The organism is Streptomyces sp. WM6372, from assembly GCF_001279655.1.
Classification (GTDB): Bacteria; Actinomycetota; Actinomycetes; order Streptomycetales; family Streptomycetaceae; genus Streptomyces.
Map to the genome: position 1 here is coordinate 1 of NZ_LGDB01000181.1, position 57,671 is coordinate 57,671.

Below are 57,671 nucleotides of genomic sequence, written 5' to 3' on the forward strand. Positions count from 1 at the left end.
GCGGGATGCGTGGGCGGGCGTACCCACGGCGTGGCCGGGAGGGTGGCGGGGCGGGGGCTCCCTATCGTGGGGAGGGTGAGCATCCCCAGTGGCCAGTCCGCGGGCCGCAGCAGGCCACAGCGCGCACGCCGGACCGACTCCGCCGGGGCCGTCTACGGCTCCCTCCTCGCCACCTCCGTGGTGGCCACCGCCGGCACGGCCGGCGAGTACCCACGGGTTCAGCTCGTGGTTCTCCTGATCGTCACGGGGCTGGTGTTCTGGGCCACGCACGTATACGCCCAGCTGGCCGGGGAGCGGCTGGTCGGCGAGCCCTGGAGCCGGCAGGAGATCCGCCGCGTCGCCCTGCACGAGTGGCCCATCGTCGAGGCCGCCGCCCTGCCCGCGGCCGCCGTCGCCCTCAGCGGCCTCCTCGGGCTGGACTACGTGGCGACGGCGTGGCTCGCCATGGGCGTGGCAGTGACCCAGCAGGTCGTCTGGGCGTGCCTCGGCGCCGCCCGCGCCGGTGCCACCCGCGGCCAGTTGGCCACCGAGGGGGTCGTCAACCTCGTCCTCGGACTGGTCCTGGTGGCCACCAAGGCCGCGTTGAAGCACTGATCAGTCCTGCTTATCGAACGTGCAGGAACAATCGTTGGCGCTGAACCGGCTCCGCGCCGCACGATGATCGGCATGACCACCGCCACCGCGCGCATCGCCCTCGTCGGCGACCGCTCCCCCCACGTGAAGTCCCACACCCGGATCCCGCTCCTCCTCGACGCCCTCGCCTCCCGCGACGGGCTCGTCCTCGACGCGTACTGGATCCCCACCGGTGACGCCGGGGCCGAGGCCGCCTCCGGGGCCCTGGCCCGGTTCGACGCGGTCTGGGTGCTGCCGGGCAGCCCGTACGCCAGCGAGGCGGGGGCGCTCGCGGCGATCCGGGTGGCACGGGAGGAGGGCATTCCGTTCCTCGGGACCTGCGGCGGCTTCCAGCACGCGCTGCTGGAGTACGCCCGCTCGGTCTGCGGGCTGGCCGGCGTCGCGCACGCCGAGAACGACCCCGGGGCGAAGGAGCCGCTGATCTCCCCGCTCGCCTGTTCGCTCGTCGGCCACGAGGGCCTCGTACGGGCCGAGCCGGGGTCGCTCGCCGAGTCCGTGCTCGGCGCGGAGCGGTCCATGGAGCGCTACCACTGCACCTACGGGCCGGAGCCGCGCTACCTGCCGGTACTCGCCGCGCACGGGCTGCGGCTGTCGGGGCACGACGAGGACGGACAGCCGCGGATCGCGGAGCTGCCGGGGCATCCGTTCTTCCTGGCCACGCTCTTCCAGCCGGAGCTGTCGGGGGACGGCGGCCGCCCGCACCCGGTCGTGAAGGCGCTCGCGGCGGCGGCCGTGGCACACGCCGCGGCCGGATAACGCGTGGCGGGACCACCCTCCTGATCAGCTATGCTGTGCATGCACATCGAACGGGCGGTCCGCCGCCCTTCGTGGTGGGTGTAGCTCAGTTGGTAGAGCACCTGGTTGTGGTCCAGGTGGCCGCGGGTTCAAGTCCCGTCACTCACCCTGATCCCCTGGGGGTACGAGGTCTCCTCGTACCCCCAGGGGTTTTTCGCGTCCGCCTCCGGCTATCCCCGGAGGAACGCCTCCACCGCCGCGACGAAGCCGACCGGGGTCTCGTGCGGCGGGTAGTGCCCGGCGCCGGGCACGGGGTGGACGCGGCAGTTGGGGTACGAGACCTGCCAGGTGGCCCGCATCACGTCAGGGGTGAGGGCGAGGTCGTGCTCCCCCACGAGGACCAGCACCGGGACGGTACTGCCCTTCACGGCGGCGGACAGGTCCAGCGGCTGCCAGCTCGCGAGGTAGGCGGCGAAGGCCTCCGGCCGGGAGACGTCGAGGGAGTGCGCGATCATCCGGTCCAGCCAGTGGCGGCTCGCGCGGTGGCCGGTCACGAGGTCGAGGATGGTCCGCCGGTTCCGGGCGCTGTCGGCGGCTCCGTGGAACAGGGCGTGGGTCGCGTCGTCCATCTCGTACGGGGCGGCGGGGACCGGGTTGATCCCGATCAGCTTCTCGATCCGCTCGGGGGCCCGGACCAGGACCTGCTGCATCGCCTTGCCGCCCATGGAATGGCCCATGAGGGAGAAGGTGTCCCAGCCGATCTCGTCGGCGAGCGCGAGGACGTCGTCGGCGATCTCGGGGAGGGTGTAGCGGCCGGCGACGTCCCTGCGGTCGCCGTAGCCGCGGTAGTCGAGGAAGACGTACGAGAACCCCTCGGGGTCGAAGTAGTCCAGTACGGAGCCCCAGTTGGCGGAGGTGCCGAACCAGTCGTGCAGCACGATGACGCGGACGGGGCCAGTGCCGATCCTGCGGTGGGCGATGGCCATGCGTTCTCCCTCGGAGACGGGGTGGCTGAGCCGGACGCCGTACGTTCTGCCCATCGGATCTACGATCACACCGTGAAGCCGACAAACCGCGCGGTGCGCGCCGTCGTCAGCACCGGCCCGACGGCCGGAGCCGGACAGCGACTCCCCCACCACCCGGCGGAGTACGAGATCCGCGACCCGGGTGAGATCCGGGAGCTGCTCGCCGCGTGGCCGCAGGACACCGGGTCCGACGGCCCCTTCGAGTGCATGTGCCTCGGCCATGACGGCCGCGTGACGCTGTACGAGGCGGGCGGGCAGTCCGTACGGAGCGTGGCCCTGTCCCGTGCGGAGCCTCTGGCGCACCTCCTCGACCCAGCCGCCACGGAGGGGGTTCCGTCCCGGCACCGCTCCCGTTGGGCGCAGGCCGCGCCCGCGCGACTGCGCGCGTACGCCGGCGCCGTGGCGCGGGGAGAGGAACCGGGCCGCCCCGGGATACCGCTCGCCCTGGTCTTCTCCTGGCTCGGTGCTCGGAGGGCACAGGAGGCGGACGCCGCCTCGGTCCTGGCCGTCGAAGCGCCGGTGCGGCTGCTCGCCGACGCGCCCACGGCCGAACTGGCCTGGGCGGTACGGGAAACCGACCGCGGCGGCCTGGACGGGGCCGTGCGGTTCTTCGCGAGGGACGAGTTCACCACCCGCCACCCCAAGCGCCGCCGCGTCCCGGACACCGCCCGCGACCTGCTGCTCCGGCACGCGCGCAGTCACCGCCCCGCGGACCTCCCGGTCCTGGAGCGGCGGCTGCTGCGCGCGCCGGACGACCGCGTCAGACGGTCTTGATCGCCGGGTCGGAGAGGCCCGGGGCGCCCGTTTCGACGTGGCCGGCGAAGCGGCGGAGGAAGGTGGAGTCCGCGCCGGAGGTGACCTTCACGTCGTACCAGCGGCCCGTCGCCGACAGGTCCGCCGTGTACGCGGCCGTGCCGCCCGCCGTGACCCGGAGGGTCTGGGTCGCGCCGCCGTAGGCGTTGGTCACCGTGAGGTCGACCGCCGCCGTGCCCGAGTTGGTCAGCGTCAGCTTCAGGTTGCCGGTGGCGGCGTCGTGGCGGGCCGTGACCTCCGGACCGGTCTTCTTCGCCGGGCCCTTCCAGGTGCGCAGGAACCCGTTCGGGCCCCAGACCGTCAGGTTGATCTGGTTGCCCGTGGAACTGCTGGTGCTCCAGGTGTCCGAGAGGGTCTTGCCCGCCTCGACCGTGTAGGGCCAGGGGCCGTCCGTCCGGTTGCCCGAGGTGCTGTGGAAGTGCGCGCCGAGGGCGGGACCGGAGGAGAAGGTCAGCGTGAACTGGCCCGTGGAGGCGGTGGCCTTGCCGTCCACGTACGGGACGTAGCCCAGCGCGCGCGTCGGCTTGCCGCCCGCCTCCTGCCTGGGCAGGGTGCCCGTCGCCGGCGGGACCGGGTGGTAGGACGGGTGCGCGTTGTGGTCCGGCGGGACGTAGCCCGCCGTGGAGGGCAGGGCCGCGGGCGACGCGTCCGCCCTCGTGAAGTCGAACGCCGAGGTCAGGTCACCGCACACCGCGCGGCGCCAGGGCGAGATGTTGGGCTCCTGCACGCCGAAGCGCTTCTCCATGAACCGGATCACCGAGGTGTGGTCGAAGGTCTCGGAGCAGACGTAGCCGCCCTTGCTCCACGGGGAGACCACGATCATCGGGACGCGCGGGCCGAGGCCGTACGGGCCGGCCGCGTAGCCGCCGCCCCCGGCGTACAGGTCGCGGGTGACGTCGGCGGTGGACAGGCCCCACGCGGCGGAGGCCGGCGGGTACGGCGGGACGACGTGGTCGAAGAAGCCGTCGTTCTCGTCGTAGGTGATGAAGAACGCCGTCTTCGCCCACACCGCCGGGTTGGCGGTCAGCGCGTCCAGGACCTGCGAGATGTACCAGGCGCCGAAGTTGACCGGCCAGTTCGGGTGCTCGCTGAAGGCCTCGGGCGCGGCGATCCAGGAGACCTGGGGCAGCGTGCCGTTCACGACGTCGGCGCGCAGCTTGTCGAAGTAGCCTTCGCCCGCCTTGGCGTTGGTGCCCGTACGGGCCTTCTCGTACAGGGCGCTGCCCGGGGCCGCGTTGCGGTAGCTGTTGAAGTACAGCAGCGAGTTGTCGCCGTAGTTGCCGCGGAAGGCGTCGCTGATCCAGCCCCAGCCGCCGGCGGCGTTCAGGCCGTCGCCGATGTCCTGGTAGATCTTCCAGGAGACCCCGGCCGCCTCCAGGCGCTCCGGGTAGGTCTTCCAGCCGTACCCGGCCTCCTGGTTGCCGAGGACCGGGCCGCCGCCGGTGCCGTCGTTGCCCGTGTGGCCCGTCCACATGTAGTAGCGGTTAGGGTCGGTCGCGCCGATGAACGAGCAGTGGTAGGCGTCGCAGACCGTGAAGGCGTCGGCGAGGGCGTAGTGGAACGGGATGTCGTTCCGCGTCATGTACGCCATGGTCGTGGCCGTCTTGGCCGGGACCCACTTGTCGTACTTGCCGTTGTTGTACGCGGCGTGGCCGCCGGCCCAGTCGTGGTTGAGGCCCTCGACGAACTGCATGCCCAGGTTGGTGACCTGCGGGTTGAAGGGGAGGATGTCCTTCGTCCCGTTGGGCTGGTAGAAAACGGACTTTCCGTTGTCCTGGAGGACGGGACGCGGGTCGCCGAAGCCCCGTACGCCCTTCATCGAGCCGAAGTACTGGTCGAAGGACCGGTTCTCCTGCATGAGGACCACGATGTGCTCGATGTCCTGGATGGTGCCGGTGGTGCCCTGGGCCGGGATGGCCGCCGCGCGCGCGATGCTCTCGTTCAGCATCGCGGCCGCGGCGGTTGCGCCCGCGATCTGCAGGAACCTGCGGCGATTGAGTTCAGCCATGGGATGACGACCTCTGCGGGTGAGGGGGATGTCGAGGGGCGCCCCAAGGAGAGCGGTCCCGGGGTACCGGACGGAGATCAGTTCGTGACACGCCGCGGTACAGCCGGAGAACGGAAAGACCTCCCGGACGCTGCGTGCATCTGCTGGAATGACCTCCGAAACACACTGCACGGGGGGTGCGGAGCAGATGGCGGGGACCGAGTTCGGGCATGCCCTGGGGCGCTCCCGTGCGCTTTCCGGCCTGCCGGCCGCTCCGCTGGTGGCACGGTACGGGGAACTCGCCTCCGAGCAACAGGCCCTGGGCTTACGTCACTTGGGCGAGTTACTGGTTCCGGCCGGGGGTCGGTTCCGGGTGCTCGACGGGATCTTCGCGGTCGAGGGACCGGGGCGGCGGCGTCATGTGGGCGTCGAGGCGCTGCGGGGGCTGCGGGCCGCCCGCGGCGGCGCGCAGGGCGGGGCCGGCGCGTTACTGGAGCGGCTGGCCGGGATCCAGGAGCGGGATCCGGCCGCGCTGCGGCGGATCCTGCTGTACCAGCTGGTGCGGCTGCTGCACGACCATCCCCGGGGGGATCTGCCGGACACGGCCGCGGGGTTCGGGGTCGACCCCGACGAGGCGGCCGCCCTGGTGCACGCCGCCGCCGCGAGCCCCCGGCTGGATCCGGCGCAGCGGGCCGCCGCCGAGGGGCTGGAGGACGACTGGCTGGCCGGGCGGGTGCGCGCCGCCGCCCGGAGCGCCGCCGTACTGCCGCGGAGCGCGGCCGGCGGGGACCCGCTGCTGGCGGGGCGGCTGGCCGCGCTGGCCGAGCGGGTACGGGCCGCGGACGCCCTGCTGGACGAGGCCCGCGCGGACGAGGACCGGCAGGACCGGGAGCGGGCCGCGGCGGCGTACGGGCGGGCGGCCCGACTGGCCTGGGACTGCCCGCGCGCGGTGCGGGGCCTGGTCCGCACCCACCGGCCGGCCGAGGGGGACCCCGGCCCGCTGGAGGCACGGCCGGTGGCCGGCGGGGTGGCCCTGCGCCGACCGCCCGGCGCCGACCCGGACGGGATCTGGCGGGTGGTCCGGCTGACCCGGCGCGAGCCGATCGCCACGCCGCTCCCGGAGGTGCCGGGTCCGCTCGGCGCCGGGCCGCTGACGGACGCTCGGGCCCCGCTCGGCCGGGAGGTCCGGTACGTGGCCCTCCCGGGCGACGGCGGCACCCCGCTGATCAGCGCCCCGCTGCTGGTGGCCCCCGAGGTGACGGAGCTGCGCCTCACCGACGGCCGCGCCCGCGTCGAGGCCGCCTGGCTGCGCCCGCCCGGCGCGACCGGGGTGCGGGTGACCCTGACCGGACCCGAGGGGCGTACCGCGGACCTCGGCACCCCGAGCGCGGCCGGCCCGGCGGGCCCGGCGGGAGCGGGCGCCGCGGGGTCCGGCCGGGAGGGCGTGCGGGCCGGGGGGCTGGAGCCGGGGGGCTACGTGGTGCGGGTACGGTGCCGGTACGCGGGGGCGGGGGGCGAGGTGCTGTCCGGCGGGGTCGAGGCCGCCGTCACCGTGCACCCCTGGCCCGAGCCGGTGCTCGGGCTCAGGGCGGCCGCCCGCGGCGCCGGTGGGCTGGAGTTCCGGTGGACGGGGGGCGCCGGGGGCGACGTACGGTTCGTGGAATGGCCGGGGACGGCTCCCGCGGAGGGTGCCGAGCTGCCGGCCTCCGCGCTGCCGGCGGCGCTGGCCTGGGTGGACTCCGCCGGGATCGCGCAGCCGCCGCCGGGCACGCTGGCCACCGTCAGCGCCGTCGCGGTCCTCGGCGAGCGGGCGCTGGCCGGGCCCGGCCTGGTGGTCGAGGCCCCCGAGGCGGTCTCCGGGCTCACCGTCCGGCGGACCTCCGCCGGACGGGCCAAGGTCAGCTTCGACTGGCCCGACGGCGCCGGCCGGGTCACGGTCGCGGTCACCCCCGAGTCCGGCGGCGAGCGCACCGAACACCCCGTCGTGCGGGCCGTGTTCCTGCGGGAGGGGCTGGAACTGCCCGTCGGTCCCGGCGCCGCCCGCGTCAGCGCGTACGCCGCACCGCGCAGCGCGCACGCGGTCGCCGCCGCCCCGCGCGAGGCCGGGCAGGCGGCCCTCCCGGCCGACGTGGCCATCGCGTACCGGCTGCTGCCCGGGCCCCGGCGGATGCTGCGGCGCGGTCCCGCCGTGCTGCGGGTGAGCCTGCTCTCCCCCGGCGGGGACCCCGGCTCCGGGCTGCCCGACTTCGTCCTCGTCTCCGGACCGGGCGGCGGCGGGGCCCGGCCCCACCGCCCCTCCGACGGAGCCGAGTTGTGCCGGGTGACCGGCGCCGAGCTCGCGGCTTCGGGGACCGTCGAGCGCGAGATCCTCCCCCACCCGCCCGGCGGCGGCCCGTACGCCGTACGCGGTTTCCTCCTCGGCGGCCGTGCCGCCTCCGTCCGGCTCGACGAGCCCTCCCTCACCTCCCTGGTGGTCCGCTGACATGACCTCCGTCGTCTGCCCCTACTGCTTCGACCGCTCGGCCGCCGCCCGGCTGCCGTTCCGCTGCCAGATGTCCGCCACCGGCGTACGCGGCGGCAAACCCTGCACCGCCGAACTCGACGACACCTGGGCGGAGTTCATGGGACCGAGCGTGCCGCCCGCGCTGAAGATGCGCGGACCGGTCTTCACCGCCCCGCGCGGCCTCGCCGGCCGTCTCGCCGGCGGCGGGGGCACGCGCGCGGACTGCCCGCACTGCGGGGTGTCCACCCCGGTCCGGGTCTGCCTGCGCTGCCACAGCGACTTCCCGAGCGACTACACCGACCAGGACACCCGGATCATCGCCCTGCTGGGCCCCAAGGCGTCCGGCAAGAGCACGTACGTCTCGGTGCTGATCAACGAGCTGCGCAACCGGGTGGGCCGGGCGTACGGCGCCTCCATCACGGCGATGGGCGGCGAAACCCAGCGCCGGGACCGGGAGATGGCCGAGGACCTGTACGACCGGCTGCGGCTGCCCGAGGCGACGAGACCCGCGGCGCTCGGCTTCAACGACCCGCTGCTGTACCGGCTGAGCCTGCCGCTGCGCCGCCGGCTGCGCGGGGACGGCAGCCGGCACACCGCGCTGGTGTTCTTCGACGCGGCGGGCGAGGACCTGGGCAGCGCCGAGGCCATGGACCGCTACACGCACTACCTGGCTGCCGCCGACGGGATCATCCTGCTGGTGGACCCGCTCCAGATGCGGGCCGTACGGGACCAGCTGCCGGTGGACGCGGACCTTCCGCTGCCCACGGTGGAGACCCCGCCGCAGCAGATCGCGGCGGACCTCGCTGCGCAGCTGCGGGCCCACGGGCGGGGCACCTCGCGCGGCCGGGTCACCACGCCCGTGGCAGTGGCGGTGACCAAGACGGACTCCCTGTTCTCGCTGGTGGGGCCGCACTCCCCGCTGCGGCGCAACGCCGACCACGCGGGCGGCGCGGTGGACGACGAGGACCGGCTGGCGGTGCACGAGGAGATGCGCGGGCTGCTGGACGGCTGGGACTCGGGGGCGCTGTTCCGGCAGCTGGACCGGGACTTCGCGCAGCTGTCGCTGTTCGGGCTCTCGGCGCTGGGCTCGCCTCCGCCCGCGCACGCCCCGGCCGACGCCCCCAAGTCGGGGCCGCAGCCGCTGCGCGTCGAGGACCCGCTGCTGTGGCTGCTGGGACTGGGCGGGCTGCTGCCGCGCTCCGGGACCGGTGGTGGCGCGGGGCGCCGTACGGCGGCCGCGGCGCGTGGGACCGAGGGCCCGCGTCACGGTTCGGGAGGAGAGGCGTGAACCTCGCGCAACTGCACTACACCTCGGCGCCGCCGGGGCCGGACGGCTCGGGCTTCCGGTTCACCGCCGTCAGCCCCGGCGTGCCCGCCTCGCTGCTGCGCGAGGCCGAGCAGCTGATCGGCTACGAGCCGCCCCGGGACGCGCCGCCGCGCCCGAGCGCGGACCAACTGGGCGCGTTCCCGCAGGCCTTGAGTCTGAACGTGCTCTCCGACGGCAGCCGGCTGCTGGCCCGCTCCGTGTACACGGGCGCCGACTACAGCGGCCGCTGGGGCAATTTCCACGCCCATGCCGTCCATCTGCCGCAGCCCGCCGACGCGGACGGGCCCGCCAGGGGGCAGCTGCCGATCACCGCCTGGGGCTCCCCGCAGTGGGCGGCCGATTCGCCGCCGCCCGGGGCGCCCGTGCCGCCGCTGGCGTCGGTGCCCGCCCCGGGCCCGCTGGACCTCGGGGCGCTGGCGGCCTTCGTGGCCTCCCGGGGGCCCTGGCTCGCCGGGTTCTTCGCCGACGTACGGCGGCTCGCCGAGGATCCGGCGGCTCCGCAGCTGGTGCTGGTGGAGCGGGACAGCGAGGCCGTGGCCTGGTGGATCATGCTGGCCTGCAGCGTGCTGCCGCACCGGCGGGGGCAGTGGCTCACCTTCACCACGTACACCCGGCGGCCGCAGCTCGCCCGGCAGCAGATCATCGGCGTGGTGCCGGAGGACGGGACGGGCCTCGCCGGACAGGAGCACCGCTACCGGGTGTACGACGCCGCCCGCGCGGCGGCGCCCGAACCGGCCCCCGATCCGTGGGCGCAGACCGCCGCGCGGATCTGGCAGGCGCAGCGGCAGGAGCTGTTCGCGCACGTCCGGCGGCTGCCCGGACCGTCCGGCGGGCCCTCGGGACCGTCAGGGTCTTCGGGACCGTCGGCGCCGCCGGGGTCTTCCGAGCCGTCCGGGCCGTCCGGGCCGTACGAGGCGGGGCCGCTGGCCGCGCTCGCGCTCGCCGCCGGGGTCGACCTGGACTCGGCGGGCCGGGCCGCGGCCGCCGACTGGGCGGCCGGACACCGGGCCTCCCTGGACGACGTACAACTGCACGCGCTGGCGCGGGCACTGGCCCGTCCGGCCGGGGACCGGGGGCCCGAGGAGGCCGCCGCGAGCGGCCGGCTGCTGTCGGCCCTGGCCGGCTGGGCGCCCCCGGAGGTGAGCGAGCCGCTGGTGGAGCTGGCGCTGGCCGGGGCGGTCCGCTCGGGCGGCGCCGCACCGCCCGCCGGGCTGCTGGGCGAGCCGGCCCGGCTGCGGCTGGCGGCCGAGCTGGAGCCGGAGCTGCGGGCGGCGCTCACCGATCCGGCGCGCGAACCGGCGGACCGGGTCGGGCTGTTGCGGGTCGCCGTGGAGCTCGGGATGGACACCGAGGCCCTCCTGCCCGATGTGGCACGGCAGTTGGCGCAGGCGCTGATCGCCGATCCCGAGTCGGCGTACGGGGAGGCGGTGGGGGCCGCGCTGGCGGAGCTGCCGCGGCTGCGGGAGCTCGTACTCGACCGGCTCGACGGGCTCGCGGCGGGCGATCCGGCCGCGGGGGCCCGGCTGTTCGCCGTCACCCCGCTGCGGCTGACCGGGGCCGGGACCGGGGCGCTGCCGCATCTGCGGATGTGCGCGCAGGCCCCCGCGGCGGCGGCCGGGGACCGGATGAAGGCGCTGACCCGGCTCGTGGAGCACTCCGGCGCCTCGCTGGAGGAGGATCCGCTGGTGCTGCGGACGGCGATGCGGCTGGTGTGGGGCGCGCAGCCGCCGACCGCGGGCGAGGCCTGGCTGGCCCTGTCCGCGCTGGGCGAGCGGGCCCACCGGGAGGCCGGCACCTGGGAGTCGCTCGCGCGGGCGGCGGTGTCCGCCCCGGCCGGCGACCGGGACGCGGAGGCACTGGCGGTGGAGCTGCTGCGCCGCTCCTCGGCGCAGCTCCCGACCTCCCTGCGGGCTTCGCTGCTGCTGCTGGAGCTGGCCCGGAACCTGCGGGCCCGGGAGATCGGCCCGGGCTGGGTGCGCCAGGCCCTGGCCCTGGGCACGGCGGACCCGACGCCGACGGCGCGGGAGCACGCGTACGCGGCGGTCGCCGCCCACCTGCTCTCCGATGACCGGACCGAGAGCGAGCTGCGGGCCCTGATCGAGAGCAACGACGCCGAGCTGCTGGCGGCGTACCGCCGGGCCGCCCGGCAGCCGCGGGTCGCGGACCGGCTGAGGCTCGACCCCCGGTACGCGGCGGAGTGCTTCGCCACCTGGTCCTCCCAGCCCCAGGCGGGCCCGGCATGGCAGGAAGCCCGCACCGATCTCCTCGACGGCGTGCTGCGCCCGGCCGTACGGGGCCTGCCGGCGCCGCAGCTCACCGCGCTGGAGGAGGCGTTGGCCCGGCTGGGCGGCCGCTGGTCGGAGGACTTCCGCGGCTGGCAGCGGCCCGGCGCCTTCGGGCGGCTGCGCGACCGCTTCGGCGGCTCCGGCCGGCGGGGCGCGAAGGGCGCGCCCGGGAACCCGCCACCACGGGGCGGACACGGTGGACCCATCGTGCCCGGCGACCCGGGCGGGCCCGCCGGATCCGGCGGATCCGCCGACGACGGGAGGCGGCCGTGACCTCCGGCGGCGTGGACCTGGCGCTCATCGCCAAGATCTTCGGGTGGATCACGGTGGCGATCGGGGCGCTCATCTGCCTCGGCTACGGGCTGTGGCGGTTCCTGGCACTGGCCCTGGGGGCGGCCGCCACCGCGTTCGCGCCGCGCACCCCCGGGACGCCCGACCCGCGAATCTCCCCGTACACGGGTCCGGAACCGACGCAACCCGCCTACTGGGCGCGGCAGATGTGGGTCGACGCGGTGGCCGCCGTGCGGGCGGCCGCGCACACCGTGTGGTACCTGCTGGTCCACCACTGGCTCGGCGAGCTCGTCCGCCACCGGCTGCTGAGCGGGCGCAACGCGTCGACCGGGGATCGCGCCGAGAACGTCTTCGGGCGGCTCGTACTGCGGCTGCTCGCCCCGGCGACGGCGCTGGCCGCGCTGCTGTCGGCGCTGCTCGCCTCCGCCCTGCTCCTCGGCATCGCGGTGGCCTTCACCGCCCAGCTGCTGCTCGCAGGGGGCGTGGCCCTGGCCGGGGTGGCGGGCGGGCGGAGCGCGGAGCGGCTGTGGAAGCTGGCCCGCGGCATCCGCATGAAGTGCCCGTACCCGGGCTGCTACCGGCCGTTCCCGCTGGCCGTGCACCTGTGCCCGGGCTGCGGGGCCGCCCACCGCGAGCTGCGGCCCGGCCGGTTCGGGGCACTGCGGCACGTCTGCCGGTGCGGTCGGGCCCTGCCCACCACCGCCCTGGCCGGGAGGCGGGAGCTCGCCCTGCGCTGCCCGCACTGCGATCAGGAGCTTCCGGCGGCCGTGGGCACGACGCGGGTGGTGCACCTGCCGCTGATCGGCGGCACCTCCGCCGGGAAGACCATGCTGATGGCGGCCATGCTCGAAGGACTGCGCTCCTGGTCGCACGAGTCGGCGCTGACGGTCGAGTTCGCCTCGATCGCCGACCGGCGCGAGGCCAACACCCTGGGCCGGCAGCTGGAGACGTCGGGGTGGGCGCTCAAGACACAGGGCGGGCAGCCCCGGGCCCTGATGCTGCTCGTCGGACGCGGGCGCGGCCCGCTGAAGCGCCGGCGGCTGCTGTACCTGTACGACCCGATGGGCGAGTCGCTGCGCGACGCGGCCACCACTCGGCTCCAGCAGTACCTCGCGCACGCCGACGGGGTGGTGCTGGTGGCGGACGTACTGGCCGCGCCCGGCGTACGGCGCGCCCTGCGCGAGGGCGACGGGAGGCTCGCGGTGGCGGCCCGCCCCGCCGATCTCGGTCCGGTGGACACGTACGCGTCGTTCTCCGGGGAGCTCCAGGGCCTCGGCGGCCGGCGGGGGCGCCTGGGGGTGGCGGTGGTGGTGACCAAGCGGGACGTACTGGACCGGCTGAGCTCGCTGCCGCGGCCGCAGGGGCCGGTCGACGCCTGGCTGGGCGAGATCGGGCTGGACGGGCTGGTCCGCACCCTGGACCACGATTTCGCGGCGGCCCGCTACTGGGCGGTCAGCGCCCACGCCGCGACCGGGGCGGGCGCCCTGGTGTCCGAGCAGCGGCGGGCGGCGGAGCCGGTGCTGTGGCTCCTGTCGCGCACGGGACTGCGGGCCGGCGGCGTGCCGGGCTCCGCCCGGCAGGCGCGGCTCCCCCGTCTCCCCCGGCTGCCGCGACCACGCGGCGGGACCGGCGGGAGCGGCGGGAGCGGCGGGACCGGCGGCACGCGCCCCGGCGAACCGACCGACCCGGCGGCACCGGATCGATCAAGCCTGTGACGTGGGGCGGGGCAAAGGCTAGATTCCAAGGGTCACTGAGAGGAGCAACTGCCCATGGTGACACCGCAGATCGCACGGGGGCGGCTGCTGATGCTGATCCTGTTCGTGGCGGCGGTCGTGATGACGGCGGCCGCCGGGGTGGCGGCGCTCGTGCGGTACGTACCGCAATGGCTTGGGAGTTGAAGGAGATTAGCGGTGAGTGACATCCCCGGTGGGCCGATGGCGAACCGGCCCGTCCACTTCATCTGGCTGCTCGACTGCTCGTACTCGATGCAGGGCGAGAAGATCGGCCAGCTCAACTACGCGATCAGAGAAGCCGTTCCGGAGATGCGCTCGGTGGCGCAGGACAATCCGGCGGCCCAACTGCTGCTGCGCACGATGACGTTCTCCACCACGGCCCGGTGGCACCACCAGGATCCGGTGCCGGTGGAGAACTTCACCTGGCAGGACGTCCAGGTGGACGGCATGACCAACCTGGGCGAGGCGCTCCAGATGGTGGCCCGGGAGCTGGACACCCCGCCGATGCCGCAGCGGGCGCTGAAGCCGGTGCTGGCGCTGGTCTCCGACGGGGTGCCGACGGACGACTGGAAGGCGGGGCTGCGGGCGGTCGACGCCACCCCGTGGGGCCGCAAGGCCGTACGGGTGGCCATCGCGATCGGCGCGGACGCCGACCGCACCGTGCTCCAGGAGTTCCTCGGCAATCCGGAGCTCCAGCCGCTGGACGCGAACAGCCCCAAGCAGCTGGCGGCGGCGATCCGCTGGGCCTCGACGGCGGCGGTCAAGGCGGCCTCGCAGATGGTGGCGGGCGCGGCGGACCCCCTCGCCAAGCAGGCGCCGTACGCCCCGCCGGTGCTCGACGACGACGATGACGACGTGTGGTGAGCGGGACCGTGTCACCGGAACCACCACCCGTACGGCCGCCCGTGCCGCTGTGGGCCACGCTCCTGCAGAGCGTCCAGGGCGTCAACAAGACCCGCAACCAGGACTACTGCGAGGTCCAGGGGCGCGGCACGGCCGAGGAGCCGCTGATCATGGCGGTGGCCGACGGCCACGGCTCGGCGGCGCACGCCCGCAGCCATCTGGGCTCCCGCTTCGCCGTGGACCTCTTCGTCGAGGAGGCCCGGCGGTTCGGGGCGCTCGCCCAGCCGCGCGGCGACGAGCGGCCGCCGAGCCTGGCCTGGCTGATGCACTACGCCGAGCACGCCTTCCCCCGCCAACTGGTCAGTGCCTGGCGGGAGAAGGTGCTCGGCAACTGGGCGCGGACCAGCTCCCACGAGGAGCCGGGCCTGTCCGAGGAGCGCAAGGTACTGCTGTACGGGAGCACGCTCGTCGGGGCGGTGCTCACCCCCCGGGTGTTCGCGGCCTGGCAGCTCGGCGACGGCGAGCTGACGGTGGTGGACGACGTCGGGCGGGTGACCGTACCGCTGGCGCCGGCCGAGGCGGACCTGGGGGACGAGACGGAGTCGCTGTGCACGCCGGAGGCGTGGCTGCGCGTACGGACGCACTGGGCGCCGGTGACGGCCCCCTCGCGGGCGCCCCGGCTGGTCGCGCTCTCCACCGACGGGCTGTCGAAGAGCTTCGCCTCGGACCGGGGGTTCCTGCAGTTCATGGCCGGGCTGGACGACCGGCTGTCGGCGGAGGGCGCGGACACCGTACGGGCCGTCCTCCCGCAGTGGCTGGCCAGGGCCTCCCAGCACTCGGGCGACGACACCACCCTGGTGGCCGCCTGGCACCGGGGCACCCCGCCGGCTCCTGAACCGGCGGCGGCCATGGAGGCGGCCCCGGAGGCGGCCCCCGAGCCGGCGTCGGAGCCGGCCCCGGAGACGGCCCCGGAAACGGCTTCTGCCGCGGACCCGGGAGTGCCCACCGCCCCGGACCCCGCCGGGCCCCCGACCACCGCCCCGGCACCACCGGCCGATCCGGCACCACCGACCGACCCTCACGGGAGAGACGAATGAGCGGCATGCTCGACAGCGGGACCCTGCTGACGACCGACAGCGGTCTGGGCGTGGAGGTGTTCGACCTGCTCGGGGCCGGCGGGCAGGGGGAGGTCTACCGGGTGCGGACCCCCGCCGGGTACCAGGCGCTCAAGTGGTACTACCCGGCCTGCGCTACCCCCGCGCAGGAGGACATCGTCCGCCAGCTGGTGGGCCGCGGCTTCGACGACGACCGCTTCCTGTGGCCCCTGGACTTCGTGGCCGACGGGCGCGGCGGGTTCGGGTACCTGATGGACATCCGCCCGGACCGGTTCAAGGGCCTGCCCCTGCTGTTCCGGCGGCAGCTGCGCACCTCGACGCGGGCCCTGCTGAAGGCCTGCCTCTACACGGTCGAGGCGTACCAGGCCCTCCACTCGCGCGGGATCGCGTACCGGGACATCTCCTGGGGCAACATCTTCTTCGACCCGGCCACCGGCGACGTGCTCGTCTGCGACAACGACAACGCGGTGGTGGAGGGCGACAGCACCGGCATCTCGGGGACCATGGAGTTCATGGCGCCCGAGCTGGTGCGCGGCGACCCGGGGGTCGCCCCCGGCACGCAGAGCGATTTGCACTCCCTGTCGGTGCTGCTGTTCATGCTGCTGATGAACCATCACCCGCTCAAGGGGCGGCGCGAGTTGGCGATCCACTGCCTCGACGAGGCGGCGGAGCGCAAGCTGTACGGGAAGCAGCCCCTGTTCGTCTTCGACCCGCAGGACCGCTCCAACGCCCCCGACCCGACCGAGCAGACGACCGTACTGGCCACGTGGGCGGCGGCTCCGGACTCCCTGCGGGAGCTGTTCACCAAGAACTTCACCGCGGGCCTGCACGATCCGACGACACGGGTACGGGAGTCGCAGTGGCGGGACACGCTGCGGGCGGTGCTGGACGCGGTCGTGGAGTGCGCGCAGTGCGGGCGGCAGAACATGACCGAGCCCCGGTCCGCCGATCCGGGCACCTGCTGGGGCTGCGGGAGCACGCTGGTGCTGCCGCCGCGGCTGGTGCTGACCACGCCCCCGCCGCGCACCGAGCACCACATCCTGCTGCACCGCTCCTCGCGGGTGCAGGCGCACCACCTGGCCCCGGAGCCGGCCCGGCACGACTACGGCGACGGAACGCTGGTGGCGCAGCTGACCGAGCACCCGCAGAAGCCGGGCCGGTTCGGACTGGCGAACCGGTCGGCCTCGACGTGGACGGGTACCCGCGCCGACGGCTCCACCCAGCGGATCGATCCCGGCCAGACCGTTCCGCTGCGCTCGGGCCTGGAGCTGGACTTCGGCGGCGCGCGGGCCGTCGTACGGACGAAGTGACGGTCCGGGGGCGTCAGTTGCCCAGGAGACGGCTGATCTCCTGGGCGAGGGCGAGGCCGCCGCTGCCCACTCCGAGACCGAGGGTGATGGTCTCCAGGGAGCGGCGGATCACCCCCGGCTCGGCGGGGCGGCGCTCCTGCGCGGCCCGGTCCAGCTCGCCGTGCAGGACGTCCGCCGCCTCGATGCGGGTCGGGGCCGCGCCCTGGTCGCGGAGCCACTGGGCGAGTTCGGCGGCCAGCCGCAGGGTCTGGGCGGCGGTGTCCTGTTGCCCGATGTTGACGGTGGCGTTGTCGCCGATGACGCCGGCGTTGACGTCCCCGTTGAAGTTGAAGGTGCCCATGCGCTCTCCTGGTTCCGCTGGTCGTGGGATCAGGGCGCGCCGCGGCCCTGGCCGCCCTGGGGTCCGGCGGGCGCGGCGCCCGGCCCGCCGTGGTGGTTGACGGTGCCGTTGTCGCCGATGACACCGGCCTGCACACTGCCCTGGAAGGTGTAGGTGTGGGTGTTGATGACCTGCTGCGCCTGGTCGTAGGAGCTGGTGTCGACGTTGTGGTCCTTCAGGAACCGCTCGGTCGCTATCAGCACGCCCTGCTGGAGGCGCTGGAGGAAGTCCTGGGAGTCGGTGCGCTCGGTGTAGCCCAACTGGTCCCAGTCCGCGACCCGTTCGCGGATGCTGTCCACGGCACCGTAGTCGTACAGCACGTGCCGCTTGTCGATCTCCCGCCGCGTCTTCTCCAGGTCGCGGGCGCGCCGGCGACGGGCCGAGGAGCGGCGGGTGATCCGTGAGGCGGCCCCCAGCAGCGCGGGCCCGGCGGCGCGGGTGGTGTGGACGACCAGGTCCCACCAGCGCTCGAACCCGTCCACCGGCAGCCGGTTCACCTTGTCGAACCGCGCCTGGAGCGGGGGGATGCCGTACGCCGACACCTCCCAGGTGAGGCTGGGGTGGTGGAGGCGGGCCCGCAGGTGCATGGAGACGATGGCACGGCCGCCCTCACCGGCCCGGACCAGGCTGAGGTAGGTGCGCATGCCGGCGCCGGACTGCATCAGGCCCGCCTGGACGAGCTGCTTGGGGATCTGGGCGAGCGGCCGTTTCAGCGGGTCCGGCAGCAGTTCCGCACCCACGTACGGCACGTGATTGCCGATGACGTAGAGCCGGTTGCGGACCTGGAGGCCCTTGAGTCCGGCGATGTGCTCCATCTCGCGGGCCACGTAGGTGTGCAGGTCGACCGCGTCGAAGGGCTTGATGGGCAGTTTGGCGCCGTTGCCGGCGGGGTCGTCGGCCGGCCGGCTGACGTCGATGGGCTGCCAGACCATCTCCTTGAGCCTGGATCCGCTGCCGACGAAGGGGTTGGTGCGCTCGGCACTCGCGGTGTACGGGACCACGTTGGCCCGCTTGTGCTCCAACAGCCTTCTCTCGACGTCGGGTTCGATGGCCGGGGCCAGGCCGGCGGGGCGCTCCGCGCCGTGCTCCACCGTGAGCGCGGCGGTACGGGCCCGGCTCTCGGCCTGGTGGACCAGCCACCAGGCGCTCGCGTACGCGAGAACGACGAGCCCGGCGGCCGCGCGGGCAAGCCCCCCGAGCCCGCTGACCAGCGCGTACAACAGCACGGGCACGGCAGCCCACACCCCGACCCCGCAGATCCAGGCCAGCCGCCGGTCCCGTACGTCGATCCGCCGGACCGCGGCGCGCCCGTGCCGGGCCAGTGCCACCAGGTCGATGCCGAGGGAGAGGCCGGTGGCGCGCAGCCGGTCCTCGGTGAGCTCCAGGTCCACGTACCGGGCGAAGCCCTCGTCCAGGTGCGCGCCCGCGCACAGGTGCCGCGTCACCGCATCGGTCCGGTACTGCGCGAGCGCCGGTAACTGCCGTCCCCCCACGTGCCCCTCCCCCATGTCCCCGCCACCCTACGGAAACGCGCCGCGCCTGTCCCCCGATTGCCCCCGATCAGGGCCGTCGGCAGTCGCGCGCGAGCCGCCATCGCATGCCGGATCCGTGCTCATCCGTAGTCCTCGACCAGTTCCCCGATGAGCGCGAGCAGGGCATCGGCTCGGCAACGGTCCTCGCGCTGGTTCCGCAGGTCCTGGTCGAGCGCCCGGAGGGTGGCCACCGCGGCCGGGTTCCGGTCTCTCACCTCGTCCAACAGCGGCGTGGTGACCAGATCCAGGCATCGGGTGAACAGCAGGCGGGTGGCCGGGGCGGGAGGAGCCGGGTCCGGGGCGGCGAAGCCGCTGGTCAGGTAGCGCACGGGATCCGCGAGGCTCCATCCGACGACGGTGCCGTGCTGCACGAGCAGCGCCACGTCGGGTGCGATCCCGATGCGGGCCTCCAGCGGCTCGTCGAGTACGTCGAGATCGCGCAGGCAGGTCAGCACGGTGTCCCCGGGGGCACGGCAGAGCTCCGTGGTGACCTCAAGGCGGAAGTCCCGGGCCTCGTCCGCGCGGAGACCGCCCGGCCGGGCGAGGGGTGTGGCGGGAACGCGGGCGGCGTCCTCGGCATCTGCGGCCTCACCGACGATCTGGAATTCGGCCCCGACCAGTTCGCGGCCGACAGGATCGAACCGGAGCTCGTCGGGGGTGTCCCACAGCCACGCCGCACTGCCGAAAGTGCCCATGAGGAACCGCCCTCGTTCGTCCACATCCGCGTACGGAACGATGCGCACACGGAAGTCCCGGAAGTCGAAGCCGGGCGCGGTGGAGAGGGGTTCGCCGCCCGACACCGTCGCGGTCCAGTCGCCGTCGATGGTGAGTGTCACGGTGAATACCGCCTCTTCGGTTCTGTATGCCCGGAGCCGTGAAGCCGCGCTTCGCGGGAATCGCGCCCTCCAAGATACCGGTCACCAGTTCCCGTAGATGTTCGCGATGTTGGCGATCAGCTCGCGCAGGGCGTCAGCGCGGTGACGGTCCTCGCACTGATCGCGCAGGGCCTCGTCGGCGGCCCGCAGCCGGGCCAGGGCGACCGGCTCCCGGTCCTCCACGTCGTAGATCAGCGGATCGGTGACCAGATCCAGGCACTCGGTGAGCAGCCGACGGGTGGCGGGGGACGGAGGGGCGGGGTCGGGGTCGGCGTATGCGGTGGTCAGGTACTGCGCCGGATTTGTGAGGCTCCATCCGACAACGACGCCGTGCTGGACCAGGAGCGCCACGTCGGGGGCGATGCCGATGCGGGCCTCCACCGGCTCGTCCAGGACATCGAGACCGTGCAGGCAGGCCAGCACGGTGTCCCCGGGAACGCGGCACAGCACCGGGCACATTTCGTGCCGGAAGTCTTGGACCTCGTCGGCGCGCAGCCCGCCGGGACGTAGGGCCGGCAGGACGGGAACGCGGTCGGTGCTCTCGCAGTTGGGGGACGTGCACGGCATCTGGAACTCGGCCCCGACCAGCCGCCGGCTGTCCATGTCGAACCGGAAGACGTCAGGGAAATCCCACAAGAAGTGCTGGCTGCCGAAGGTGTCCAGGACGAACCGCTCCGACTCCTTCGGATTCGCATATTGCACAATGCGCAGATGGTCACCCGTGAAGCGGGGGGTGATCTGCAGCGGCTCGCCTGTCACGCTTGCGCGCCAGCCTCCGTCGAATGCCAGATTCATGGTGTCTGCTGCCTCATCTGATCTGGACTCCTGGAGCCATGCAGCCTTCCTTGGTGGGAATCCTGCCCTCCACAACCTGTTCGTGGGTAATCGGCGGGTGGGGGTCCGTGGGATTGCCTCTCGTCGATCAGTTCGGTGGGGGTGCCGATGAGGTCCGTGGCGATGGCGAAGTACCGCCGGTCGATCTCTTCCTGCCGGTCGTCGGCCGTCAGGATGCGCTCGGTCTGGGCCAGGGGGCGACTCCGCGGTGGTCCCAGGTGAGGGCGACCGTGTTCGGCTGGTCCGGCTGGTGGCTGGTCCGTTCGCACAGGGTCAGGCCGTCCCAGGTGAACCGGACCTCCTCCGCAGGGTGACGCGGCCGAGGGCGTCGTACTCGAAGCGGACTGCTCCGGCGCGCGTGAGGCTGGTTCCCGTGTACGTGCGCGGGCCGGTGGCCTCGCCGCCCGGGTGCTGGTCCAGCCAGGTCCCCGAGGTCTGGTTGCCCGCGTCGTCGTACGCGTACCGCTCCGTCCAGCCCTGGGCGTGCACGGCGGTGACCCGACCCGCCGGGTCGAGGTCGAAGGTGCGGGTGCCCGCCAGCCGGTCCGCGACGGATGTCAGACGGCCGTCGGCGCCGTAGGCGTAGGAGGTGACGTGTCCGGTGGGTGTGGTGCGGCGCGTACGGCGGCCCACGGCGTCGTAGGCGTAGCTGATGGGCCGGCCGTCGACCAGTTCGGTCTTGGTGCGTCCGCGGCGGTCGTACTGGTAGCGCAGTTCCCCGTCCGGTCCGGCCGCCTCCGGCAGGCGTCCGGCCCGGTCGTAGGCGTAGTGCGTCAGCCGGCCGTCGACGTCCTTGACGATCGCCTGGCCGAGCTGGTCGCGTTCGAACGCGATGGTCCCGCCGGACGCGTCCGTGCGGGCGAGCAGGTCGCCCTCGCCCTAGTACGTCCACGTCTCGGTGGCGCCGTCGGGGCCGGTGCGCCGGGCGAGCTGCCCGTCGGCGTCCCCTTCCAGGCGGGTGACGCCGCCCACCGGATCGGTGATGCGGACCGGCCTGCCGAGGGCGTCGCGCTCCGTGCGGGTCACGGCGCCGGCCGGGTCGGTGACCTCCACGGGCGGCCGGGGCCGGGCCGGATGGGATCCGTGTGCCCCGTGGGGAGTGCACCGGTCGGCGGGGCTCCGTTCCCCCGCGGCTCAGCCACGCCGACCGGCGTTCGTGCCCCCGTTCAGGATGCCGCCATGCGGCGGCGCAGGCTCAGCGGGCGCATGTCCGTCCACACCGCGGCGATGTGGTCCAGGCACTCCTGCCGGGTGCCCTGCGTGCCCTCGGCCTGCCAGCCCGCCGGGAGCTCCCGGTCCGCACGCCAGATGGAGTACTGCTCCTCGTCGTTGCGCACGACCCGGTAGCCGTTCTCGTCGGTCTCGGTCATTGGTCCGGCCCTCCCCTTGCTGTTCGGCTGTTCCGTGATGGGTCACAGCGTGCAGCGCCGGGGCGGGGCGCCATAGGGACAAACGCGCAGAAGGACCGGCGGTCGGTGCTGCCGCTCCTTCCCTGGTGGCGCCGGGGCGCGCGGCGGCAGTGTTCGGGGCAGCCAGGGTGGCGACCGAGAGGTACAGCGCCGCCGGCCACGTCACCCCATCAGGCTGGAAGGAGCTCCGCCATGTCGGACACCCCAGAGACCGTGCACCTGCCCACCGGCGGGTGGCGGTTGTGGGAGCACTTCGCACTCCGGGGTCCGGGTTTCCCGGCCGAGGGGGTCCTGCGCATGGCCCCGCCCGGACTCGCCCTGGCCGCCGACAAGTTCGGTCCGGGCGAGGCCCTCGCCGGCCCGGACTGGGAGGCGTTCACCGGGTCCTTCGACACCGGCGCCGTCGGCACCGCCGAACTGCTCCAGGACATCGCCGCCTCGCCGCGCTTCCGGGCCGCCGTGGCCTGGCAGAACCCGGCCGTGCTGCGCACCGGCATCGCCCCGTTCCTGAACTGGACGCCGACCGCCGCGAGCCGGACCAGCATGCCCCGCCAGCGCGAGGAGCTCGTCGCCCACTACTGGCAGCGGTTCTGCGTCAAGAACGACACCATCGGGTTCTTCGGGCCGGTGGGCTGGGGGCGCTGGGACCTCGCCACGGAGGGGGTCGAGGTCGACCCCGGGACCGGCGGGTTCCTCGCCGACTCGCGGGTCTACTTCGCCAGTTGGGCCATCGACGCCCTCGCCAAGTCGCTGAACGCCGACCCCGCGCTGCGGGCGTGGATACCGCCGCGCCGGGTGTCCTTCGTACGGGCCGAGGGCCTGTCCGTGCACCTGCCGGGCCGGCCGCCGCAGCCCATCGGCGAGACCGCCCGCGCCGTACTGGACCTGTGCGACGGGACCCGGCCGGCCGCCGCGATCGCCGGGGAGCTGGGGATCCCGGTGGCGGAGGCGACCGAGACGGTGCAGTGGCTGGTGGCCAAACGGTGGGTGCACTGGCGCCTCGACGTGCCGACCGGCACCTACCCGGAGCGGGAGCTGCGGGCCGTCCTGGAGCGGATCGGCGATCCGGCCCTGCGGGAGCCGGCCCTGGACAAGCTGGCCGTACTGGAGCGCGGGCGGGACGCCGTCCAGGCGGCCGGCCTCGACGCCGAGGCGCTGACCTCGGCGATCGGCGCCCTGGAGGCGGACTTCGCGGCGCTGACCGCCACCGACGCCCAGCGCTCGAAGGGCGAGCGGACCGCACCCTGCCGGGGGCTCGTGTACTCCGACGCCCGGCGCGCGGCGACGGCCACCCTGGGCACCGCCCTGCTGGACGAACTGACCCCGCTCGCGCAGTGCCTGACTGCGGCGCGCTGGATGACGAACCGGTTCTCCGAGCGGGTCCGGCCCCGGCTCCGCGAGGTGTACGAGCGGCTGCGCGCGGCCGGCCCGGTGGACCTGGGGGCGATGTGGCTGGGCTGCCTGCCCTCCCCGTACCCGGAGGCGGGCTGCGACCTCGACGCCGTCCAGGGCGAGCTGCGCGCGAAATGGGCGCGGATCCTGGCCGTGCCCGAGGGGGCGCGCCGGGTCCGGGTCTCCTCGGCGGACATCGCGGAGCGGGTGCGCGAGGAGTTCGACGAGCCGGGCGCGGGCTGGTCGCTGGCCCGCTACTTCAGCCCGGACGTGCTGCTGCTCGCCGACAGCGCGGACGCCGTCGCCCGCGGGGACTTCGAGATGGTGCTGGGCGAGATGCACAGCGCGCTCAACACGATGGGCGCCTCCCTCTTCGTCCACCAGCACCCCGACCGCGAGGAGCTGATCGCGGAGACCACCCGCGACTTCCCCGGGCCGCGGCTGCTGCCGATGCTGCCCAAGGAGCTGCCGCTCAAGTGGTCGACGCGCAGCAGGCCTTCGCTGGACCGGCCGCAGGACTACTACGTCTCGCTGGTCGACGACACCGGGGACCCGCACCGCCCGCGCACCGTCGTGTGCGCCGACGTGCGCGTGGAGGACCGGGACGGCCTGCTGATGGCGGTACTGCCCGACGGGGCCGCGTTCGACCTGCTCGACGTGTACGCGAACACCCTGACGCAGCGCGTCATGGACCGGTTCACGCTGCGCCCGGAGGGCGACCACACCCCGCGCATCAGCATCGACAAGATGGTGGTGGCGCGCGAGACGTGGGCCTTCCCGGCGTCCGAACTCGCCTTCGCCGAGGAGAAGTCCGAGGCCAAGCGGTACGTGCGGGCCCGGCACTGGAGGCAGGAACACGATCTGCCGCGCTTCGTGTTCGTGGTCTCGCCGGCCGAACCGCGGCCGTTCTACGTGGACTTCGACAGCCCGGTCTACCTGACGATCCTGGCGAAGGCCGCGCGCCGGCTGGCCCGCAAGGACCCCGGGGCCAAGCTGAAGGTCAGCGAGATGCTGCCGACGCCGGAGCAGGCCTGGCTGACCGACGACCAGGGCGCCGCGTTCACCTCGGAGCTGCGCTTCGTCGCCGTCGACCAGACCGTCACCGACGTCTCGCGGCCCGCGGAGGAGCCCGCCGCGGACGGGAGCGCGTGATGCGGACCTTCGTCGACGACATCGCCGCGCACGCCGCCCTCGACCCCGGCCGGATCGCGGTGACCACCCCGGCCGGCGAGGTGACGTACGGGGAGCTCATCGCCCGCGTCGACGCGCTGGCGGCGGTGCTGCGGGCCCGGGGCGCCCGGCCCGAGACGGTGTGCGCGGTGGCCGTGGAGCGCGGCGTGGACGCCGTGGTCGCACCGGCCGCGGTGGTCCGCTCGGGGGCGGCCTTCCTGAGCCTCGACCCCGAGCAGCCGCCGGCCCGGCTGGCGGCGCTGGTCCGCAGCGGCGGCGCCGACATGCTGCTGACCTCCTCGGCCCTCGCCGGCGGGCTCGACCTGCCGGTCCCGGGGACGCCCGTACTGCTCGACCGCCCGGACAGCCTGACCGGGGAGGGCCCCGGGCCCGGCGGACCGCTCGGCGGGCGGGCCCTCGCGTACGTCAGCCACACCTCGGGGAGCACCGGCGAGCCCAGCGCCGTCCTGGTGGAACACGCCGGGCTGGACTCGTACTTGCGCTTCGTCGCCCGCGACTACGGCCTCGGGCCTGACACGGTGGCGCTCCAGGTGGCCCCGCTGGGCTACGACGCCTCGCTGCGGGACACCTTCGCCCCGCTGCTGGCGGGCGGGCGGCTGGTCGTGGTGCCGCGTTCGGCGCTGCTGCGGCCCGAGGAGTTCGGCGCCGCCGTACGGGAGCACGCGGTGACCGCGCTGCTGAGCGTGACGCCGTCCTTCCTGTCCTTCCTGGCCGGGCAGCCGGACGCGGACCGGCTGCTGGCCGGGGTACGGGTGGTGGTGTCCAGCGGCGAGTCGCTGCGGCCGTTCCTGACCGCCGGCGGCCGGGCCCTGGTGCCGGGCGCGCTGGTCAACCAGTACGGGCCGACCGAGTGCACGATGACCTCGACCCGCCACGCCGTGCCGGCCGAGCCGGACGTCCTGACCGACATCGTGGGCACGCCGATCGACGGGGTCGTCGTCCGGCTGCTGGACGCCGGGCTGTCGCCGGTGCCGGACGGCTCCGTCGGGGAGGTCTGCATCGGCGGGGCCGGGGTGGCCCGGGGCTACCGCGGGCGGCCCGCCCGTACGGCCGAGTGCTTCGTACCGGACCCGCTCGGGCCGCCCGGCGCGCGCATGTACCGGACGGGCGACCTCGCGACCCGGGGCCCGGACGGGCTGGAGTACCTGGGGCGCCGGGACCGCCAGGTCAAGATCCGCGGCTACCGGGTCGACCCGGCGGAGGTGGAGGGCGCGCTGCTGGCCCATCCCGGGGTCACGGGGGCGGTCGTCACCCCCGACACCGACGCGCAGGGGCGGGTGTTCCTGGTCGCGCACGTCACCGGGGACCTGGCGGACGTGAAGGACGCGGCGCTCCGCGCCCACCTGGGCGCCACGCTGCCCCCGCACCTGATGCCGCGCCGGTTCGCACGGCTGGCCGAACTGCCCACCACCCGCGGCGGGAAGGCAGACCGCCGCGCCCTGTCGCAGACCGGAGGCCGGCCATGACCACCGCACCGAGCGCGCCGCGCGCGCCCCGGACGTCCATCGCGCTGCCCGGACCGCGCGCCCCCATGACCCCCAGGGCGCCGGCCGCACCGGCGACACCGGCCACGTCCCCCGCTCCCACCGCAACCACCTCGACCGGCTCGCCCCCCGCGACCGCCTGGGGCGTCCCGCTCCTCGGCCGGGCCGACGTGGAGGCAGCGGCGGCGCGGATCGCCGGCCACGTACGGCGGACCCCGCTGCTGGCGGGGCCGGCCGCGGCCGAGCTGCGCCGGAGCGGCCGGGGACTGCTGCTGAAGGCCGAACACCTCCAGTACAGCGGGTCGTTCAAGCTGCGCGGGGCCGCCAACGCCGTCCTCGCGCTGGGCGCCCGCCGGATCGTGACCGGCTCCTCCGGGAACCACGGCATCGCGCTGGCCCGGCTGGCCGCCCCGCTCGGCGCCGAGGTCACCGTGGTACTGGCCGGCGGGGCGCATCCCGCCAAGATCGCCGTGATCAAGGCACTCGGCGGGCGTACGGTCCGGGTACCGGGCGGGGTGGCCGAGCGCGACGCCCGGGCGCGGGAGCTGGCCGAGGAGACGGGCGCGGTGTTCATCCCCTCCTCCGACCACGAACTGGTGGTCGCCGGGCAGGGCACGGTCGGCCTGGAGATCCTCGCCGAGGCACCCGACACGGAGACCGTGTACGTGCCGACCGGCGGGGGCGGACTGCTCGCCGGGGTGTGCCTCGCCGCGTACGGGCACCCGGTGCGGGTGGTGGGCGTCGAGCCCGCCGGCTCCGCCCGCTACGCCCGGTCCCTGGCCGCGGGGCACCCCGTACGGCTGGCGCCCGGTGACACCGTCGCCGACGGGCTGCGCGGGCAGCAGCCGGGGGCGGTGCCCTATCCGATCGTCCGGGACCGGGTCGACGACCTGGTCACCGTCTCCGACGCGCAGATCCTCGCCGCGGCCGCGCTGTTGCGCCGGCGCGGGTTCGAGGCCGAGCCGTCCGGAGCGGTCGCGCTGGCCGGGGCGATCCGGGCGGACCGCGGCGCCGGGCGCTCCGTCGCCGTCGTCTCCGGCGGCAACACGAAGACGGCGCTGATGGCGGCCGCCGCGTCGGCCACCCCTTCCCGTACCCACTGCACCACCTGAGCCACAGACACGACCCGCACCACGCACACGGCCCGCTTCACCCACGCCACCCACACGACGTGTCCGCTCCTGGAGGAGAACCCATGACCATGACCGTGAACGAGACCGCGAACCCGACCGCGCTGCTGACCGCCACCGCCCTGACCGAGCTGGTCGTCTCCGTCTACCGCGAGACCCTGGGTGTCGCCGACCTCGACGAGCAGAGCGACTTCTACGAGTGGGGCGGCGATTCGCTGACCGCCTTCCGGATCACCGCACGGCTCGAGGAGGCACTCGGGGCAGAGGTCCCGGTGGCCCTGGTCTTCGCCTACCCCTCGCCCGCGGACCTCGCCGACGTCGTCCACGCCGACTTCGTCCAGGCATGAGGGGCCGGTCATGACGGACACCTACGTACCCGGCGGCCGCTGGCGGCTGTGGGAGCAGTTCGCCCTGCGCGGGGCGGGTTTTCCGGCCAGGGGCGTGCTGCGGCTGGCGCCGGACGGGCTGGCCGCGGCCGCCGACAAGTTCGATCCCGGCGAGGGCCCGGCCGCCCTGGCCGGTGAGCGGTGGGGGGAGTTCACCGCCCTGTTCGCCGAAGCCCAGGTGGAGACGGCGCACACGCTCCAGGAGATCGCCCGGATGCCCGCCTTCCGGGAGGCGGTGGCCTGGCAGAACCGTCCGGTGCTCGCCTCCGGGATCACGCCCTTCCTGAACTGGACCCCGACCGCGGCGGGCCGGACCAGCATGCCCCGCCAGCGCGAGGAGCTGGTGGCCCACTACTGGCAGCGTTTCTGCGTCAAGAACGACACCATCGGGTTCTTCGGGCCCGTCGGCTGGGGCCGCTGGGACCTCTCCGCGGACGCGGCGGACGGCGTCCGCGTCGACCCCGGCACCGGCCTGATCGCCGGATCGGAGGTGTACTTCGCCAGCTGGGCCATCGACGCCCTCGCCGCCCGGATCGACGGCGATCCGGCGGTACGGGAGTGGGTGGCGCCCCGGCGCGTGCCGTTCGTCCGCCAGTCCGGGACGGAGGTGACGGTGCCGGGCCGGCCGCGCCAGGCCCTCGGCGAGGAGGGCCGGGCGGTGCTCGCGCTCTGCGACGGCGTTCGACCCGCGCGGGAGATCCGGGCCGCGCTGCCCGGGGTGGACGTGTCCGCCGTCCTGGCCGACCTGGTCGCCCGCCGGTGGGTGGTGTGGAAGCTGGAGGTGCCCGCCGACGCCCGGCCCGAGCGGCATCTGCGGGCCTGGCTGGACCGGGTCGGGGACGCGGGGCTGCGCGAGCCCGCCCTGGCCGCCCTGGACGCGCTGGAGCGGGGCCGGGACCGGGTGGGCGCGGCGGACGGGCCCGAGGCCCTGGTGGCCGCGCTGACGGAGCTGGAGGGCGAGTTCGTCGCGCTGACCGAGACCGCCGCCGTACGCGAGAAGGCGGCCGGTACGGCTCCCTGCCGGGCCCTGGTGTACTCCGACTGCCGGCGGGCGGCGACCGCCGCCCTCGGGCGGACCGTGCACGAGGCCCTGGCCCCGCTGGATCCGCTGCTGACCAGTGCCGGCTGGCTCACCGCGCGGCTCGCCGACGCCGTGATGGCCCGGGCGCGGGAGGTGTACCGGCGGCTGGCCGGGCAGGGCCCGGTCGACCTGGCCGCGTTCTGGTTCGCCTGCATGCCGATCCTGCACGGGGCCGCCCGCGCCGAGTCCGCCGAGCTCCAGCAGGAGTTCCGCAGGCGCTGGGACACGATCCTGGCGCCGCCGCCGGGCACCCGCCGGGTCAGGCTGCCGCTGGAGGCCGTCGCGGGGCCCGTCGCCGAGCAGTTCGGCGGACCGGGCGGCGGCTGGACCGCCGCCCGCTACCTCAGCCCCGACATCATGATCGCCGCCTCCGGGGAACGGGCCGTGGAGCGGGGCGACTTCGAGCTGGTCCTCGGTGAACTCCACGTCGCCGCCAACACCTTGGGCTCCTCGCTGTTCGTCAACCAGCACCCGGACGCCGAGGAGCTGCTCGGGCTGACCGGCCGCGACCATCCCGGTCCCCGGCTGATGCCGCTCCTGCCCAAGGAGCACCGCTCCCGGCTCTCCGCGCGGACCCGGCAGGTCCTGGTCCGCCCCGAGGACTACTACGTCGCCCTCGTCGACTTCACCGCCGACCCGGGGCGGCCCCGTACGGTGCTCAGCGCCGACGTGGCGGTGACCGAGCGGGCCGACGGCGAGCTGGCGGTGGTGCTGCCCGACGGGTCCGAGTTCCCCGCGGTGGACGTGTTCTCGCACGTCCTGACCACCCTGGCGATGGACCTGTTCCAGATCCTGCCCGACGGGGCCGAGCACTCCCCCCGGGTCACCGTGGACCGGCTGGTGGTGGCCCGTGAGACCTGGCGGCTGCCGCCGCCCGACATGGACTTCGCCGAGGAGAAGGACGAGGCCCGCCGGTTCGTACGGGCCCGGCAGTGGCGGGAGCGGCGCGAACTGCCGCGGTTCGTGTTCGTCGTGCTGCCGACCGAGACCCGGCCGTTCTACGTGGACTTCGACAGCCCGGTGTACGTCAACATCCTCGCCAAGGCGGTCCGCAGGATGGCCCGCAAGGAGCCCGAGGGCCGGGCCGTGTTCACCGAGATGCTGCCGAGCCCCGAACAGGCCTGGCTGACCGACGACCGGGGCGAGGCGTACACCTCCGAGCTGCGCTTCGTGGCGGTGGACGAGGGCTGACCGCAGCGGCGTACCCAACGGCACGCCCCCCATACGGAGCGACGCGTACCGGCGGCGCGCACGGCAGAGCAACAGGCCGTGCGGGGCCGCCGTTGCGCGTTCTACCCCCCGGCGGCTGCGTGCGCGGCTGCGTCTTCTTCCCTACTGACGGATCTCCGCAGACAGCAGTGTTGAGGAAAACACCGCTTGGAGGCCCACAGTGAAGGTTGTCGCAGCGCACGGCGGACCGGCGAGGCACGGCAGCGAAGCCGGCGACGTCGTACGTGACGGTGACGGAGTGTCGTTCGCGCAGCGGAGGCTGTGGTTCCTCGACCAGCTCACCGGAGGCTCCGCCGAGTCCCTGCTCCCGCTGGCCCTGCGCATCCGCGGCGCCCTCGACGTGCCGGCCCTGGAGCGCTCGCTGGCCGGCGTCGTGGACCGGCACGAGGTGCTGCGCACCCGGTTCACGGCCGTCGACGGGGAGCCCGTACCCGTGGTGGACCCGGCGGGCCGCACCCGGCTGGCGCGGACCGAGGCGGGCAGCACCGAGGAGCTGTTCGACCGGGAGCTGGCTCGCCCGCTGGACCTGGCGAAGGAGCACCCGCTGCGGGCCACCCTCGCCCGCATCGGACCCGACGAGCACGTGCTGCTCCTGGTGGTCCACCACATCGCGGTGGACGGCTGGTCCTGGGACGTGCTGCTGCGCGAACTGGACGCCGGCTACCGGGGCGAGGCCGTGGACGCGCCGCCGCTGCAGTACACCGACGTCGCCCGGACCGAGGCCGGGCGCCTGAGCGGGCCGCGGATGGAGCGGCTGCTCGGGTACTGGCGGGAGCGGCTGGCCGGGGTCGCCCCGCTCGCGCTGCCCGCCGACCGGCCGCGGCCGGCGTTCTGGGACGGCTCCGGTGACGTGGTCCGCTTCGAGCTGCCGGCCGAGCTGGTCGCCGAGGTGGACCGGGTGGCCCGCGAGCAGCGCGCGACCCGCTACATGCTGCTCCTCGCGGTGTACCAGGCGCTGCTGGGCCGGTACTCCGGGCGCTCCGACATCGCCGTGTGCACCACCCTGGCGGACCGCGGGCGCGCCGAAGTGGCCGCTCTGATCGGCCCGTTCGTGAACACGATCGTGCTGCGCACCGACCTGTCCGGCGATCCGACCTTCGCCGACCTGCTGGGCCGGGTCCGGTCGGGGGCCCTGCGGGACTTCTCGCACTCCGAGGCGCCGTTCGACCGGGTGGTCGGCGAGGTGGTCACCGAACGCGACCTGTCCCGCCACCCGCTGGCGCAGGCCTCCTTCACCCTGCTGAACACCGTCCCGTCGGCGGCCCGTCTGGACGATCTGGACGTCGGCCTGGTGCGGACCCCGCTGACGGGCACCCCGCTGGACGTGTTCCTCGACCTGAGCCTGCGCGCCAACGGCGACATCGCGGCGCGGCTCCAGTTCTCCACCGCCCTGTTCGACCGGAGCACGATGGTCCGCTTCGCCGAGGGGTACGTGGAGCTGCTGCGCGCGGTGACGGCCGCGCCGCAGACCCCGGTGGCCGCACTCGCCGGGCGCCTGGAGCCGTTGCCCGGCAAGGAGCGGGCCCGCCTGGTCGGGATGGCGGGCTCGGGTCGCCCCGCACCGGCCGCGGCTCCGTTCGCCGTGGCGGGCGAGCCGAACGCGGTGGCCCTGGTGTGCGGGGAGAAGATCCTGCGCTACCGCGAGCTGGACGCCCTCGGCGGCGGTCTGGCCACCGCCCTGCGCGCGGCGGGCGCCGGCCCGGGGACCCCGGTCGGCGTGTGCGTGAAGCGCGGGACCGGGTCCGTGGTCGCGATGACCGCGATCTGGCGGGCCGGCGGGGTCTACGTACCGCTGGACCCGGCGCTCCCCGAGGAGCGGCTGCGGTTCATGGCCGAGGAGGCCGGGCTGCACTGCGTCCTCGCCGACGCCGCGACCGCGGACCTGGCCGGCGCGCTCGGCCCGCGGGTGCTGCGGGTGGAGGACGCCGGATCCGATGCGGGCGCCCCGCACCACGCCCCCGACCCGCGGGACCTCGCGTACGTCATCTTCACCTCGGGTTCCACCGGCCGCCCGAAGGCCGTCGGCATCGAGCACGGGGCGATCGACGCGCATGTCGCCGCCGCCCGCGAGGAGTTCGGGATCACGGCCCGGGACCGGGTGCTGGCCTTCTCGTCCTTCTCGTTCGACGCCTCGCTGGACCAGCTGCTGACCGCGCTCGGGTGCGGGGCCACCCTGGTGGTCCGGCCGGACGAGCAGTGGCTGCCCGCGCAGATCCCCCTGGTGGTCGAGCGGTACGGGATCACCATGCTGAACCTGCCGCCGACGTACTGGGCCGAGCTGGCCTTCTCGCTCACCGACCGCACCGCCGCCTCCCTCGCTCCGCTGCGCCTGCTGGTCCTCGGCGGGGAGTCCGTCCCGGCCGCGGCGCTGGCCGCCTGGCGGGCGCGGGCGCCGCACGTACGGGTGCTCAACGCGTACGGGCCGACCGAGGCCACCGTCACCGCCACCACCCACGAGATCGGCGCGGCCGGGGAGGCCGACCCCGGCCGGGTGCCGATCGGGCGGCCGCTGGGCTCCCGCCGGGTGTACGTGGTGGACGCGCACGACGAGCTCGTACCGGACGGCGAGAGCGGCGAGCTGCTGATCGGCGGCCCGGAGCTGGCCCGCGGCTACCTCGGCCAACCGGCCCTGACCGCGCAGAAGTTCGTACCCGACCCGTTCGGGGAGGACGGCGGACGGCTCTACCGGACCGGCGACCTGGTCCGCCGACTGCCCACCGGGGAACTGGAGTTCCTCGGCCGCACCGACGACCAGGTCAAGATCCGCGGCTTCCGCATCGAACTCGGCGAGGTGGAGGCGGCCCTCGGCGAGTGCCCCGGAGTGGCGGCCGCCGCGGTCGCCGTCGGCGCGGACGCCCAGGGCGGCAAGAGCCTGACCGGCTACGTGGTGGCCGGCCCCGACGGCCCGCTGGAGCCCGCCGCACTGCGCTCCTTCTGCGCCGGCCGGCTGCCGCACTACGCCGTGCCCGCGGACTTCGTGGCCCTCGACGCGCTGCCCGTGAACGCCTCCGGCAAGCTCGACCGGGCCGCGCTGCCCGCCGCCCGGCCGGACGGGGAGCGGGCGGAGCGGGACCGGGCGGCCGCGGGCGGCGCCGAGTTCATCGCGCCGCGCGACGCCACCGAGCAGGTGGTCGCCGGCATCTGGGCGGAGGTCCTGGGCGTCGACCGGGTCGGCATCGACGACGGGTTCTTCGACCTGGGCGGCCACTCCCTGCTCGCCACCATGGCCGTCTCCCGCATCGCGGAGCGGCTGGGCCGCGAAGTCGAGCTGCGCACCCTGTTCGAGAACCCCCGCATCCGCGAGTTCGGCCCGCTGGTGGCCGCGGCCCGGCAGGCGGGCGCCGCCACCGTGGTCCCGGTGGACCGCTCGGGACCGCTGCCGCTGTCCTTCGCGCAGGAGCGGATGTGGTTCCTGGACCGCATGTCCGACGTCGGCGACGAGTACGTGCTCTGGTTCTCGTGGCGGATGCGCGGCGGGCTCGACCGCGACGCCTGGCAGGGCGCCCTCAACGAGGTGGTGGCCCGGCACGAGGCGCTGCGCACCGCCCTGGTCGAGGTGGACGGCCGGCCCGCGCAGCGGGTCGTCGACGGGGTCCGGGTACCGCTGGTGTGGCAGTCGGCCCCGCCCGGGGACGACGAGGCCGTACGGCTGGAGCGGCTGCGCGCGGTGGCCGTCCCGTACGCCACCCGCCGCTTCGACCTGGCCGGGCCGCCGCTGCTGCGGGCGGGGGTGTGGGAGCTGGACCCCGAGGACCACGTGTCCGTCATCGCCTTCCACCACGCGGCGACCGACGGCTGGTCCAAGGACGTGATCATCGGCGAGCTGGCCGCGTCGTACGCCGCCCGCGTGGCCGGGCGCCCGGCCGAGCTGCCGCCCGTTCCGATCCAGTACGGGGACTTCGCGGTCTGGCAGCGCGACCGGATGGCCGGCGAGGTGCTGGAGCGGCAGCTGGCGTACTGGGAGGAGGCCCTGGCCGGCGTGCCCGTACTGGAGCTGCCGACGGACCGGCCGCGCCCGGCGGGCTGGTCGGGCCGGGGCGGCGCGGTCGAGATCGACCTGCCGAAGGAGCTGGAGGCCGCGCTCGGCGAGCTGGCCCGGCAGCACGGGGTGACCCGGTTCACGGTGCTGCTGGCCGTGGTGCAGATCGTGCTGGGCCGCTGGTCGGGGCAGCGGGACGTGGCGGTGGGCACCCCGGTCGCGGGCCGCGGACAGCTGGAGCTGGAGCGGCTGGTGGGGCTGCTGGTGAACACGGTGGTGCTGCGCGGGGACCTGTCCGGAGAGCCCTCCTTCACGGAGTTCCTGGGCCGGGTCCGGGAGTCGGTGCTCGGAGCCTTCGACCATCAGGAGGTGCCGTTCGAGCGGCTGGTGGAGCAGCTGCGGCCGGAGCGGGACCCGTCCCGCAACCCCCTGTTCCAGGTGATGTTCGACGTGCAGGAGAGCGCGGCGGCCGGGCCCCGGGTCGAGGGCCTCGACGTGGAGCACTTCGTCCTGCCGTGGGGTTCGGCCAAGTTCGATCTGACCGCCACCTTCCTGCTGTACCCGGACCGCTTCGCGCTGAACGTGGAGTACGCGAGCGACCTCTTCGACGCCGCGACGGTCACCCGGTTCGCCGGGCACGTGGGCCGGGTGCTGGAGTCGGTGGTGGCCGATCCGGAGCGGGCCGTGGGGCGGCTGGAGCTGCTGTCCGCCTCCGAGTACGCCGAGCTGGCCGGGGCGGCGGGCTCCGCGGCGGCCAGCCCGGTGGCGGCGCCGTTCGCCGTGGCGGGCGCGCCGGACGCCGTGGCGCTGCTCTGCGGGGACGAGAGCCTGACGTACGGCGAACTGGACGGGCTGACCGGCGGGCTGGCCCGGGCGCTCGCCGCCTCCGGGGTACGGCCGGGCACCCCGGTCGGCGTGTGCCTGCGCCGGGGCATCCGCTCGGTCGCCGCGATGGCCGCGATCTGGCGGGCGGGCGGGGTCTACGTACCGCTCGACCCCCGGCTGCCCGAGGACCGGCTGCGGTTCATGTGCGCCGAGGCGGGCGTGCACAGCGTGTTCAGCGACGCCTCGACCCACGCGCTGACCGCCGCCCTCGGACCGCGGACCGTCCCCGTCGACGCCGTCGCGCCCGACCCGGACGCACCGCACCACACCCCCGCTCCCGAGGACCTCGCGTACGTCATCTTCACCTCGGGCTCCACCGGGCGCCCCAAGGCCGTCGGCGTGGAGCACCACGCGCTGGGCGCGCACACCGCCGCGGCCCGCGAACTGTTCGGCATCACCGCCGACGACCGCGTCCTCGCCTTCGCCTCCTTCTCCTTCGACGCCTCGCTGGAGCAGGTGCTGCCGGCCCTCGGCGCGGGAGCCTCGGTCGTGGTCCGGCCCGACGAGGTGTGGTCGGTGGAGGAGCTCGCCGAGGCCGTCCGCACCCGGGACGTCACGGTCATGGAAGCCACCCCCGCCTACTGGGAGGAGATCGTCGCCCGACTCGACACCGTCGCCGGGGACCTCAAGGGCCTGCGGCTGCTGGTCACCGGCGGCGAGGCGCTGCCCTCGGCGCCGCTGGCCCGGTGGTTCGCCCACCTGCCCGACGTGCCCGTCGTCAACACGTACGGCCCGACCGAGGCCGTCATCTCGGCCACCGCCCACACCGTCACCGTGCCGGTCGAGGGCCGGGTGGCGATCGGCCGGCCGCTGGGCTCCCGCCGGGCGTACGTGGTGGACGCGCTCGACCAGCTGGTCCCCGTCGGGGTACCGGGCGAGCTGCTGATCGGCGGCCCGGAGCTGGCGCGCGGCTACCTCGGCCAACCGGCCCTGACCGCGCAGAAGTTCGTACCCGACCCGTTCGGGGAGGACGGCGGACGGCTCTACCGCACCGGCGACCTGGTCCGCCGACTGCCCACCGGGGACCTGGAGTTCCTCGGCCGCACCGACGACCAGGTCAAGATCCGCGGCTTCCGCATCGAGCCGGCCGAGATCGCGGCCGTCCTGGAACAGCACCCGGACGTGCACGCCGCGACCGTCCTGGTCCGGGAACTGCGGGGCGAGCGCGCCCTCGTCGGCTACGCGGCCGGCCAGGACGGGGGCCCGGACGCCGAGGCGCTGGCCGCCTGGTGCCGGACCCAGCTGCCCGGCTACATGGTGCCCGCCGCGTTCGTCCTGCTCGACGCCCTGCCCCGGACCGTGCAGGGCAAGGTGGACACCGCCGCCCTGCCCGATCCGCAGCTGCCCGCGCCGGCCGCGTCCGTGGCCCCGCGCACCCCGACCGAGGTGGTGACGGCCCAGATCTGGGCCGAGGTCCTGGGCCTGCCCGAGGTCGGGATCCGGGAGGACTTCTTCGCCCTCGGCGGCCACTCGCTGCGCGCCGTGGCGGCCGCGTCCCGCCTGCGCACCGCCTTCGACTGCCCGATCCAGGTGCGCGACCTGTTCGACCACCCGACGGTCGAACTGCTCGCCATCGAAGTGGAACGACAGCTCATCGACCAGATCTCCTCGATGAGCGACGACGAGATCGACCTGTCCCTGACCTCCGACTTCTGATCGCCGCAGCGATCCGAGCCCCGATCCCAGCCTTGATTAGGACGGCACTTGCGATGACCACTGCACAGGTCGAACCCTCCACCACCGCTTCCACGACGCCCGGCGGTCTCTCCCCGGCGGCCCGCCGGCTCCTCGAAATGCGCCTGCGCGGCAAGGCCGCCGCCGCGCCCGCGGGGATCCCCCGCCTCGACCCGCGCCCCGCGCGGTCCCCCCTGTCCGCCGCTCAGCAGCGCCTGTACTTCCTCGACCAGCTCGACCCCGGCGGCGTCGAGTACCTGATGCCCGCCGCCTGGCGGTTCACCGGCCCCCTGGAGACGGCCGCGCTGAGCGCCGCGATCGGGGACCTCGTCGCCCGCCACGAGCAGCTGCGGGTGGTCTTCTCCCACGAGGACGGGGTGCCCGCCCAGCAGGTGCTCCCCGCCGACGCCGCGGCCGGCCTCGACGTGGTCGACCTGCCCCCGGCGGTCCGCGAAGGCGGCCCCGAGGCGATCGCCGAGGCCGTACGGGAGGTGGCGCTGCGCCCCTTCGACCTGGCCGCCGCGCCCCCGTTCCGGGCCACCCTGCTGCGGATCGCCGCCGAGGACCACGTACTCGTCCTGGCCATGCACCACATCGTCTCGGACGGCTGGTCGCTGGACATCCTGACCGGCGACCTGAGCGCCTGCTACCGCGCCAGATGCCAGGGCCGGTCCCCGCAACCCGCCCAGGCGCCGGTCGACTACACCGACTACGCGCACTGGCAGCGCGGCGCCGACGAGAGCGCGGACCTGGACTACTGGCGTACGGCGCTGGCCGGCCTGACCCCGCTCGAACTGCCCACCGACCACCCCCGGCCCGCCGTGCGCACCTCCGCCGGCGCCGTGCACGCGGTCGAACTCCCCCGGGCGCTGACGGCGGCCCTGGCCGAGCTCGGCCGCCGGGCCGACACCACCTCGTACATGACCCTGATGGCGGCCTTCCAGGCGGCGCTCGCCTTCCACAGCGGCCAGGACGACATCGCGATCGGCACCGTCGTCGCCAACCGGGAGCGCCCCGAGATCGAGCAGCTGGTCGGGTTCTTCGTGAACACCCTGGTGATCCGCACCGACCTGTCGGGCGACCCGACCTCGGCGCAGCTCCTCGCCCGGACCCGGGAGAGCGTCCTGGGCGCCCTGTCCCACCAGAGCCTGCCGTTCGAGCGGGTCGTCGACGAGCTGAGCCCCGAGCGGGACCTGTCGCGCAACCCCCTCTTCCAGGTGCTGTTCTCGCACTCCGCCGCCGCACGGCAGGGTGGGTACGCCCTCGGCGGGGCGCGGGGCACGGCCTTCCCCATCGACCTCACCACCGCGAAGTTCGACCTGACGCTGGACGTCAGCGAGGACGCGGACCGCATCCGCCTGCAGTTCGTCTACCGCCCCGACCTGTTCGACGCGGCGTCGGTGGCCCGGCTGGCCGAGCACACCATCGCGGTGCTGCGGGCCTTCGCCGAGGCCCCGGACGTGCCGCTCGGCATGGCCGACCTGCTCACCGCGCGGGAGCGGGCCGCTCTGCTCGGCCCCGACGGCCCGGCGAACCGCCCGCCGGCGGGCGCCGCACCCGAGCCGGCCCCGCGGCTCGCGATGGAGCGCCTGGCCGAGCGGATCCGGCTGGCCCCCACCGCCGTGGCCGTCTCCGGTGGCGGCCGCAGCCTGACGTACGCCGAACTCGACGCGGCCTCGCTGGACCTGGCCCGGCGGCTGCGGGCCGCGGGCATCGGCCCGGAGTCCCTGGTCGGCGTCTGCCTGGGCCGCTCGGTCGACCTGGCCGTCGCGCTGCTCGGCGTCTGGCGGGCGGGCGCGGCGTACCTGCCGCTGGACCCCGCCCACCCGCGGGCCCGGCGGGAGTTCACGGTCGGTGACGCCGGGGTGGAGTGGGTGGTCGCCGACGCCGTCGGCCGCGCCGCGGTGGAGGGGCTGCCGGTGGGCCTGATCCCGCTGGAGGACGCCGCCGAAGGCCCGGGCGACGACACCTCCGACGAGACCGAGGACCTGCACTGCGGCGTGCTGCCCGGAGCGCGGGACCTCGCGTACGTCATCTACACCTCCGGATCGACCGGGCAGCCCAAGGGCGTCGAGATCACCCACTCCAACCTGGCCTGGCTGCTCGGCGCCGCCGACCGCCACTTCGACTTCGGCGCCGACGACGTGTGGACGCTCCTGCACTCCCCCGCGTTCGACTTCTCCGTCTGGGAGCTGTGGGCCCCGCTGACCTCCGGCGGCCGGGTGGTGGTGCTGACCGAGGACGAGGTGCGGGACCCCGCCGCCGTCCACGCCGTCCTGCGCGACGAGCGCGTGACCGTGCTCAACCAGACCCCGGCCGCCTTCAAGGGGTTGCGGGCCCATCTGGCCCAGCAGGGCGAGGAGTTCGGCGCCCTCGCGCTGCGCACGGTGGTCTTCGGCGGTGACGCCTTCGACGCCCGCGACTACCGCGACTGGTTCGCCGTGCCCGAGGGCGGGCGTCCCGCGCTGGTGAACATGTACGGGATCACCGAGACCACCGTGCACGTCACGTACCGGCTGATCACCGAGGAGGACACGGTCTCCCCCGTGTCCTCGCCGATCGGCCGCCCCCTGGCCGGCCAGCACGGATACGTCCTGGACCGGGCGGGCCGCCTGGTGCCGCACGGCACGGTGGGAGAGCTGTACGTGGCCGGCGGCGGCGTCGCCCGCGGCTACCGCAACCGGCCGGAGCTGTCCGCCGAGCGTTTCCCCCTCGACCCGTTCGGTCCGGCCGGGACCCGCATGTACCGCACCGGCGACCTGGTACGGGTGCTGCCCGACGGGCAGTTGGCGTACGCCGGGCGGGCCGACCACCAGGTGAAGATCCGCGGCTTCCGCATCGAGCCCGGCGAGATCGAGACCGCGCTGCGCGCCCTGCCCGGCGTACGGGACGCGGCGGTGGTGGCCCGGCCCGACGCGCACGGCGGGGCCCGCCTGGTCGCCCACGTGGTACTGACCGAGGGCCGGCCGCTGGACGCGCCGGACCTGCGCGACCGGCTGCGCCTGACGCTGCCCGAGTACATGGTGCCCGCGCTGTTCGTCCGGCACCCGGGGCTGCCGATCACCGCCAACGGCAAGGTGGACCGCACGTCCCTGGTGGCGGTGGCCGTCGAGGGGGCCGCCGCGCCCGCCGGACACGTCCCGCCGGCCGGTCCGGCCGAGGAGGCGCTGGCCCGCATCTGGTCGGACGTGCTGGGCGCCGAGCGGATCAGCCGTACGGCGAACTTCTTCGACCTGGGCGGCGACTCGATGCTGGCCCTGCGCGTGATCGGGCAGGCCCGCAACGCGGGACTGGGTCTCAGCGTCCCGGACCTCTTCCGGGCCCGCACCCTGGGCGATCTCGCCGCCCTGGCGACGGAGGCCGCCGGGGACACCGGCCCCGCGCCCGTGGAGCCCTTCTCCCAGCTGGACCCGGCCGACGCGGCCCGGCTGCCGCAGGGCCTCGACGACGCGTACCCGCTGACCATGCTCCAGGCCGGCATGCTGCACGAGATGCTGGCCGACCCGAGCCGCGGCGCCTACCACAACGTCACCGACCTCAAGATCACCGTGCCGGAGGGCTTCGACCTCGCCGCCTTCCGGGCCGCGGTGGACACCGTCGTACGGGGCCACAGCATCCTGCGGTCCTCCATCGACCTGGTCTCCTTCTCCGAGCCGCTCCAGCTGGTGCACGCCGCCGCCGAACTCCCCGTCGGCTACAGCGATCTGCGCGCTCTGCCGCACGAGGAGCAGTGGGCGTCCGTACGGGGCTACGTCGACGCGGAGTTCGCCCGCCGCTTCGACCTGGCGGCCCCGCCGCTGGTCCGCATCCACCTGCACCACCTCACCGACCGGGAGCTGCGGCTCACGCTCACCGACTGCCACGTGGTGCTCGACGGCTGGAGCCTGACCTCGCTGATCGCGGACCTGCTCGACCTGCACCGGCAGGCCGTGGCGCAGGGCCGGACCCCGCAGCTCCCGGCGGCGCCCCCGTACGCCGAGTACGTCGCGCTGGAACGGGCCGCGCTCGTCGACGAGGAGGGCCTGGAATACTGGCGGACGGCGCTCGCAGACCTGAGCCCGCTCCGGTTCACCCGGCGCGGTACGGAGGCCTCCGACGGAGGGCAGTTCGTGCACGAGGTGCGCCGCTCGTACGCGGCCCTCGCCGAGCCGATCGGCCGGCTGGCGCGGCTGGCCGGGGTGCCCCGCCGTACCGTCCTGCTCTCCGCGTTCCACCACACCATGAGCCTGTTCGCCGAGCGCGACGGCTCCGCCGGGGGGCACTCGGTCGGCCTGGTCACCAACGGCCGGCCCGAGGTGCCCGGATCGGACCGGATGCGCGGGCTGTTCCTCAACACCGTTCCGTTCGGCGTCCGGCGCCCCCGGGGCAGCTGGCTGGAGTACCTGAAGGCGGCGTTCGCCGCCGAGCAGGAGATGCTCCCCTACCGCAGGGTGCCGCTGGCCCGCCTCGCGCAGCTGCGGCCGGGTGAGCCGAGCCTGGCGGACACCCTCTTCAACTACGTCAACTTCCACCGGCTGTCGGGGGACAGCTGGGACGACTCGCTGGAGATCGCCCGCACGGCGTTCCCGCTGATGCTCAACGCGAGCGTGGAGTCCTTCACCCTCGACGTCGACCCGGACTACCTGGCCCCGGCCACCGCCGAGCAGCTCGCCGACCTGATGTGCGGGGTGCTGAAGGCGATGACCGAGCGGCCCGAGGCCGCGGTCACGGCGCCGACGCTGGCCGGCGAGGCGCGGATGCGGGCGCTGGAGGAGTGGGGCCGCGGCCCCGAGCTTCCGAACACCTCGCTGATGTTCCACGAGTGCGTGGCCGAGCACGCCGTGCTCACGCCCGGCGCGGTGGCCGTCCGGCAGGGCAGGCAGGAGGTCACGTACGGCGAACTGGACGCCTCCGTGCGCGAGTTGGCCGACCGGCTGCGGGCCCTCGGGGTCGGCCCGGAGGTGCCGGTCGGCATCTGCCTCGACCGGGGTCCGGAGATGGTCCGGGCCGTGCTCGGCGTGCTCCGCTCGGGCGGCGCGTTCCTGCCGCTGGAATCGCAACACCCCGCCGACCGGCTGAAGTTCATCGTCGAGGACAGCGGGATGCCGGTGCTGATCACCCAGTCCTCGCTGCTGGGGACGGTGCCGTTCGACGGCCCGACCCTGGTCGTGGACGATCCGGCGACCTGGGCGGCGCCCGCAGAGGTCCCGGTCCCGGCCCCGGCCCCCGCCGTCACGGCGGACAACGCGGCCTACATCCTCTACACCTCGGGCTCCACGGGCACGCCCAAGGGCGTCACCATCCAGCACCGCAGCCTGACCAACATGCTGGAGGGACAGCGCGACCTGTTCCCCGTGACCCCCGCCGACCGGGTGCTCCAGTTCGCCTCCCTCAGCTTCGACGTCTCCATCATGGACCTGACCTGGGCCCTGGCGAACGGCGCCCAGCTGTGCACACCGCCCCGGGAGGCGCTGCGCGCCGGCGCCGACCTCGCCGACACCCTGCTCGACTACGGGATCACCGTCGCGATGCTGGCTCCGAGCGCCCTGGCGGCCCTCGGCGAGGACCGCTTCCCCGCCCTGCGGACCCTCCAGGTGGCCGGCGAGGCCTGCCCGGCCGAACTGGCCCAGAAGTGGGCGCGCGGACGGCGGTTCTACAACGTCTACGGGCTCACCGAGACGGCCGTGTGGTCCGTCTCCACCCTCCTCAAGCCCGACTGCAAGCGCCCGCCGATCGGCTGGCCGATGCGCAACACCCAGGTCTACGTGCTCGACGAGGACCTCCAGCCGCTTCCCGTCGGGGTGCAGGGCGAGGTCTACCTCGGCGGGCGGGCCATCGGCCGGGGCTACGTGAACCGCCCCGACCTGACCGCCGCCGCGTTCGTCCCCGACCCGTACGGCGCCCCCGGCGGCCGGCTGTGCCGCACCGGGGACATCGGCGTCCAGCTGCCCGACGGAGCCGTGGAGGTCCTCGGCCGCCGCGACAGCCAGGTGAAGCTGCGCGGGTTCCGCATCGAGCTCGGCGAGATCGAGCACGGGCTGCGGGAACTGCCCGAGGTGCAGCAGGCGGTGGTCCTGCTGCGGCGGGACCTGCCGGAACCGGCACTGGTGGCGTACGTGGTGCCCGAGGAGGGAGTGGAGCCCGTCGTCGAGCCCTTCCGCCGGGCGCTGCGGGCCAAGGTGCCCGCGTACATGGTCCCCGCGCGGTTCGTCTTCCTCGACGCGATGCCCGTCAACAGCAGCGGCAAGGTCGACAAGAAGGCCCTGCCGCTGCCCGCGGCCGACCGGCTGGGCAGCGCCACCGACTACGTCGCGCCGGGCACACCGGCCGAGATCGCGCTCGCCGAGGTGTGGCGCACCGTCCTCGGCATCGAACAGGTCGGTGTCCACGACGACTTCTTCGCCCTCGGCGGCAGTTCGCTCTCCACCGTCCGGGTCGCCGCGCAGGCGGCCGCCCGCGGCCTGAGCGTCTCCGTACGGGACCTGCTCGAACTGCCCACGATCGCCCGGCTCGCCGCCCGCGCCACGGAGGCGGCGGCGCAGGCGGCCGACGCCGGCGCCGGGGCCGCGCAGGCTCCTTCCGGCGCGAAGGCCGTCACCTCGGAGGTCCGCCTGCGCGAGGGCGACGGCGCCCCCCTGTGGTGCGTCCACCCCAGCGGCGGCAGCGGCGCCTGGTACGTGCCGCTCGCCCGGGCCCTTGCGCCCGGACAGCCGGTCCGGGCCTTCCAGGCCCGCGGCCTGCTCGGCGGGGTGGACCCGACCACGATCGCCGGGATCGCGGCCAACTACGCCGCCGAGATCGCGGCCCACGGCGGGCACGGCCCGCACGACCTGCTGGGCTGGTCCATGGGCGCCAACATCGCCCTGGAGATGGCCACCCAGCTGCACGAGGCCGGTCACACCGTCGCACCGCTGACGCTGATCGAGCCGCACCTGCCCCACCCGGCGGCCAGCGAACGCCTCGCGGCGGTCGGCCGGGACATGGAGCGGGGGCTGCGGATGCGCGACCGCGTCCGTACGCTGGCGCCCTCCCCGGAGCGGGAGGCGGCCGTGGCCGAGCTCACCGCCCTGCTGCTGGGGGCCGGCATGAGCCCCGGCGAGGCGGCCCTGGTCGAACAGGCCCCCATCGAGGTCTGGCACTCGCTGCTGACCGCCCTGTCCGACTACGTCCTGCGCCCCTACCCCGGCCACGTCCACCTCCTGGTGGGCAGCGCGGCCGCGGAACTGCCCGACGGCGAACCGATGCCCGGGCTGGACGTGGACTTCCGCACGTACGTCGAGCGCTGGCGCGAGATCGCGCTCGGCGGGCTGACCGTCCACGTCACCGAAGGCGACCACATGTCCATGATGTCCGAACGGCTGATGCACAAGACCGCTGCTGTGCTCGGCCGGATCCAGTCGGAGGCACGCCGATGACCGTCCTGACCACGAACACGAACACGAACACCGACACGACCACGATCGCGGACATGTCCCCCCTGGTGTGCCCGGTCACCGGGCGGACCGCCCCGCCGGCCGCCCCGCTCGCCGCCCCGCAGATCACGCCGGCGGCCCCCGCGGCCCCCTTCACCGAGCGCTACCTCCTCGACCCCGCCGTCAACGCGGACCCGTACGGGTACCTCAACTCCCTGCGCGACCACGACCCCGTCCACTGGTCCGCCATGCACCGGGCCTGGCTCGTCACCGGGCACGCCCAGCTGATGCACTGCCTGCGCGCCCCCGCCGTCTCCGCCGAGCGGGTGCGCCCGCTGATGGACGCCGTGCCGGAGGGCGCCCGCGAGGACGCCGAGCGGGCCTTCGGGATCCTGTCCCGCTGGATGGTGTTCAACGACGCCCCGCAGCACCGGAGGCTGCGCCAGGTGTTCCAGGAGCAGTTCGCGGCCCGCTCGATCGGCCGCTACCGGGCCTTCGTCGAGCGCGCCACCCGCGCCATGCTCACCCGGCGGGCCGTCCCCGGCCGGATCGGGGACCTGGTCGCCGACATCGCCCGCCCGCTGCCCGCCCTCGTCTTCGCCCGCTGGCTGGGTGTCCCCCAGGCGCACGGCCCGTCCTTCTGGTACTGGAACGCCCGGGTGGGCGACCTCGTCCTCGGGGCCGCCCAGGAGGAGCGCGAGTACCGCACCTCGCTCCAGTCCCTGGTCAACCTGGACGACTACCTCGCCGACCTGGTGAAACAGCGCCGCGCCGACCCCAAGGACGACCTGATCAGCGCCGTGCTGGCGGGCGGCCAGATCGGGAAGTCGGTCAGCGAGGAGGAGTTCGTCGGGATGCTGACGCAGATGGCCTTCGCCGGCGGCGAGACCACCAGCAACCTCATCGTCAACGCCGTGCTCGCCCTGCTGGAGCACCCCGAGCAGATGGCCGCCGTACGGGAGGACCCGGCCCTGGTGCCGATGGCGGTCGAGGAGGCCATGCGCTTCGACGGCCCGTCGAAGATGTCGATCCGCACCGCCGCCCGGGACTTCGACCTCGACGGGCGCTCCGTCCGCGCCGAGGACCGGCTGTTCCTGGTCACGGCGGCCGCCAACCGCGACCCGGCCCGCTTCCCCGACCCGGACGAGTTCAACGTCCGGCGCGGCAGCGCCTCTCACCTCGGGTTCGGCTTCGGCGCGCACTTCTGCATCGGGGCGGCCTTCGCCCGGCTGGTGGCGGGCGCGGTGGTCGACGTACTCGTCCGCGAGTACCCGGGGCTGGAGCTCCTCGACCAGCAGCACACCTGGCAGCCCTCCCTCCTCAACCGCGCGCTGACGGCCCTGCCCGTCCGCTACTGACCGCCCGCGCCACCGGCCGGGCCGCCCGACGGCGGCCCGGCCCGGCCCCGGCCCAACGAAGGGTTCGTCCATGGCCTCCACCCTGGTGGACGCGCGGCAGCGGCTGAGCGCCCCCGCCCGGCTGCCGTCGTTCCGGCTGCTCTGGCTCGGGCAGTCCCTGTCCCTGCTCGGCGACGGGTTCAGCTACATCGCCTTCTCCTGGATCACGCTCGGCCTCACCCAGTCCACCCTGGCCCTCGGCTACGTCCTCGCCTTCCAGGCGGTGCCGCGGGCCCTGCTGACCCTGGTCGGCGGCTCCCTCAGTGACACGTGGTCCTCGCGGACCCTGATGAAGCTCTCCAGCTGGGCCCGGGCCGCCCTGATGGCGGCCGTGGGCCTGGCCGGTCTGGCCGGATCCCTGACGCTGTGGATGCTGTGCTGCGCCGCCGCGGCCTTCGGCGCGGTCGACGCGTTCTTCCAGCCGGCCCGGGCGTCGATCCTGCCGTCGGTGGTGGACAAGGAGCAGCTCGCCCCGGCCAACGCCCTGCTGGCCGTCGGCACCAAGGTGGCGGCCGTGCTCGGCCCGGCCGTCGGCGGCATGGTGGTGGCCTTCTCCAACGCCCCCATCGCCTTCCTCGTCGACGGGGTGTGCTTCGCGCTCTGCGGCCTGTGCGTCGCGGGGATCCGCCCGCTGCCCCGCCCCGCCGCCGAGGGGGAAGGCCCGGCGGCGGACGGACGAGCGGCGGCCGGAGCGGCCGGGAGCGCGGGTCCGCCGAAGGCGGAGGTCTCGCTGGGCACCCGGATCCGCGCCGGGCTGCGGTACGCCTTCGAGGACCCGCGGATCCGTACGATCCTGGCCGTCGACGCGGCGGTGACCTTCTGCCAGGCGGGGCCGTTCACGGTCGGCTTCGCCACCCTGGCCAAGGTCGACCTGCACGGCGGCTCGGCCACCCTGGGCCTGCTCAACGGCGCGCTGGCGGGCGGGGCGATGCTCGGCACCCTGGTCGGCGGGGCCGTGAGCAGCCGCCCCCGGATCGGCCTGCTGATCGCCGCGCTGGCGGGCTGGCTCGCGATCGGCACGGGCCTGCTCGGCCTCGCCGGCAACACCGCGGGGGCTCTCGCGACGGTGCTGGCGATGGGATTCGGGATGGGCTTCCAGGGGGTCTTCGGCCTCAGCTGGATCCAGCGCACGATCGACGGCTCGGTGCTGAGCCGGGTGATCTCGGTGGACATGGTGATCGGCTACGCGGTCGCCCCGCTCTCGCTGATCGTCTGCGGAGCCCTGGCCCAGTCGGGCACGGCCCCGATGTTCGCCGTCTCGGCGGCGGTCCTGGCGGTGACGGCGATCGGCATCCTGAGCTCGCGCACGGTCCGCGCGATGCGGTGACCGGACATGCCCTACGGCACCGATGCCTCCAGGGACGCCGAGAGTTCGCAGAGCGCGGCCCGGTTGGTGCGGCCCGTCTTGGTGCCGAGGGCCGCGATGTGCTTCTCGACCGTACGCGGCGAGATGTAGAGGCGGTCGGCGATGTCCTTGTTGCCCAGCCGTTCCGCGAGGAGCCGGAAGACCTCGTACTCGCGGACCGTGACGCCCTGCGTGCGCAGGACGTCCGGGATCGTGCTCGACCCCGTACGGCGCTGCCGGCCCGGGGCGCCCATCCGGCGCAGGGCCGCGCGGCAGGCGTTGGCGACGGTGGCCACACCGCCCTGGTGGAAGTGCTCCTCGGCCTGGCGCAGCCAGGCCACGGGCTCGCCCCAGCCGTCCTCGTACGCCGCGTCGGCGATCAGCCGCAGGCCCAGGTGGAGGGCGGTGGCGTACGGGGCGGCGACGCGCAGGGCCTCGGCCACGGCGGCCACGGCCTCCTCGGGGCGGCGTTCACGGCCCAGCAGGACGGCGCCGGCGAACAGGACGAACTGCCGGTTCCAGCGCATCCGGCCGGGTGCGGTGGCGGCGATCTCCTCGTACGCGGCGCGGTCGGCCTCCCCCGACAGCACGTCCAGGAGCAGTCCGATGCCGTACCGGCCGCTGAGGTAGTACGTACTGGGGTTGGCGTCCTCCAGGTCGGCGACGGCCCGCAGCTCGGCGACGGCGCCCGGCCGGTCCTCCTCCATGAGCGCGCAGAAGGCCCGGGCGAGGCCGAGGGTCAGCGGTTCCTCCTGGGAGCCGGCCCCGTCCCACTCGGCGAAGGTCGTGAGGGCGCCCTCCATCGCGGGCCGGTCGCCCCGGTGGGCGGCCAGCGCGGCCCGTGCCATCAGGACGTACCGGGTGGCCGGGGCCAGCCGCAGGCGCTGTACGACGGCCAGGCACTCGTCGGCGGACTGCTGCGCGGCGGTGAACTCGCCCCGCAGGACGGCGTCCAGGATCAGGATGCCGTCGATGGTGTGGACGATGTTGGCCGAGCCGAGCCGCTGGGCTTCGCTCCGGGCGGCCAGCAGGGGGGCGGTGGCGCCCTCGGTGAGCCAGTAGTTGCCGCCGATCCGGGTCAGCGCGTACATGCGCTGGAGCGGGAGCCGGTGCTTCTCGGCGGTCTGCAGGGCCGATTCCAGCAGGGCGGTGGCCTCGTCGAAGTCCCGTTCGCGGGCGAGGGTGGCGAGGAGTTCCAGGGCCTGGCAGGCGACGGTGGCCAGGCCGTGCCGCTGGGCGGCCTGGAGGGCCGAGTTGCCGAGTTTCTCGGCCAGTTGGGTGCGGTCCTGGCCCGGGGTGTCGAGCGCGAGGTAGGCGGCGGTCACGTCGATCGAGGCGGTGCACCGCTCGTCGGGATGGGCGCCCAGGAGGGATCTGGCCTGGGTTATCTGTCTGTTGCCGTCCTCCCAGCGGCCCGCGGTGTGCGCCACCTTGGCGAGGCGGGTGTGCAGCGCGGCGAGCCGGGTGGCGCTCAGGCCGCTGCCGCCGAGGGTGTGCAGGTTCTCCGCGAAGCCGAAGGCGCGGGCGAAGTCCCCCGCTTCGGCGAGCGCGGGGAGCAGGGCCTCCAGGGCGTCGGTGCGACCGGCCGGGTCCTGGCTGGCGGCGAGCAGCCGTTCGGCGCGGCTGAGCAGGGTGATCGCGGAGCTGATCCCCCCGGCCGCGAGGGCACGCCGCCCGGCGTCGGTGAACAGGCGCCCGGCCTCCGCGTCGTCGCCGGCCTGGGAGCGCAGCTCCGCGACCAGGGGGCACCAGTCGCCTTCGAGGTCGGGGTAGAGCGCCTGTACCGCGTCGGCGGCGCGGCCCGACATCTGCGCCCGGTTGCCCGGGGTGAGCTGGGTGTGCAGGGCTTCGGCGGTGAGCGAGTGGCGGAACGCGTACCAGTCGGGGGCGGGTTCGTCGGGGACCACGAGCTGGGCCGCGACGCCGGCGTGCAGGTGGCTGAGCAGCCCGCGGTCGTCGATGCCCGTCATCCGCTGGAGCACGGTCAGCGGGAAGCGGCGGCCGATCACGGCGGCCGCGGAGAGCAGGGTCAGCCCCTGCGGGCCGAGCCGGTCGATGCGGCGCAGGATGCCCCGGGCGAGGGCGGTGGAGACGTCGCTGCGCAGGTCGCCGACGACCCGCCAGCCGTCCTCGAAGCGGACGAGGGCGCCGCTGCCGATCATGCCCTGGAGCAGTTCCTCGACGAGGAAGGGGCTGCCGGCGCTGTCGTCCCAGAGCCGGTCCAGGGCCGCCTGCGGGACGAGTTCGGGTTCGGTGTCCAGCTGGGCGGCGATGACGGCGCCGACCTCGGGCCGGGTGAGCGGGGCGAGTTCCAGTACGGTCCCCACGCCGCGCCGGCGGGCCGAGTCGGCCATGTCGAGCGCGTCGCAGGGCTCCGTACGGATGGTGGCCAGGAGCACCACGTTGGTGTACTCCAGGTTGTCCACGAGGTATTCGACGACCGCGAGCGTCTCGGGGTCGGCGTCGTGCAGGTCCTCCAGGAGCAGGAGCTGGCCGTGTTCCTTGCCGGTGGCGATGAGGAGCCGCAGGACGGCCTCGCCGAGGATGACCATGGAGCTGTTGTTCTGGGCCTCGCTGCTCCAGTCCGGGATGATCCTGCCGAGCGCGGGCCGGTAGGGGCCCAGCGGCAGGTCGTCCAGGGGTTCGCCGCTGCGGAAGAGCGACATCAGCGCTTCGGTGAGTGGCCGGAAAGGGACGGTGGGGCCGGTGGTGCTGCTCCGGCCGCGCAGGGCCCGCATGCCCATGCCGAAGGCCATGCCCACGGCTTCGGCGGCGAGCCTGGATTTCCCGATCCCGGCCTCGCCGACCAGGAAGACGACCCCGCCGCGGCCTTCGCCCGCGTCGCTCAGTGCCTGCTTGATCTCGCGCAGTTGCGGGTCACGACCGACGATGTACCGCGAACGGGAACGCATGTCCGCAATCTAGTTCATGGGATCGGCCGATTGTGCGACGAAAGTTGGCCGTTTCGAACAGGGGCGGGGTGAAGATCCGGGAGAGATCCGGAGAAGATCGGACACGCGACTACCAGGTGACGTTCGGGGCCGAGACGCTCGTGTCGATCGTGCTCAGGGTGATGACTATGCCGCTGGTGAGCACCACACCGGCCAGAGCACGGGCCCGGGCGCACGCCTTGTTCCGTCCCGACAGGGTGATCCCGCCGGCCGGGTCCTCGGTCCGCGCCTCGGCGGCGGCCGTGGCGGCGGCCTCGTCGGCGGCGACGGACTGGGCGTTGACCTGGGTCTTCTGCATGGTCGTGAGTACCTTTCTCGATGCCTGATGGGGAGTGGTGCTCAGTGCTGACGTGCCGAAGTGCTGGAGTTCCGAAGTACGGGGTGCGCTATGCGGGTTCGAGGAGCAGGACGGACGGGACGCGCTCCGGGAAGCCCAGCCTGAGCAGGGCGTATCCGATGCCGGAGAGCCCCGTGAGGAAACCGGGGGACGGAACGTGGTCGGGGGTTCCGCAGCGCCGGCCGTGGTCCTCCAGGCGGCCGAGAATCTCCCCGGCCCGGTGGCCGAGGGCGGCCCGGGCCCCGTCGTGGCCCTGCCCGGCGAGCACGCCCAGCAGTTCCAGGGATCCGAGGGCGCCGCGGTGCAGGCTGAGGTCGGGCGATGCGCTGGGTGCGCCCAACAGGGCCGCGCACCGGTCGAGTTCCGCCGCGGGGACCGGCCGCCCGGCGGCCCCGAGCGCGTCGGAGCCGAGTGCGCCGGTACCGAGTGCGCCGGAGCCGAGTGCGCCGGTACCGAGTGCGCCGGAGCCGAGTGCGCCGGTACCGAGTACGTCGGCGGCGGCCAGCGCGGTGCCCGCGAGGCCCGTGTGCCAGCCGAGGTCCTCGGGGCGGAGCAGGGCTTCGTCCAGTGCCGGGCGCAGCAGGGCGGCGCCGGTCCGGGCGTACGCGGCCCCCGGCTCCCCCGCCTCCTCCAGGGCGGCGGCGTAGCGCAGCAGGGCCCAGCCGATGCCGGCGTCGCCGTGGGCGAAGCCGGGGGCCGCGGGGCGCTGTCCGGCGAGCCCCTTCTCGGCCCGGACCAGCAGCCGGTCGGCCAGCCGCCGGGCCACGCCCCGCGCCACCGACCCGTACGTGCGCTGCGCGGCGACCGCGGCGGCCAGGGCTCCGGCGAGGCCGTCGGCCAGATCGGCCGGCCCTTCGGTGCCTTCGCCGGTGTCGGCCAGGGCGGCGCGCTCCAGGGCGGCGAGCGCGTCGGGCAGGCAGTCGCCCAAGCCCTGGCCCTTGCCCTGGCCCTCACCCTCGCCGAGCAGCGGGGCCAACCGGGCCGCCGTGTAGACGATGCCGCCGATCCCGTGCAGGGCGCCGGGTCCCACCGCGGCCCCCAGCCCGGGGTCGGCGGCGAGCGTGGCGAGCAGCGCGGGCAGGGGCCGTACGGCCCGCCGGGCCAGCGCGGTGTACCGCTCGGCCCCGGTCAGGGCGCCGAGCTGGGCCAGGAAGAGCGCCACTCCGCAGTAGCCCTGGGCGAGCCCGCCGCCCATCGGCAGGACGGCCCAGTGATCACCGGACACCTGCTCCAGGCCGAGCCAGTTGACGCGCTCTTCGCCGTGCACCGCCCGCGCCGCGATCTCGTCGGCGATCCCGCAGGCCGCGGCCAGCAGCCGGGAGGGCTCGGGTACGACGACCGGCGCGGCGGGCCCGGACAGGGTCGAACGGGGGCCGCCGACCATGAGGTTGGCGCCGGTGACGGCGAGCGTCGCCGAGATGATCCACTCCTGGTCGTGGCGGTCCACCTCCCCCATGGCGGCGATCTTGGCGCGGGCGGCCCGCAGGCTCGGGGCCGGCAGCACCCCGTCGAGGCGGGTGCCCCGGGAGGTCCGCAGCGCGGTGTCCGAAGGGTGGTGGAAGAAGAGCGGTACGTCCCCGGACCACAGGTCGGCGATCTCGTCCTCGATCAGCCGCTGCCGTGCCGGGTCGTGCTCGGATTCCGTCCAGAGCACGGCGAGTACCGTGTCCCGGGTCAGCGCGTCGCGCAGCAGGTCGGGGTGGGTGGACTCGTCCAGCAGGGTCGTGTAGAGGCGGGTCGAGCGGGCGATCAGTCGCCCCGGGCTGGTCGCCCAGCGGGCCAGCAGCCCGCCGTCGCCCTCGCCCGCTCCCGCGCCCTCGGCCGTTTCGGTGCCGAGCAGTTCGGCCCGGTGCTCGGTGATCGCGTCGTACCCGGCCCGGAACCCCTCCAGTAACGCCGCGCGGTGGTCGGCGTGACCGGCCGTCCTGCCCTGCGGGCCCGGCCGGTTCTGCCCGGCCTCGGTGGCCACCGGAGCGCGCAGCAGCCGCATTTCGTCCGTTCCGGCCGCCTCCCAGCGCAGTCCGTCGCTGGGGTACGAGCCGCCCTCCCCGCCGCCGAGGGCCGAGATGTCCATGGCGCCGTTCTCGCCGATCAGCAGGCTCGGCAGCAGGCAGGTGCGGTACACCGAGGCGGCCAGGGCGTCCGCGGCCGGGTCGGAGCCGCAGGTCACGGCCGCCGGCAGGCCGGCGTGGAGCAGGGTCTCGGCGTCCACCAGCACCGGCTGGTCGCCGCAGGCGATGACGTTCTCGTAGTGCATGTCCACGCCGTCGACGGCGTAGAGCAGGGCCAGCAGCGCGCCCTGGCGCCGGTAGAACCGGTCCAGTTCGGTGGGCGAGGCGCACCAGCCGTGCTCGATGAACTCCAGCCAGCCGTAGCCCTCGCCGCGCACCGAGCGCGGGGTCCGCAGGCCCAGGCCGGCCACCTTGGCGTTGGCCCAGCCGACCGCCTGGTCCAGCAGGACGTGCTGGTCGAGCGGCCGGGGCTTGTAGACGACGGTCGCGCCGCCGGCGAAGCGCAGCAGGGCCACGGACCGGTTGCCCTGGTGGACGTCCCCGCGGCCGAGGTCCACCCGTACGAGGGCGCCCGGGTCCGTTCCGTGCAGCAGGCCCGCGACGATCTCCGCGCGGTCGGCGGCGAAGCGCTCGAACAGCTCCGCCGTGGCCGAGGCCGCGTGGCCGCAGGCCTGGCCGAGCATCCGCCCCAGCACCGGGTACCGGGTGAACAGCTCGGCGAGGCCCCGGCGGGTGCCGAGCCGGGCGAGGAAGTCCGCGAACCGCTCCCGCGGGGTCTCCCCCGCCAACAGGCCCTCGGTACGGGCCCGGTGGAGCTCACGGACCAGGGTGCGGGCGGACTGGCGGATCAGCCGGTCGCCGAGCCGCTCCTCGAAGGCCTGCCGCACGGCGGCGAGTTCGCCGTCGTCGAGGTCCAGGCGTGCGCCCGCCTCGGCCCAGGCGGAAGCGATCAGCGGGCGCAGCGCGGGCAGGAACACCGCGGCGCCGTCCGCGTCGGCCGCCGCGCCGAGCCCGGCGGGACGCCCGGCAGGACGCCCGGCGGGGAGTTCGACCGGGGCCCCGGCCACCATCCGCTCGATGGAGCGGGCCCACTGCGGCTCGGCCGTACGGGCGGCCAGCCGGCCGGGGGCCTCCGCCGCGAGGGCGTAGGCCACGCCCTCGGTGGTTCCCAGGCTCGCCAGCCGGGCCGCGAAGCCGTCCGTGTCCCCCAGGGACCAGGATGCCGGTCGGCCGTGGGGGGCGTCGGCCGGTGCGGGTACCGGGGCACCCGGGGCGGCGAGCCGCTCCCGCAGGTTCAGGGCCCGGGCCCACCAGGAGGGGGCCAGGCCGCCGACCTGGGATTCTTCGGCGGTGGTGGCGGTGTCAGTCACAGGAGAAAACTCGCAGAGTGCGGGGGCGCGCGCATGGGGGCCGATCCCCCATATTCCGTGGGACCGCCCCCATGGGGGCGGCGGGCCCGCCGTACGGGGTGGTGCGGCGGCCGGCGGGGAGGCCCGCGGCGTACGGGTTCCGGCAGGTCGCGGGCGGCTCGGAAGCCTGCCCGCGCGGGATCCGGGCCGGTGCGGGCGCTCCCGCGCAAATGTGGGGGCCGGGGCCCGATGCCGCACCGGGTCCCCGACCCGCAGCCTGTGTGCAGTGCCCCTTCCGCCCTGTCCGGCACCCCGGCCGGCGGATGATCATCGGAGGACCTGGTGGGAGTACCCGTCCCTGTAGACGTCGTCGCATTCGACCCCGTGCTGGAAGCCGGAACCAAGAGCACCCTGTTCGCCTGCCCCGAGGTGTCCCTGACCGTGCCGGGCGAGGCCGCGCGGGTCGTGGTCATGACCGTGGACCAGGTCGGCCGGCCCGAGCTCGACGTCCTGCGCACCGTCCGCGACACCCCGGCCCGCCCCGATGTGGTGCTGGTGGCGGGCGAGTTGGCGCCCGACGGCGCCCTGCACGCCATCGCGGCCGGCGCCCGAGGACTGCTGCGCCGCCGCGAGGCGGACGTCACCCGCCTCTCGCGCGCCGTACTGGCCGCCTCCCGCGGTGACTGCACGCTGCCGCCGGACCTCCTGGACCGGCTGCTGGAGCGCTCCGGCGCCGGCGGCCGGGCGGGCGGCTCCGACGGGGGCGCGGACCCGTGGGCGGCGGCGGGCCTGAGCGACCGGGAGCGCAGCGTGCTGCGGCTGGTCGCCGACGGCCACGAGACGAACGAGATAGCCAAGCAGTTGTGTTACTCGCCGCGGACCGTGACGAGCGTCGTCCACGACATCACCCAGCGGTTCCGGCTGCGCAACCGCGCGCACGCGGTCGCCTACGCGATGCGGGTGGGCCTGCTGTGAGCGCCGTCGCCGAACTGACACGCGAGACGTATGAGACGCGTGAGATGCATGAGGTGCGCGAGAGGCGTGAGATCGCGCCCGTACGGATCCCCGCGACCCCGGACCGGCTGAGCCTGCTGCGCCAGGCCGGGGACGGCCGGATGCCCTACCCGGCCCTGGTCCGGCTGCTCGGCGCGGCCACCTCCGCCGGAGCGGCCACCGCCGCGGCCGCCGACTCCGGCGCCGCCTCCGCGAGCGCTCCCGCGGCGGCCCGGTCCGCGGCGGCCCCGCCGGACGCCCCCCGGCTCACGGCCCGCCAGACCGCGGTGCTCACGCTGATGGCGGAGGGCCACGGAAACGCGGTGATCGCCCGCACCCTGTCCTGCTCGGAGCACACCATCAAGAACGTGATCTACGAGCTCATGTCCCGCCTCCAGGCCCGCAACCGGGCCCACGCCGTCGCCCGTGCCGTCCGCCACAGCCTCATCTAGCGGTGTCCGGCACGGAACCGCGACCGGACCGCCGCGCGTCACCCCGGGCGGCTCCTCCCGGAGCCTGCGGCACGGTCCCGCGGGGCCACGCGTGCCGCACGCCGCCGCGGTTGTGGAGGAGACAGGGTTGCGGGCCACCATGAGAACCGAAGTGGAGAAGATAGCGAACCAGGTCGCCCACGACGTCTTCGTCCGGTGGGAGGAGGCCTCGGTGTCCCGGGCGGTCCGCGCCGCCCTCGAACGCGAACGGGCCGACCTCGTCAGGGAAGTGACGGAGAAGACCGGCTTACTCGCCGCCGAGGCGGCGAAGAAGGCCGCTGGCGAGTCCCAGGAGCGGGCCGTCGCCCGCGCCGCCCTGCGCGCGGTCGAGGCCGTGCTCGCCACCCGCCGCGACAAGGACGAGAGCGCGGTCCGCGCCCTCGCCGCGCAGGCCTCGCGCGACGCGGTGCTGGACGCGCGGCCGGAGTTCGTCCGTACCGTGCACGAGGAAGTGGCGAAGGCCCTCGCCGATTTCACCCCGCCCGTCGTCCACGTGACGCTCCCGGCCCGGCCCGTCGTCGAACTCGACGCGGACACCCACCGGGTCCTGCCCGAACTGCTGCTCGCGCTGCACGCGCGGTGCCACGTACTCCTCGTCGGGCCCGCCGGCACCGGCAAGTCGATGATGGCCACGCACGCGGCGCAGGCCCTCGGCCTCGAACTCCAGGCCCTCTCGCTGGGGCCGACCACCCCCATGAGCAAGGTGTTCGGCTACTTCGACGCACACGGCAACTACCACGGCACCCCGTTCCGCCGGGCGTTCGAGCACGGCGGCGTGATGCTCCTCGACGAACTCGACAACGGCCATCCGGGCCTGCTCGGCGAGCTGAACCAGGCCCTCGCCCTGCGCACCTGCGCCTTCGCCGACGGCATGGTGACCGCCCACGAGGACTTCCTGCTGATCGCGACGGCCAATACGTACGGACACGGCGGCGACCACCAGTACGTCGGACGGCAGGCGCTGGACGCCGCCACGCTCGACCGGTTCACGGTGATCGACGTGCCCATCGACACCCGGCTGGAGTACCGGCTGGTGCTGGCGAACGCCCCCTCCCGGCCGGACGACGCGCGCAGGCTCCTCCAGGAGGTCCGCACCCTGCGGGCCGTCGCGGCGCAGAAGCGGCTGCCGCTGGCGTTGTCGCCGCGCGCCGGGATCGACGGGGCCAAGCTGCTGGAGGCCGGTGCGAGCCTGGACCAGGCGCTGCGGTGGCGGGTGACGCGCGGTCTGTCCGCGGCCCACCGCACGGCGCTGGGCCTGGACGGCCCGGAGGCGGGGCGGGAGCCCGCGCCGTGACGGAGCACGTGCTCGCGCCGATGCTGTCCTGGCAGGAGTTCCTCGACGCGGCCCGGGCCCCGGAGAGCATCCCGGACGGCTCGGGGCGGCACGGCCGGACCGAGTGGGCCGGGGCGACCTGGGAGGAGGCGCTCCGGCTGGCGGTCGACGGATGGCACGTCCCGCTCCAGGAGCAGGAGATCACCGTCGGCGCCCTGCGGGAGCGGGCCGGTCTCGGGACGCCCGTCGTCTCGCTGGAGCCGGTGTGGGACGTGACCGGCAGCGAGGTGGACATCGGCGCCTACCTCGCCGGGGAACCGGAATGCATGGTGGACTCCGTGCCCCGGCGCGTCTCGCGGCAGGGGAAGGTGGTGACCTTCCTGATCCCGTCCGTGTACGACCACACCACGCCCCACGAACGGATCCGCAACCGGGGGCTGGCGCTGGCGGCCCTGTGCGCGGCGATCGTCGAGGCCGGGCACGGGGTGGAGATCTGGTCGGGCTTCACGACCCGGGTGCGGCGGGACTCCGGGCCGTGCTCCGCGGTGGCCCGGGTGATCTCGTCCGGCGAACCCCTCGACGTCGGCCGGCTGATCTTCGCCGTCGCCCACCCGGCCATGCTGCGCCGGCTGTGGTTCGCGGTGTGGGACGGCGGGGACGCCGGGACCGCCGCCCTGTTGAAGGCCGCCCAGTACGGCGTCCCGCAGCCGTGCCGCCCGTCGGACCTGCCCGACGGGATCACCGAGCCGTACGTCTTCCCGTACCTGGAGCCCGACGATCCGCAGTGGCGCGACCTGGACACCGCCCTGGCCTGGTGCCGCGGGATGTTCGCGGACCTCGGCCTGATCCAGCCCCGCGGCGCGGGGTGAACCGGGCCCCGGGCGGGGCGGGGGCTGAGCCCGGCCGGTGCCCGTCCCCGTCGGCGTCAGCCCTCGTCGGGGGTCAGCCGCAGCGAGATGGAGTTGATGCAGTAGCGCTGGTCGGTGGGCGTGGGATAGCCCTCGCCCTCGAACACGTGCCCGAGGTGGGAGCCGCACTTCGCGCACAGGACCTCGGTGCGGACCATCCCGTGCGAGACGTCCGCCTTCAGCTCGACGGCGTCGGAGTCCTTCGGGTCGTAGAAGGACGGCCAGCCGCAGTGCGACTCGAACTTCTCGGTGGAGCGGAAGAGCTCGGAGCCGCAGGCGCGACAGGAGTAGACGCCCGCCGTCTTGGTGTCGGTGTACTCACCGCGGAACGCCGGCTCGGTGCCGGCCAGGCGCAGCACCTGGTACTCGGACGGCGTCAGCTCCGCCTGCCACTGCTCGTCCGTCTTCTCGACCTCGTACGACATGACTCTCCCGCTCCCTCGTTCTCAGTCCGTCAGGCGGGCGAGGATCGCCGGACCCAGGTCCGTGACGTCGCCCGCGCCCATGGTGAGAACGAGATCACCGGGCTTCGCCATTCCCGCGATGACGTCGGCGACCTCGGCCTTGTCGTGCTCGGCGGTGACGTCGGCGCCGGCGCTGCGGGCGGCCGCGATGATGATCTCGCTGGTGATGCCGGGGATCGGGTCCTCGCGGGCCGGGTAGATGTCGAGGACCACGGCGGAGTCGGCGAGGGCGAGGGCCTGGCCCATCTCCTTGCCCAGCTCCTGGGTGCGGGAGAAGAGGTGCGGCTGGAAGACGACCAGGATGCGGGAGTCCCCGGCGGCGCCGCGGATGGCCTCCAGGTCGGCGGTCATCTCGGTCGGGTGGTGCGCGTAGGAGTCGATGACCTGCACGCCCGAGGCCTCGCCCTTGAGCTGGAGGCGGCGCTTGACGCCCGTGTACTTGCCGAGGGCGGAGGCCAGGTTGTGCACCGGGATGCCGAGGGCGACGCCGGCGGCGAGCGCGGCGACGGCGTTGTGCGCGTAGTGGCGGCCGGGCACGGAGACGGTGAAGGTGAGCATCCGGCCGTCGATGAGCACGGTGACCTCGCTGGTCAGACCGCGCGGGGTGATCTTCGTGATCCGGACGTCGGCGCCCTCCTCCTCGCCGTACGTGACGACGTTGAGGCCCTCCGCGCCGCGGACCCGGGCGGCGATCTCGGC

General features: G+C 74.8%; 36 protein-coding genes, 1 tRNA gene and 1 pseudogene (1 of these 38 running past the window's edge). 25 read left to right on the plus strand and 13 right to left on the minus strand.

Annotated elements, in window-relative coordinates; genetic code table 11:
* Positions 1-75: 75 nt before the first annotated feature.
* From ADK52_RS16940 to ADK52_RS16950, 3 genes are all read left to right on the plus strand, one after another.
* A complete protein-coding gene (locus ADK52_RS16940; RefSeq protein ID WP_053690656.1) occupies positions 76-594 on the plus strand; it encodes a hypothetical protein in 519 nt (172 codons plus the stop codon).
* A gap of 72 nt (positions 595-666) precedes the next feature.
* On the plus strand, positions 667-1,389 hold the full coding sequence (locus ADK52_RS16945) for a glutamine amidotransferase-related protein (protein ID WP_053690697.1): 723 nt from the start codon (positions 667-669) through the stop codon (positions 1,387-1,389).
* Positions 1,390-1,463: 74 nt separating this feature from the next.
* Positions 1,464-1,536: transfer RNA gene (locus ADK52_RS16950), tRNA-His, on the plus strand.
* Between the two features lie 62 nt (positions 1,537-1,598).
* Here ADK52_RS16950 and ADK52_RS16955 read toward each other — a convergent pair.
* On the minus strand, positions 1,599-2,408 hold the full coding sequence (locus tag ADK52_RS16955; RefSeq protein ID WP_324615920.1) for an alpha/beta hydrolase: 810 nt from the start codon (positions 2,406-2,408) through the stop codon (positions 1,599-1,601).
* Positions 2,409-2,426: 18 nt separating this feature from the next.
* Here ADK52_RS16955 and ADK52_RS16960 point away from each other — a divergent pair, with 18 nt between their 5' ends.
* Positions 2,427-3,167 carry a hypothetical protein gene (locus ADK52_RS16960; RefSeq protein WP_147419997.1) on the plus strand — a complete coding sequence of 247 codons (741 nt, stop codon included), beginning with the start codon at positions 2,427-2,429 and terminating at the stop codon, positions 3,165-3,167.
* On the opposite strand, the gene ADK52_RS16965 is transcribed toward ADK52_RS16960, so the two are convergent.
* Positions 3,154-5,214 carry a phosphocholine-specific phospholipase C gene (locus ADK52_RS16965; RefSeq protein ID WP_053690659.1) on the minus strand — a complete coding sequence of 687 codons (2,061 nt, stop codon included), beginning with the start codon at positions 5,212-5,214 and terminating at the stop codon, positions 3,154-3,156. The two genes, ADK52_RS16960 and ADK52_RS16965, sit on opposite strands and share 14 nt — an antisense overlap.
* 187 nt (positions 5,215-5,401) lie before the next feature.
* On the opposite strand from ADK52_RS16965, the gene ADK52_RS16970 reads away from it, so the two are divergent.
* The 8 genes from ADK52_RS16970 to ADK52_RS17000 are packed head-to-tail and all read left to right on the plus strand — an operon-like array spanning position 5,402 to position 16,600.
* Positions 5,402-7,675 (plus strand): hypothetical protein, encoded by a 2,274-nt coding sequence (locus ADK52_RS16970; protein ID WP_053690660.1) that lies wholly within the window; start codon positions 5,402-5,404, stop codon positions 7,673-7,675.
* A 1-nt stretch (position 7,676) separates the two neighbouring features.
* Complete coding sequence (locus ADK52_RS16975) at positions 7,677-8,984, plus strand: TRAFAC clade GTPase domain-containing protein (protein WP_220461318.1); 1,308 nt, start codon at positions 7,677-7,679, stop codon at positions 8,982-8,984.
* The gene (locus ADK52_RS16980) at positions 8,981-11,581 is read left to right on the plus strand and encodes a GTPase-associated protein 1-related protein (protein WP_063783860.1); all 2,601 of its coding nucleotides are present in this window, start codon (positions 8,981-8,983) and stop codon (positions 11,579-11,581) included. The genes ADK52_RS16975 and ADK52_RS16980 overlap by 4 nt, the downstream gene beginning before the upstream one ends.
* A complete protein-coding gene (locus ADK52_RS16985) occupies positions 11,578-13,314 on the plus strand; it encodes a TRAFAC clade GTPase domain-containing protein (RefSeq protein ID WP_063783861.1) in 1,737 nt (578 codons plus the stop codon). The genes ADK52_RS16980 and ADK52_RS16985 overlap by 4 nt, the downstream gene beginning before the upstream one ends.
* Before the next feature lie 54 nt (positions 13,315-13,368).
* Entirely contained in the window at positions 13,369-13,497 is a 129-nt protein-coding gene (locus ADK52_RS44485) for a hypothetical protein (RefSeq protein ID WP_267880912.1), read from the plus strand.
* Positions 13,498-13,533: 36 nt separating this feature from the next.
* Complete coding sequence (locus ADK52_RS16990) at positions 13,534-14,196, plus strand: vWA domain-containing protein (RefSeq protein ID WP_053690661.1); 663 nt, start codon at positions 13,534-13,536, stop codon at positions 14,194-14,196.
* Complete coding sequence (locus ADK52_RS16995) at positions 14,193-15,272, plus strand: protein phosphatase 2C domain-containing protein (protein WP_234343893.1); 1,080 nt, start codon at positions 14,193-14,195, stop codon at positions 15,270-15,272. The genes ADK52_RS16990 and ADK52_RS16995 overlap by 4 nt, the downstream gene beginning before the upstream one ends.
* The gene (locus ADK52_RS17000; RefSeq protein ID WP_053690662.1) at positions 15,269-16,600 is read left to right on the plus strand and encodes a protein kinase domain-containing protein; all 1,332 of its coding nucleotides are present in this window, start codon (positions 15,269-15,271) and stop codon (positions 16,598-16,600) included. The genes ADK52_RS16995 and ADK52_RS17000 overlap by 4 nt, the downstream gene beginning before the upstream one ends.
* Positions 16,601-16,613: 13 nt before the next feature.
* On the opposite strand, the gene ADK52_RS17005 is transcribed toward ADK52_RS17000, so the two are convergent.
* From ADK52_RS17005 to ADK52_RS17030, 6 genes and pseudogenes are all read right to left on the minus strand, one after another.
* Complete coding sequence (locus tag ADK52_RS17005; protein ID WP_053690663.1) at positions 16,614-16,940, minus strand: hypothetical protein; 327 nt, start codon at positions 16,938-16,940, stop codon at positions 16,614-16,616.
* A 29-nt stretch (positions 16,941-16,969) separates the two neighbouring features.
* A complete protein-coding gene (locus ADK52_RS17010) occupies positions 16,970-18,472 on the minus strand; it encodes a hypothetical protein (protein WP_159045962.1) in 1,503 nt (500 codons plus the stop codon).
* 119 nt (positions 18,473-18,591) lie between these two features.
* Positions 18,592-19,347 (minus strand): hypothetical protein, encoded by a 756-nt coding sequence (locus ADK52_RS17015; RefSeq protein ID WP_063783863.1) that lies wholly within the window; start codon positions 19,345-19,347, stop codon positions 18,592-18,594.
* 81 nt (positions 19,348-19,428) lie between these two features.
* Positions 19,429-20,145, minus strand: a complete 717-nt coding sequence (locus ADK52_RS17020) for a hypothetical protein (protein ID WP_234343896.1) — start codon at positions 20,143-20,145, stop codon at positions 19,429-19,431.
* 155 nt (positions 20,146-20,300) lie between these two features.
* Positions 20,301-21,276 (minus strand): annotated as a pseudogene (locus tag ADK52_RS40125) (type IV secretion protein Rhs); the annotation flags it as partial.
* A 110-nt stretch (positions 21,277-21,386) separates the two neighbouring features.
* On the minus strand, positions 21,387-21,590 hold the full coding sequence (locus ADK52_RS17030; protein WP_053690667.1) for an MbtH family protein: 204 nt from the start codon (positions 21,588-21,590) through the stop codon (positions 21,387-21,389).
* A 231-nt stretch (positions 21,591-21,821) separates the two neighbouring features.
* On the opposite strand from ADK52_RS17030, the gene ADK52_RS17035 reads away from it, so the two are divergent.
* The 9 genes from ADK52_RS17035 (at position 21,822) to ADK52_RS17075 (ending at position 46,176) form a co-directional block, all read left to right on the plus strand.
* A complete protein-coding gene (locus ADK52_RS17035; protein ID WP_053690668.1) occupies positions 21,822-24,173 on the plus strand; it encodes a lantibiotic dehydratase in 2,352 nt (783 codons plus the stop codon).
* Entirely contained in the window at positions 24,173-25,678 is a 1,506-nt protein-coding gene (locus ADK52_RS17040; protein ID WP_053690669.1) for an amino acid adenylation domain-containing protein, read from the plus strand. The genes ADK52_RS17035 and ADK52_RS17040 overlap by 1 nt, the downstream gene beginning before the upstream one ends.
* The gene (locus tag ADK52_RS17045; protein ID WP_234343898.1) at positions 25,675-26,808 is read left to right on the plus strand and encodes a threonine ammonia-lyase; all 1,134 of its coding nucleotides are present in this window, start codon (positions 25,675-25,677) and stop codon (positions 26,806-26,808) included. Before ADK52_RS17040 ends, ADK52_RS17045 begins: the two co-directional genes overlap by 4 nt.
* Before the next feature lie 83 nt (positions 26,809-26,891).
* Positions 26,892-27,173: an acyl carrier protein gene (locus ADK52_RS17050; protein WP_234343900.1), complete on the plus strand. Its 282-nt coding sequence runs from the start codon at positions 26,892-26,894 to the stop codon at positions 27,171-27,173.
* Positions 27,174-27,183: 10 nt separating this feature from the next.
* Complete coding sequence (locus ADK52_RS17055; RefSeq protein ID WP_053690670.1) at positions 27,184-29,484, plus strand: lantibiotic dehydratase; 2,301 nt, start codon at positions 27,184-27,186, stop codon at positions 29,482-29,484.
* A 199-nt stretch (positions 29,485-29,683) separates the two neighbouring features.
* The gene (locus tag ADK52_RS17060) at positions 29,684-36,043 is read left to right on the plus strand and encodes a non-ribosomal peptide synthetase (protein WP_234343902.1); all 6,360 of its coding nucleotides are present in this window, start codon (positions 29,684-29,686) and stop codon (positions 36,041-36,043) included.
* A 53-nt stretch (positions 36,044-36,096) separates the two neighbouring features.
* Entirely contained in the window at positions 36,097-43,455 is a 7,359-nt protein-coding gene (locus ADK52_RS17065) for a non-ribosomal peptide synthetase (protein WP_053690671.1), read from the plus strand.
* Entirely contained in the window at positions 43,452-44,810 is a 1,359-nt protein-coding gene (locus tag ADK52_RS17070) for a cytochrome P450 (RefSeq protein WP_234343903.1), read from the plus strand. The genes ADK52_RS17065 and ADK52_RS17070 overlap by 4 nt, the downstream gene beginning before the upstream one ends.
* A gap of 70 nt (positions 44,811-44,880) precedes the next feature.
* Positions 44,881-46,176, plus strand: coding sequence for an MFS transporter (locus tag ADK52_RS17075; RefSeq protein ID WP_053690672.1), 1,296 nt, complete (start codon positions 44,881-44,883; stop codon positions 46,174-46,176).
* A gap of 11 nt (positions 46,177-46,187) precedes the next feature.
* On the opposite strand, the gene ADK52_RS17080 is transcribed toward ADK52_RS17075, so the two are convergent.
* From ADK52_RS17080 to ADK52_RS17090, 3 genes are all read right to left on the minus strand, one after another.
* Positions 46,188-49,106: a helix-turn-helix transcriptional regulator gene (locus tag ADK52_RS17080; protein WP_063783864.1), complete on the minus strand. Its 2,919-nt coding sequence runs from the start codon at positions 49,104-49,106 to the stop codon at positions 46,188-46,190.
* A gap of 109 nt (positions 49,107-49,215) precedes the next feature.
* On the minus strand, positions 49,216-49,443 hold the full coding sequence (locus ADK52_RS17085; protein WP_053690673.1) for a hypothetical protein: 228 nt from the start codon (positions 49,441-49,443) through the stop codon (positions 49,216-49,218).
* Between the two features lie 88 nt (positions 49,444-49,531).
* On the minus strand, positions 49,532-52,864 hold the full coding sequence (locus tag ADK52_RS17090; RefSeq protein WP_053690674.1) for a type 2 lanthipeptide synthetase LanM family protein: 3,333 nt from the start codon (positions 52,862-52,864) through the stop codon (positions 49,532-49,534).
* Positions 52,865-53,185: 321 nt separating this feature from the next.
* Between ADK52_RS17090 and ADK52_RS17095 the strand changes: the two genes are divergently transcribed.
* The 4 genes from ADK52_RS17095 (at position 53,186) to ADK52_RS17110 (ending at position 56,469) form a co-directional block, all read left to right on the plus strand.
* Positions 53,186-53,818, plus strand: a complete 633-nt coding sequence (locus ADK52_RS17095; protein ID WP_053690675.1) for a helix-turn-helix transcriptional regulator — start codon at positions 53,186-53,188, stop codon at positions 53,816-53,818.
* A 53-nt stretch (positions 53,819-53,871) separates the two neighbouring features.
* Positions 53,872-54,288: a helix-turn-helix transcriptional regulator gene (locus ADK52_RS44490; RefSeq protein ID WP_267887265.1), complete on the plus strand. Its 417-nt coding sequence runs from the start codon at positions 53,872-53,874 to the stop codon at positions 54,286-54,288.
* Positions 54,289-54,427: 139 nt separating this feature from the next.
* On the plus strand, positions 54,428-55,621 hold the full coding sequence (locus tag ADK52_RS17105; protein ID WP_107090088.1) for an AAA family ATPase: 1,194 nt from the start codon (positions 54,428-54,430) through the stop codon (positions 55,619-55,621).
* A complete protein-coding gene (locus ADK52_RS17110; protein ID WP_234343907.1) occupies positions 55,618-56,469 on the plus strand; it encodes a DUF7192 family protein in 852 nt (283 codons plus the stop codon). Before ADK52_RS17105 ends, ADK52_RS17110 begins: the two co-directional genes overlap by 4 nt.
* A 56-nt stretch (positions 56,470-56,525) precedes the next feature.
* Here the strand turns inward: ADK52_RS17110 and msrB are convergent, their stop codons facing one another.
* Together msrB and murC are read right to left on the minus strand one after the other, a co-directional pair.
* Positions 56,526-56,933, minus strand: coding sequence for a peptide-methionine (R)-S-oxide reductase MsrB (gene msrB / locus ADK52_RS17115; protein ID WP_053690676.1), 408 nt, complete (start codon positions 56,931-56,933; stop codon positions 56,526-56,528).
* Positions 56,934-56,954: 21 nt separating this feature from the next.
* Positions 56,955-57,671, minus strand: partial view of a UDP-N-acetylmuramate--L-alanine ligase gene (murC, locus tag ADK52_RS17120; RefSeq protein ID WP_053690677.1) — the 3' portion only. 681 nt of this gene lie beyond the right edge of the window; only the last 717 of its 1,398 coding nucleotides appear in the window; its start codon lies off the right edge, out of view; its stop codon occupies positions 56,955-56,957.

What these genes read in the sequence shown, in the direction of transcription:
- ADK52_RS17065 (WP_053690671.1), top strand. Translation starts at nt 36,097, where the DNA reads ATGACCACTGCACAGGTCGAACCCTCCACCACCGCTTCCACGACGCCC.
- ADK52_RS16975 (WP_220461318.1), top strand. Translation starts at nt 7,677, where the DNA reads ATGACCTCCGTCGTCTGCCCCTACTGCTTCGACCGCTCGGCCGCCGCC.
- ADK52_RS17030 (WP_053690667.1), bottom strand. Translation starts at nt 21,590, where the DNA reads ATGACCGAGACCGACGAGAACGGCTACCGGGTCGTGCGCAACGACGAG.
- ADK52_RS16945 (WP_053690697.1), top strand. Translation starts at nt 667, where the DNA reads ATGACCACCGCCACCGCGCGCATCGCCCTCGTCGGCGACCGCTCCCCC.
- ADK52_RS17040 (WP_053690669.1), top strand. Translation starts at nt 24,173, where the DNA reads ATGCGGACCTTCGTCGACGACATCGCCGCGCACGCCGCCCTCGACCCC.
- ADK52_RS17105 (WP_107090088.1), top strand. Translation starts at nt 54,428, where the DNA reads ATGAGAACCGAAGTGGAGAAGATAGCGAACCAGGTCGCCCACGACGTC.
- ADK52_RS44485 (WP_267880912.1), top strand. Translation starts at nt 13,369, where the DNA reads ATGGTGACACCGCAGATCGCACGGGGGCGGCTGCTGATGCTGATCCTG.
- ADK52_RS17055 (WP_053690670.1), top strand. Translation starts at nt 27,184, where the DNA reads ATGACGGACACCTACGTACCCGGCGGCCGCTGGCGGCTGTGGGAGCAG.
- ADK52_RS16970 (WP_053690660.1), top strand. Translation starts at nt 5,402, where the DNA reads ATGGCGGGGACCGAGTTCGGGCATGCCCTGGGGCGCTCCCGTGCGCTT.
- ADK52_RS17080 (WP_063783864.1), bottom strand. Translation starts at nt 49,106, where the DNA reads ATGCGTTCCCGTTCGCGGTACATCGTCGGTCGTGACCCGCAACTGCGC.
- ADK52_RS17045 (WP_234343898.1), top strand. Translation starts at nt 25,675, where the DNA reads ATGACCACCGCACCGAGCGCGCCGCGCGCGCCCCGGACGTCCATCGCG.
- ADK52_RS16965 (WP_053690659.1), bottom strand. Translation starts at nt 5,214, where the DNA reads ATGGCTGAACTCAATCGCCGCAGGTTCCTGCAGATCGCGGGCGCAACC.
- ADK52_RS17005 (WP_053690663.1), bottom strand. Translation starts at nt 16,940, where the DNA reads ATGGGCACCTTCAACTTCAACGGGGACGTCAACGCCGGCGTCATCGGC.
- ADK52_RS16955 (WP_324615920.1), bottom strand. Translation starts at nt 2,408, where the DNA reads ATGGGCAGAACGTACGGCGTCCGGCTCAGCCACCCCGTCTCCGAGGGA.
- ADK52_RS17050 (WP_234343900.1), top strand. Translation starts at nt 26,892, where the DNA reads ATGACCATGACCGTGAACGAGACCGCGAACCCGACCGCGCTGCTGACC.
- ADK52_RS17075 (WP_053690672.1), top strand. Translation starts at nt 44,881, where the DNA reads ATGGCCTCCACCCTGGTGGACGCGCGGCAGCGGCTGAGCGCCCCCGCC.
- ADK52_RS17000 (WP_053690662.1), top strand. Translation starts at nt 15,269, where the DNA reads ATGAGCGGCATGCTCGACAGCGGGACCCTGCTGACGACCGACAGCGGT.
- ADK52_RS17035 (WP_053690668.1), top strand. Translation starts at nt 21,822, where the DNA reads ATGTCGGACACCCCAGAGACCGTGCACCTGCCCACCGGCGGGTGGCGG.
- ADK52_RS17070 (WP_234343903.1), top strand. Translation starts at nt 43,452, where the DNA reads ATGACCGTCCTGACCACGAACACGAACACGAACACCGACACGACCACG.
- msrB (WP_053690676.1), bottom strand. Translation starts at nt 56,933, where the DNA reads ATGTCGTACGAGGTCGAGAAGACGGACGAGCAGTGGCAGGCGGAGCTG.
- ADK52_RS17085 (WP_053690673.1), bottom strand. Translation starts at nt 49,443, where the DNA reads ATGCAGAAGACCCAGGTCAACGCCCAGTCCGTCGCCGCCGACGAGGCC.
- ADK52_RS16990 (WP_053690661.1), top strand. Translation starts at nt 13,534, where the DNA reads ATGGCGAACCGGCCCGTCCACTTCATCTGGCTGCTCGACTGCTCGTAC.